This is a genomic window from Stenotrophomonas sp. 22692 (assembly GCF_052045015.1).
Taxonomy (GTDB): domain Bacteria; phylum Pseudomonadota; class Gammaproteobacteria; order Xanthomonadales; family Xanthomonadaceae; genus Stenotrophomonas; species Stenotrophomonas geniculata.
On sequence record NZ_JBQEMR010000023.1, the window covers coordinates 1 to 52,464 of the forward strand.

A 52,464-nucleotide genomic window follows, 5' to 3' on the forward strand; every position below is an offset into this window, starting at 1 on the left:
GGCGCCATGGATGGCGCCATCGAGCCCCCATGGACGGGTTTACGGCGTGTCCTGCAAGCCCACACCGCCCCGCCATCCCAAGGAATGCCTGCTTTTGCTGTTGCTGTTGCCTTGGCTTGAAGCCTCTGCAGGTGCAGGGCCGCAGGCCCTGCCGAACCACCCTCACTCCGCGACGTGCTCGACCTGCCGTGGCTCCGGCTTGGTATCGGGCAGCTGCCAGAAGATCATCGTCGAAGTCAGCGTGATCGCGCCCACGCACAGGAACGTCGCATGCAGCGCCGCGGTCGCGCTGTTGCTGTCCAGGTGGTTGCCGAACGCGGCCAGCAGGCTGCCCGCAGCGGCGGCACCGAAACCAGCGGCGAGCATCATCACCATCGACAGCAGGCTGTTGCCGGAACTGGCGAATTCGCGGTCCAGGTCGCGAAGGGTCACGGTGTTCATCACGGTGAACTGCAGCGAATTGACCGCACCGAAGAACGCCAGCTGCAGCAGGCGCCACGCCAGGTGTTGGCCCGGTGTCATCAGGATGAAGCTGGCCATCGCCAGGCCGACCAGCACGGTGTTGACCATCAGCACGCGGCGGTAGCCGTAGCGCTCGACCAGCTTTACCGCCAGCTTCTTCGACACCATGCCGGCCGCTGCCACCGGCACCATCATCAGGCCGGCGTTCATCGGGCCCAGGCCCAGGCCGACCTGTAGCAGCAGCGGGATCAGCATCGGCATGGCGCTGCTGCCGATGCGCGAGAACAGGTTACCGAGGATACCGATGCGATAGCTGGGCACGCGGAACAGGGCCAGCGAGAACAAGGGAGCGGTGGAGTTGGCGGCGTGCAGCCAGTAGCCCACCAGCGCAGCCAGGCCGGCCACGGTCATCAGCATCACCAGCGCATGTGGCGTGCCGAGTCCAGAGATGCCGTCCAGCGCCAGTGACAGCACCACCATCGCGAAGGCCAGCATGATGTAGCCACGCAGGTCGAAGCGGGTGCGATGGCTGGCGTAGTGGTCGGGCATGATCTTCATCGCGGCGATGAAACCGATCACGCCGATCGGCAGGTTGATCAGGAACACCCAGTGCCACGAGGCGATCTCGACCAGCCAGCCACCCAGCGTGGGACCGATCAACGGGCCGACCAGCGCGGGGATGGCGATGAAGCTCATCGCACGCAGGAAATCCTCGCGCGGCACCGAACGCATCACCGCCAGGCGACCGACCGGCAGCAGCATCGCACCGCCGATGCCCTGCAGCACGCGCGCACCGACCAGCTGGTGCAGGTGCTGGGCCAGCGCGCAGGCCAGCGAGCCGAGGGTGAACAGGATGATCGCCACCAGGAAGGTGCGGCGGGTGCCGTAGCGGTCAGCGATCCAGCCGGAGGCGGGAATGAAGGTAGCCACCGCCAGCGCATAGCTGAACACCACCGACTGCATCTGCAGCGGGCTTTCGCCCAGGCTGGCGGCCATCGCCGGCAACGCCGTGTTGACGATGGTCGAGTCCAGCATCTGCATGAAGATCGCCAACGAAACCAACCACAGCAGGGGGCGCTGGCGGTTGTAGGTCGATGGCGATGTGGACATGGGGCGCGGCCGGTGCAGCGTGGGGGAGACCATGATCGCGCACTGCGGGTCACGGCGCGATCAACATCGCGCCGCAACCGCATGCGCAAGGTTCAGCGCTGGCTGTGCGCGTGCACCGCGTCGACCAGCACCTGCACGTGCGCCGGGTCCATGTCCGGCGACATGCCGTGGCCAAGATTGAACACATGGCCCTCGCGCGAACCACCGTTGCCCGCGGCATAGGTGTCGAGCACGCGTGCGGCAGCGGCGGCGATCGCATCCGGCGAGGCGTACAGCGTGGTCGGGTCGAGGTTGCCCTGCAGGGCAACGCGGCCACCGGTGCGGCGCATGGCCTCGTCCAGGTCCAGCGTCCAGTCCAGGCCCAGCGCATCGGCGCCGGTCTGCGACAGCGCTTCCAGATGCAGGCCGGTGCCCTTGCCGAACAGGATCAGCGGCGTGCGCTCGCTGCCTTCGCCACGCTCCAGGCCCTCGGCAATGCGCTGCAGGTAACGCAGCGAGAACTCGCGGTACATCGACGGCGACAGCACGCCACCCCAGGTGTCGAACACCTGCAGCGCCTGCGCACCAGCCGCACGCTGCGCGCCGAGGTAGGCGATCACCGCTTCAGTGGTGACCTCCAGCAGGCGGTGCAGGGCCTGGGGGTGGTTCAGCGCCATCGCCTTGATGCGCGCAAAGTCCTTGCTGCCGCCGCCTTCCACCATGTAGCAGGCCAGCGTCCACGGGCTGCCGGAGAAGCCGATCAACGGCACCTGGCCATCCAGTTCGCGGCGGATCAGGCGCACCGCGTCCATCACATAGCCCAGGTCCTGTTCCATGTCCGGCACGGCCAGCCTGGCGATGGCCGCTTCATCACGCACCGGGTGGCGGAACTTCGGGCCTTCGCCTTCGACGAAGTACAGCTCCAGGCCCATCGCGTCGGGAATGGTGAGGATGTCCGAGAACAGGATGGCCGCGTCCAAGGGGAAGCGGCGCAGCGGCTGCAGGGTGACCTCGCAGGCGATCTCCGGATTCTTGGCCATGGCCAGGAAGCTGCCGGCCTTGGCCCGGGTCGCGCGGTACTCCGGCAGGTAGCGGCCGGCCTGGCGCATCAGCCAGACGGGGGTGCAGTCCACCGGTTCGCGGCGCAGGGCGCGCAGCAGGCGATCATTGCGGAGAGGGCTGGTCACGATGGGCATTCCTTGGACGAAAGTTGGCAGCGGCGTCAGTCGCCGTGCGAAAGGATCTGGAAGCCGCGATGCAGTTCGGCATCGCGGGCCTTCTCGAAAGCATGGCGGGCTTCGTCGGCCTGCAGGAACAGCTCGCGCCGCAGCTGCGAGCGGGCACCGACGCGGCCGCTTTCGCGCAGCAGTTCCCAGCCGCCGAACAGATCCGGCTGCAGGCTCAGGCGCAGGAAGCGCGGTGCCTGCGCACCGGCGTCGGGATGTTGCAGGTAGACGTGCATGGCGCCGATTGTATCGCCCCGGGGCGGCACGGACCTGTAGAGCCGAGCCCACGCTCGGCTGCGCTTCATGCCGCAGCACAATCCGTCAGCGCCGGGCCATGCCCGGCGAACGCGGAAAGGTCAGCCCGCGCCCAGCACCTTCAGCACCGCCGCCTCATCCACGTCCGGCACCACCTCGGCACGGCCCATGCCGCGCCACAGCACCAGGCGCAGGCGGCCGGCCACGTTCTTCTTGTCCAGCCGCATGCGGCCCAGCAGGGCCTGCGGGTCGAGCCCGGCAGGGATCGCCACCGGCAGCTGCAGCTTTTCCAGCAGCGCCTGCAGGCGCACGCGGTCGGCATCCTCGGCCAGGCACAGGTCGGTGGACAGCTTCGCCGCCAGCACCATGCCCACGGCCACGGCCTCGCCATGGTTCAGTGCATCGCGGCCCGGGGCCGAATAGCCCTGTTCGGTCTCGATGGCATGGCCGAAGGTATGGCCGAGGTTGAGCAGGGCGCGCTCGCCCTTCTCGAACGGATCGCGCTCGACGATGGCGGCCTTGTGCCGGCAGCTGCGCGCGATGGCTTCGGAAAGCACGTTGTCTTCACCGGCGATCAGCGCATCGGCATGCTGCTGCAGCCATTCGAAGAACATGGCATCGCCCAGCGCGCCGTACTTCACCACTTCGGCCAGGCCGGCACGCAGTTCGCGCGGCGGCAGCGTAGCCAGCACGCGGGTATCGGCAATGACCGCGCGCGGCGGATGGAAGGCGCCGACCAGGTTCTTGCCGGCCGGAATGTCGACCGCGGTCTTGCCGCCCACCGACGAATCGACCATCGCCAACAGGGTGGTCGGCAGCTGCACGCAGTCCACGCCGCGCATCCAGCAGGCGGCTGCAAAACCGGCGAGATCACCGACCACGCCGCCGCCGAGGGCGAACACGCAGGCGTCGCGGGTGGCGCCAAGCGCGGCCAGTGCTTCGATCGCACGGCCGAACTCGGCCAGGGTCTTGGAGGCTTCGCCTGCGGCCAGCACGTGCTCGCCGACGATCAGGTCGGGGCGTGCGGCCAACAGCGTCTGCTTCACGGCGTCCAGATAGCGTGGGGCCACTTCGCTGTCACTGAGCAGCAGCACGTGGCGGCCGCGAACATGCGAGGCCAGCGCAGCGCCGTCGGCCTGGGCACCGGGGCCGATGGTGATGGTGTAAGGGCGGTCGCCGCCAACGGCGACCTGCAGCAGGGCGGGGGAAGTCATGCGGTCAGGTCCTGGCGCTGCCATTGCGTGGCCAGCTTGACCACCAGGTGGGCGGTCGCGTCGGCAGCGGTATACGGGTCGGTATCGAGGGTGAGGTCGGCCAGTTCGCGGTACAGCGGGTCGCGGTGTGCGGCCAGATCGTGCAGCACCTGCTCGCGGTCCGGGCGCTGCAGCAGCGGCCGGCCCTTGTCGCGGGCCAGGCGTTCCAGCTGCGCGGCCACGCTGACCCTCAGGTAGACCACGAAGCCGCGCTGGGCGATCAGTGCACGATTGCCAGGATCCAGCACCGCGCCGCCACCGGTGGAGACCAGCTGGCCGCGGCCTTCCAGCACGCGCGCAAGCGCCTCGCGTTCATGGCTGCGGAAGCCGGCTTCGCCGGAGTGCTCGAAGATGGTCGGGATGCTGGCGCCGGCGGCATCGACGATGGCCTGGTCGACGTCGACGAAGTCCAGCGTGAAGCGCTCGGCCAGGCGGCGGCCGATGCAGGTTTTGCCGGCGCCCATCGGGCCGATCAGGATCAGGTTCGGAGCAGGATTCATGCTCTCTGATGCTAACACCTCCGTGCCCTGGCCTTTACGTTCTTCACGTCAGGGTAGGCGTTCCTGCGGGATCTCCCGCGCCAGTCGGAGTACAGGCCATGACGGTCGCCAAGGTCATCGAAATCACCGCCTCCTCGCCGAAAAGCGTGGAGGACGCCGTGCGCAGCGGGCTGAATAAGGTCTCCGAGACGGTCAAGGGCATCCAGGGCGCCTGGGTGAACGAGACCAAGGTGGTCACCAATGGCAGTGGCGAGATCACCGAATGGCGGGTCAACCTGCGGGTGACCTTCCTGGTGGAATAGGCGCGCTCAGCGCACGTCCTGCACCTGTCGCTGGCCGTCCAGCACCACCACGTGGTCGGCCAGGGCGGGCAGGGCACGCAGCGCCTGGCGGCTGACCCGCTCGTAATACTGCACGAAGCGCTCCAGCTGTGGCCGGCTCATGCCGTGCCGGCCCGGCTGCGCGGCCTGCAGGTTCTGCTCCTGCTGCCAGCGCCAGCGTGGTACCACCGAGAAATCCGGTGGCTGCAGGAACCACAGGCGGTCGCAGCGCTGCCACAGCGCAGGATAGTCGCGGGCCAGCGCCTGGTTGCACCAGCGCCGCCAGCGGCCATCGGCGTCGGCCTCCCGTTCCAGCGCGTTCAACGGGCTGTCCAGCGCGTCGTCATCCTGCGCAGGCGTGCCCAGGAACCAGCCTTCGAACACCAGCAGGTCCAGCGGTTGTTGCAGCTGCGGCCATTGCGCTTCGGGCAGGCGTTCATCGGCCAGCTTGTCGAAGCGCGGCATCGCGAAGGGCTGGCGTGCGGCCACTGCATCCAGTACCGCGTGGGCCAGCGGCAGGTCATGGGTGCCAGGCGGGCCGCGGGTGATCAGCAGTGGGTGCACCTGGCGGGCCAGCCGTTGGCGCTGTGCGCGGGTCAGGTAGACATCATCGATCGACAGCGTGGCTGCGTTCAGGCCGCGTGCCTGGGCGCGGGCCACCACCTGCGCGGCCAGCGTCGATTTGCCGCTCCCCTGCAGGCCGCTGATCGCCAATACTGGAACTGCTGCGCCGCTGCCCAGCGCATCGTCCAGCACCTGTTCGGCCAATGTTTCGGGGAATCCTTTCACCTGGGGCATATACGCAGCAGCGGCCATGCAGCCACAATAGCCCAATCCGTGTGAGAAGAACGCAATCATGAGCGACCTGTACGCCGAAGCCCTGTCCACGTTTGCCGGCCTGTTTGAAGAGGCCAAACAGAGCCGCGAGGTCGAGCCGAACGCGATGACCGTGGCCACTGCCGATACGCACGGCCGTCCCTCGGCACGTACCGTGCTGCTGAAGGCGTTCGATGAGCGTGGCTTTGTCTTCTACACCCATCTGGACAGCCACAAGGGCCAGGAACTCCATGCCAACCCGCAGGCGGCGCTGTTGTTCCTGTGGCGTAGCCTGCGCGAGGCCGGCATCCAGGTGCGCATCGAGGGGCGCGTGGAGCAGGTGGCCGACGCCGAAGCCGATGCCTATTTCGCCAGCCGTCCGCGGATGAGCCAGATCGGCGCCTGGGCCTCGCAGCAGTCGAAGACGCTGGCAACGCGTGAGGAATTCGATGCGCGCGTGGCCGAGGTCGAGGCCCGCTTCGAGGGCAAGGACGTGCCGCGCCCGGAGGGCTGGAGCGGCCTGCGCGTGGTGCCCGACCGCATCGAGTTCTGGTACGGCGCGCAGTTCCGCCTGCACGAACGCTGGTGCTATGAAGCCGGTGCCGAAGGGCGCTGGAGCAAGCGCCTGCTGTATCCGTAAGTCGGGGCGGTGCCGGCTCTACAGGCCCTCCGCGCGCAGCCACCGCCACAGCGTGGTGCGTGATACGCCCAGCGCCTGCGCCATGCCCTCGCGGTCATTGCGGTGTTCCTGCAGCATTGCTTCCAGCTGCGCACGCGGCGGGCGCTTGCCGTTGCTTTCCAGTGGCAGTTCCGTCGCGCCTTCGCTTGTCAGCTCGGGTGCAAGCTGCAGCAGTCGCGCGGCATCAATAGACCCTTCAGCCGGCTGCCAGTGGATGCGCAGGCGATCCACCAGATTGCGTAGTTCGCGCACGTTGCCGGGCCACTCGGCCGTGGTCAGCACCGCCAGTGCATCCTCATCCAGTGGCGCGTCGATGCCGCGCAGCTGGCGGAAGAAGTGCTGTGCCAGCAGCGGAATGTCCCCGCGCCGGGCACGCAGCGAGGGCAGGGCAATGCGCAGCGCTGCCAGGCGGTAATACAGGTCGCGGCGGAAGCTGCCGGTCGCCGCGCGCTGCTCCAGCGATTGCAGGGTGGCGGCCACCACGCGCAGGTCGACCGGCGTCGGTTCGGTGGCGCCCACGCGCAGCACTTCACGTTCTTCCAACACCCGCAGCAGGCGGGTCTGCAACGGCAGCGGCAGCTCGCCGATCTCATCCAGGAACAAGGTGCCCCCGTCTGCGGCTTCAACCAGGCCGACGCGTCCGCCGCGACGTGCGCCGGTGAAGGCACCATCGCTGTAGCCGAACAGTTCTGCCTCCAGCAGCGATTCGCTGATCGCACCGCAGTTCAGCGCGACGAAACGCCCACGACGACCACTTACGGCGTGCAGCTGGCGCGCGACCAGTTCCTTGCCGGTGCCGGTTTCGCCACTGACCAGCACGGTGCTGTCGTGCGGTGCATAGAGCGCAATCTGTGCGCGTACCTGTGCCATCGCATCGCTGTCGCCGAGCAGTTCATGCGCGTCGCCACGTACTGCCGGGCGCCGGCGTGGGGTGGATCGGTTGCCACTGGAGCGGGCCAGCGTCTGGGTCAGTTCCAGCGCATGCTCGAACGCCTGCCGCACCGAGTCGGCCGAGTACAGCAGCACGCCAGGCAGGCCGGCCTGTTCGGCGTGGTCGATGGCCATGCCGGTGCCGACGATCACTTCGATGCCATTGGCGCGCAGGTCGGCAATGCAGTCGCGCGCATCCTCGCGGGTGACGAAACGGCGATGCTCGATATCCAGGCCGAAACTCTGCTGGAAGTTGCTGAACACCGGTACGTCGCTGGCGTGGGTGACCAGGCCGATGCGGCTGGCGATCCGTCGTGCCCGGGCCAGCGCCTCCATCAGATCGAAGCCGTTGGCCTGGATCGGCACCAGCGGCAGCTCCAGCCGGCTGCGCAGCCAGGCGGCATTGGAGCCACCGGCGATCACCACGTCGCAATGCTCACGGCGCAGGCGCTGCCCGATCACATCCACCGCTTCCTCGAAGCCGAGGTTGATCTGTTCGATACGCGCGCGGCGGTCGAACTCCGGAATGACGTCGCCGAGCAGGCCGGTCAGCCGCGAGACGCTGACGGTCCAGATCACCGGACGGCCGGGATCGGCATCGGTGTGGCGCAGGGGCGAGCGGGGCAGGTACATGGTGGCTCGGACCGGGAAGGGTGTTTCATGATACATCTGTTTCAGTGTTTCATATGTTTCACTGATGCGGGGCAGTCATCCCCGTGAAATCAAGCGCTTGCAGGTTGGCATGGTGTTTGCGCCTACACACACGATCTCCAACCTGGATTGCCGCATGACCGCTTCCACTCCTTTCTCCGCCGGTGCCCGCTTCCGTGAGGCGCTGGCTGCCGAATCGCCGTTGCAGGTGATCGGCGCGATCAACGCCAACCACGCCCTGCTGGCCAAGCGCGCCGGCTTCCGCGCCATCTATCTGTCCGGTGGCGGTGTGGCCGCCGGCTCGCTGGGCCTGCCGGATCTGGGCATCAACACCCTGGAAGACGTGCTGGTGGACGTGCGCCGCATCACCGATGTCTGCGACCTGCCGCTGATGGTCGACATCGACACCGGCTTCGGCCCGAGTGCGTTCAACATCGCACGCACCGTGAAGTCGCTGATCAAGGCCGGCGCGGCCGCCTGCCACATCGAGGACCAGGTCGGCGCCAAGCGCTGCGGTCACCGTCCGGGCAAGGAGATCGTGTCGCAGGGTGAAATGGTCGACCGCGTGAAGGCGGCCGCCGATGCCAAGACCGATCCGGACTTCTTCCTGATCGCGCGCACCGACGCCATCCAGGTGGACGGCGTGGACAAGGCCATCGAACGTGCCATCGCCTGTGTCGAGGCCGGTGCCGACGGCATCTTCGCCGAGGCCGCCTACGATCTGGATACCTACCGCCGCTTCGTCGATGCGGTGAAGGTGCCGGTGCTGGCCAACATCACCGAGTTCGGCGCTACCCCGCTGTTCAGCCGCGACGAACTGGCTTCGGCCGGTGTTGCCATCCAGCTGTTCCCGCTGTCTGCCTTCCGCGCCGCCAACAAGGCCGCCGAGAACGTCTACCAGGCGGTGCGCCGCGATGGCCACCAGCGCAACGTGGTGGAGACCATGCAGACCCGCGAAGAACTCTACGACCGCATCGGCTACCACGCGTTCGAGCAGCAGCTCGATGCACTGTTCGCCGCCAAGAAATAAGCAGTACCCTGCACCATCAAGTTTTCGGAGGGAAACATGAACGATACGACCGCAACCCCGACCTTCAAGCCGAAGAAGTCCGTCGCCCTGTCCGGCACCGCTGCCGGCAACACCGCGCTGTGCAGCGTGGGCCGCAGTGGCAACGACCTGCACTACCGTGGCTACGACATCCTGGACCTGGCCAACACCAGCGAGTTCGAGGAAATCGCCTACCTGCTGGTGCACGGCAAGCTGCCGACCCGCGCCGAGCTGGTTTCCTACAAGGCCAAGCTGAAGTCGCTGCGTGGCATTCCGGCCGCGGTGAAGGCCGCGCTGGAAGAGCTGCCGCCGTCGGCGCACCCGATGGACGTGATGCGCACCGGCGTGTCCGTGCTTGGCTGCGTGGCACCGGAGAAGGACGATCACAACCACCCCGGCGCGCGCGACATCGCCGACAAGCTGATGGCCTGCCTCGGTTCGATGCTGCTGTACTGGTACCACTGGAGCCATAACGGCCGCGCCATCGATGTGGAAACCGATGACGACTCGATCGGTGGCCACTTCCTGCACCTGCTGCACGGCGAGAAGCCGCAGGAGTCGTGGGTGAAGGCGATGCATACCTCGCTGATCCTGTATGCGGAACACGAGTTCAACGCCTCGACCTTCACCTGCCGTGTCATCGCCGGTACCGGCAGTGACATGTACAGCGCGATCTGTGGTGGCATTGGTGCCCTGCGCGGTCCGAAGCACGGTGGCGCCAACGAAGTGGCGTTCGAAGTGCAGAAGCGCTACGACACCCCCGATGAGGCCGAGGAAGACATCAAGGCCCGCGTCGAGCGCAAGGAAGTGGTGATCGGTTTCGGCCACCCGGTCTACACCGTCTCCGATCCGCGCAACAAGGTGATCAAGGACGTGGCCCGCGAGCTGTCCGAAGAACAGTCCAGCATGAAGATGTACGACATCGCCGAGCGCCTGGAATCGGTGATGTGGGACATCAAGAAGATGTTCCCGAACCTGGACTGGTTCAGCGCCGTCAGCTACCACATGATGGGCGTGCCGACTGCGATGTTCACCCCGCTGTTCGTGATCGCCCGCACCGCCGGCTGGAGCGCGCACATCGTCGAGCAGCGCATCGACGGCAAGATCATCCGCCCGAGCGCCAACTACATCGGTCCGGAAGACCGCGACTTCGTCGCCATCGACAAGCGCGTCTGATCCACCTGCTGTACCCATCCGGCCGGCCGCGTGCCGGCCGGATGCTTTCGCCGCCGCACCGCCGGCACCCGGCCCGCCTCAAGCACTCCGCCAGCCCATGAATACCGATTACCGCAAGAACCTCCCCGGCAGCGCGCTGGACTATTTCGACGCGCGTGCCGCTGTCGATGCGATCCAGCCCGGCGCCTACGCCACCCTGCCGTACACCTCGCGCGTGCTGGCCGAGAACCTGGTGCGCCGCTGCGATCCGGCCACGCTCAGCGATTCGCTGAAGCAGCTGATCGAGCGCCGTCGCGACCTCGATTTCCCGTGGTTCCCGGCGCGCGTGGTGTGCCACGACATCCTCGGCCAGACCGCACTGGTCGATCTGGCCGGGTTGCGCGATGCGATCGCCGACAAGGGCGGCGACCCGGCCAAGGTCAATCCGGTGGTGCCGGTGCAGCTGATCGTCGATCACTCGCTGGCGGTGGAGTGTGGCGGTTTCGATCCGCAGGCGTTCGAGAAGAACCGCGCGATCGAAGATCGTCGCAATGAAGACCGTTTCCACTTCATCGACTGGACCAAACTGGCCTTCGAGAACGTGGACGTGATTCCGCCGGGCAACGGCATCATGCACCAGATCAACCTGGAGAAGATGTCGCCGGTGGTCTACGTGCAGGACGGCGTGGCCTTCCCGGATACCTGCGTGGGCACCGACAGCCACACCCCGCACGTGGATGCACTGGGCGTGATCGCAATTGGTGTTGGCGGCCTGGAAGCAGAGAACGTGATGCTGGGCCGCGCGTCGTGGATGCGCCTGCCCGACACCGTCGGTGTCGAACTGAGTGGCCGCCCGCAGCCGGGCATCACCGCCACCGACGTGGTGCTGGCCCTGACCGAGTTCCTGCGCAAGGAGCGCGTGGTCGGAGCCTGGCTTGAATTCTTCGGCGAGGGTGCTGCGGCACTGACCATCGGTGACCGCGCCACCATCTCCAACATGTGCCCCGAATACGGTGCCACCGCCGCGATGTTCTACATCGACGCACAGACCACCGATTACCTGCGCCTGACCGGTCGCGAGGAATCGCAGGTGGCGCTGGTGGAAAACTATGCACGCACCACAGGCCTGTGGGCCGACGACCTGGCCACCGCGCAGTACGAGCGCGTGCTGCGCTTCGACCTGTCCAGCGTGGTGCGCAACATGGCGGGCCCGTCCAACCCGCACAAGCGCGTCGCCACTTCAGAGCTGGCCGAGCGCGGCATCGCCGACGAGGCCAAGCTGGCAGCGGGCAAGGCCGAGCAGGCGCAGGGCCTGATGCCGGATGGCGCGGTGATCATCGCCGCCATCACCAGCTGCACCAACACCTCCAACCCGCGCAACGTGATCGCCGCCGCACTGCTGGCGCGCAAGGCCAATGAACGTGGCCTGCTCCGCAAGCCGTGGGTGAAGTCCTCGTTGGCGCCCGGCTCGAAGGCGGTGCAGCTGTACCTGGAAGAGGCCGGCCTGCTGCCGGACCTGGAAAAGCTGGGCTTCGGCATCGTCGCCTTCGCCTGCACCACCTGCAACGGCATGAGCGGCGCGCTCGATCCGGCCATCCAGCAGGAGATCATCGACCGGGACCTGTACGCCACGGCCGTGCTGTCGGGCAACCGCAACTTCGATGGCCGCATCCACCCGTATGCGAAGCAGGCTTTCCTGGCGTCGCCGCCGCTGGTGATCGCCTATGCCATCGCCGGCACCGTCCGCTTTGATATCGAGAAGGGCGTGCTGGGCGTGGACGCCGATGGCAACGAGGTGCGCCTGAAGGACATCTGGCCGAGCGATGCCGAGATCGACGCGGTGGTGAAGGCCTCGGTGAAGCCCGAGCAGTTCCGCAAGGTCTACAACCCGATGTTCAACGTGCGCGTGGAGAACGGTGCCGCGGTCAGCCCGCTGTACGACTGGCGCCCGCAGAGCACCTACATCCGCCGTCCGCCGTACTGGGAGGGCGCACTGGCCGGTGAGCGCACGCTGGCCGGCATGCGCGCGCTGGCGGTGCTGCCGGACAACATCACCACTGACCACCTGTCGCCGTCCAACGCGATCCTGGCCTCCAGCGCCGCCGGCGAGTACCTGGCGAAGATGGGCCTGCCGGAAGAGGACTTCAATTCCTATGCCACGCATCGCGGTGATCACCTGACTGCGCAGCGCGCCACCTTCGCCAATCCGAAGCTGTTCAACGAGATGGTGCGCAACGACGATGGCAGCGTGAAGCAGGGTTCGCTGGCGCGCGTGGAGCCGGAGGGTAAGGTGATGCGTATGTGGGAAGCGATCGAGACCTACATGGAGCGCAAGCAGCCGCTCATCATCATTGCCGGTGCCGACTACGGCCAGGGCAGCTCGCGCGACTGGGCCGCCAAGGGCGTTCGCCTGGCCGGCGTGGAAGCGATCGTGGCCGAGGGCTTCGAACGCATCCACCGTACCAACCTGATCGGCATGGGCGTGCTGCCGCTGGAGTTCAAGCCGGGGACCACCCGCCTGACCCTGGGCATCGATGGCACCGAGACCTTCGACGTGGTGGGCGAGCGCACCCCGCGCGCCGACCTGACCCTGGTCATCCACCGCCGCGACGGCCAGGACCTGATCGTGCCGGTCACCTGCCGCCTGGACAGCGACGAGGAAGTGGCGATCTACGAGGCGGGTGGCGTGCTGCAGCGCTTTGCCCAGGATTTCCTGGAAGGCGCCAAGGTGGCGTGATACCGGCCTGAATGCCTGCCCCCGGAGTCCGGGGGCGGGCTTGTCCGACACCTGGGCAGGGCGCACACTGACTTGGCAAAAACTGCCAATGGAGAGTCTCATGGCCACCATGAACATTTCGCTGACCGACCCGCTCAAGCAGTTCGTGGACGAGGAAGTGCGTGAAGGCGGCTATTCCAGTACGTCGGACTACGTGCGTGACCTGATCCGCCAGCGCCAGCGCAGCAAGGCCGAAGAACTGCTCAAGCAGCTGATTGCCGAGGGGCTGGCTTCTGGGCCTGGCGTCCCGGTGACGGCCGACACATTCGAGCGCATGCGTCGTGAACTGACCGAAAGGATGGAGCGTGAAGGCGATTGAATGGCGACCCAGGGCCGAAGCCGACGCAGCCGATGCCGCGCTGTGGTTCGCACGGCAGGGTGGGCTGATACTGGGTCGGCGCTTTCTCGCCGAGTTGGAGGCCACGCTTCAACGCATCGCGGTATTTCCAGGCTCGGGTTCCACCCGGCACGCCGACCTCGCAGCACAGCTGCCGGTGCCGTTGCGGTTCATGCTGGTTCCGAGCTTCGAACGGTACCTCGTCTATTACCTCGATCTACCGGACCGCGTGGACATCATGCGTGTGTGGTGCGTTGATCGTGGTCTTGACGCACTGATGCAAGACATTTCCTGAAATTCAAACGCGTGGATTCGACGATGACCTTCCTCCCGCAACTCCGTATTCCCGCCACCTACATGCGTGGCGGCACCAGCAAGGGGGTGTTCTTCCGCCTGCAGGACCTGCCCGACGCCGCGCAGGTGCCGGGCGCCGCACGCGATGCGCTGCTGATGCGCGTGATCGGCTCGCCCGATCCGTATGGCAAGCAGACCGATGGCATGGGCGGCGCCACCTCCAGCACCAGCAAGTGCGTGATCATCTCCACCGCCTCGGTGCCGGACCACGACGTGGACTATCTGTACGGCCAGGTCTCGATCGACACCGCCTTCGTCGACTGGAGCGGCAATTGCGGCAACCTCAGCACTGCGGTCGGCCCGTTCGCGATCGCCAACGGGCTGATCGATCCCGCCCGCGTGCCGCGCGATGGCCTGTGCACCGTGCGCATCTGGCAGGCCAACATCGGCAAGACCATCATCGCCCACGTGCCGATGCGCGATGGCGAAGTGCAGGAAATCGGCGATTTCGAACTGGATGGCGTGACCTTCCCGGCCGCCGAGATCCAGCTCGAATTCATCGATCCGTCCGATGACGGCGATGCGGGCGCGATGTTCCCGACCGGCAATCTCGTCGATACCCTGGAGGTGCCCGGCGTGGGCAGCTTTGAGGTGACCATGATCACTGCCGGCATCCCGACCATCTTCCTCAACGCCGCCGACCTGGGCTACACCGGCGCCGAGCTGCAGCCGGCGATCAACGAAGACAAGGGAGCACTGGAGCGCTTCGAGAAGATCCGCGCCTACGGCGCCTTGCGCATGGGTCTGATCAAGAACCTGGAAGACGCGGCGACCCGCCAGCACACGCCGAAGGTAGCCTTCGTGGCACCGGCGCAGGACTACGTGTCGTCCAGCGGCAAGGCCATCCCGGCCTCGGCCATCGACCTGCACGCGCGTGCGTTGTCGATGGGCAAGCTGCACCACGCGATGATGGGCACTGCCGCCGTGGCGATCGGTACCGCGGCGGCGATTCCGGGCACCCTGGTCAATCGCGCCGCCGGTGGCGGCGAACGTGAGGCGGTGACCTTCGGCCATCCCTCGGGCACGTTGCGCGTGGGTGCGCAGGCTGGTCTCGTTGACGGCCAGTGGACAGTGACCAAGGCCATCATGAGCCGCAGCGCCCGTGTGCTGATGGACGGCAAGGTGCGGGTGCCGGCCGAATAGTGCTCTGGTAGATGCCAGCCTTGGTTGGCATGGTGCACGGGCAACCGTGCACCGCAACGAGGAGATCGACGATGTCCGACAACCACACCCCATCCAACGAGCGTGCAGCGTGGGATGCACTGCTGGTGGATATCGTCGATTATGTGCGCGATGCCCGCATCGACTCACCGCTGGCGTTCCAGACCGCGCATCACTGCCTGCTTGATACGCTGGGCTGCGGCCTGGAAGCGCTGTCCTTCCCGGCCTGCAGCAAACTGCTCGGTCCACTGGTGCCGGGCATCAGCGTGGTCGACGGCGCGCGCGTACCGGGCACGCACTACGTGCTGGACCCGGTGCAGGCCGCCTTCAACATCGGCGCAATGGTGCGCTGGCTCGATTTCAACGACACTTGGCTGGCCGCCGAATGGGGCCATCCATCGGACAACCTGGGCGGCATCCTTGCCGTCCTTGACTGGCTGGGGCGCAACGCGCAGGCCCTGCGTCGTCCGCCGCCGACCGTGCACGACGTGCTGCTTGCGATGATCAAGGCGCACGAGATCCAGGGCGTGCTGGCGCTGCAGAATTCCTTCAACCGCGTCGGGCTGGACCATGTGGTGCTGGTCAAGGTGGCCACCACCGCGGTGGTCTCGCAGCTGCTCGGGCTGGATCGCGAACGCATGCTCAATGCAGTGTCGCTGGCCTGGATAGATGGCCAGGCGCTGCGAACCTACCGTCACGCGCCCAATACCGGCTCGCGCAAGAGCTGGGCCGCTGGCGATGCGACCAGTCGTGGCGTGCGTCTGGCGCTGATGGCAGCCAGCGGCGAGATGGGCTATCCCAGCGTATTGAGTGCACCGACATGGGGTTTCGAGGCCGTATCCATGCACGGTCAGGCACTGACACTGGGGCGACCGCTGGGCAGCTATGTGATGGAGAACGTGCTGTTCAAGATCAGCTACCCGGCCGAGTTCCACGGCCAGACTGCAGTGGAGGCGGCGGTCACGCTGCACCAGCAGCTGCGCGCGATGGAACGGCGGGTCGAGGACATCGCGCACATCGCCATCCGCACCCAGGAAGCCTGCATCCGTATCATCGACAAGCAGGGGCCGTTGCATAACCCGGCCGACCGCGATCACTGCGTGCAGTACATGGTCGCCATCGCGTTGCTGCACGGGCGGTTGGTGGCCGAGGATTACGAGGACGACGTTGCCGCCGATCCGCGCATTGATGCGCTGCGCGCGAAGATGGCCTGCCATGAAGACCCGCAGTTGAGCGCGGATTATCTGGATCCGGACAAGCGCAGCATCGCCAACGGCCTGAGCGTGCGCTTTACCGACGGCAGCGAGCTGCCCGAGGTACTGGTGGAATACCCGCTCGGCCACGCCCGGCGCCGCGAGGAAGGCATTCCGCTGCTGATGGACAAGTTCCGCCGGCACCTGGCCCATCGCTTCCCGACCGCCCAGCAGCAGCGCATCTGGGCCGCTTCACTGGACCCGGTGACGCTGGCGGCGATGCCGGTGACCGACTACGTGGACCTGTACCTGCCGGGGTGAGGCCGCTCTGGTAGATGCCAACCTTGGTTGGCATGGGGGGCGCCAACCAAGGTTGACGGCTACCGGGTCCCGGGCGGGACCGGGTTTCCGACCGCCGGGGCGTCAACACCTTGACGCGGCCTGCCTATAATGGCCACCTCGATCAAGGAGTGACGACATGAGCGGTCCGGCACGGCGGAAGCGGTGGGGATGGGCGGCGGCGGTACTGGCAGGAGGCCTGTTGCTGGGTCTGGCCGGCTGCCGCAACGACAGCGGGCAGCTGCCCAAGGCCAGCGGTGAAGCCATCACCACCAAGGCCGAGCAGGTGAAGGAGTTCACCCTGCTGCGTGCCTACCCGGACCAGAAGAATGACGGCTTGTCGCTGGCGCTGGAGTTCTCGCGCCCGCTCGTCGGCACCCAGGATTTCGACAAACTGGTGCGCTTCGAGGAAAAGGTCGGCACCGACGACAGCAGCTGGACGCTGTCCGATGACGGCCTGACCCTGCGTTACCCGTTCGTCGAGGCCGGCAAGGAGTTCAGCCTGGTGGTCTCGCCGGACCTGCTGGCCGCCGATGGCAGCCGCCTGGGCAAGGAACTGAAGCAGAAGGTGTTCAGCGGCGAGCTGAAGCCGGTGGTCGGCTTCGCTTCGCAGGGCAGCGTGCTGCCGGCCAAGGACAGCCGTGGCCTGCCGGTGGTGTCGGTGAACGTGCCGGAGGTCGACGTCGAGTTCCTGCGCGTGCGCGAGAAGGACCTGCCGACCTTCTTCAGCCAGTACCAGCGCGGAGGCCGCCGTGGCAGCTGGGAGCTGAGCAGCGACTACGAGCGCAGCCCGATCAACAAGCTGGCCGAGCCGGTCTACGTCAACCGCTTCATCCTGGGTGGCAAGCAGAACGAGCGGGTGCTGACCTACCTGCCGACCCAGGACATCAAGGAACTGCAGGAGCCGGGCCTGTACTTCGCCCTGCTCAAGCGCACCGGTGACTACGAGGGCGAGTTCGATACCGCGTTCTTCTCGGTCAGCGACATCGGCCTGCATACCCGCGCCTACAAGGACAAGCTGTTCGTGCACACCGCCGGCCTCAAGGACGGCGCACCGCTGAAGGGCATCGACCTGCGGGTTCTCGATGCCAAGGGCGAGGTGGTGCTGAAGGGCAGCACCGACGGCAACGGCAATGCGCTGCTGAACTACACGCTGGATGCCACCCACGTGCTGGTCGCCAGCACTGGCAAGGACACCAGCTTCCTGCCGTTCAACCAGCCGGCGCTGGACCTGAGCGAATTCGCCGTGGCCGGCCGTGACAATGCCTGGTTCGACGTCTACGCCTGGTCCGGCCGCGACCTGTACCGCCCGGGCGAGACCGTGCGCCTGTCCGCGCTGCTGCGTGACAACGATGGCAAGCCGGTCAAGGCGCAACCGGTGTTCCTGCGACTGAAGCAGCCCGACGGCAAGACGTTCCGCGAGACCCGCCTGCAGCCGGGTGACCAGGGCTACATCAATTTCGAGCAGGTGATCCCCGCCGAGGCGCCGACCGGGCGCTGGCAGGTCGAGTTCCGCACCGACCCGGCCAGCAAGGAGGCGATCCAGGGCATGACCCTGCGCATCGAGGAGTTCCTGCCCGAGCGCATGAAGCTGGACCTGGACAGCGCGCAGAAGACGCTGAAGCCGGGTGAGGACCTGCGCCTGCAGGCCAATGGTGCCTACCTGTATGGTGCGCCGGCCGATGGCAACCGCTTCACCGCGCGCATGGCAGTGGCGGCCGAGCAGCAGCCGGTGGAGGGCCTGCCGGGCTACTTCTTCGGTGACCCGACCCTGCAGCTGCCGCGCGAAGCCAAGGACGTGATCGACACCACGCTGCCGGCCAACGGCCAGCTGCGCGAGGATGTGGCATTGCCGGAGGAGGCGACCAAGGCCAAGGCACCGATTGCAGTGGTGCTGTCCGGCAGCCTGTACGAGACCGGCGGCCGTACCGTCACCCGCACCTTGAAGCGGGTGATGTGGCCGGCCAATGCGCTGGTGGGCGTGCGCCCGCTGTTCAATCCCGAAGACGGTGCCGATGCCAACGGCAATGCGCGCTTCGAGCTGATGCGCGTGGATGCAGCGGGCAAGCCGCAGCCGGCCAAGGGCCTGAAGATCACCCTGGTGCGCGAACTGCGCGACTACCACTGGACCTTCAACGACAACCGCTGGGACTACGACTTCACCCGCCGTTTCGAGAACAAGGAAACGCGCACCGTCGATGCCGGCGGCAGCGCGGTGGCCTTTGATTTCCCGGTGGAGTGGGGCGAGTACCGGGTGGACGTGTTCGATCCGTCCACCGGCCTGACCAGCCGCTATCCGTTCCGTGCGGGCTGGAGCTGGGGTGATGACAACCGCGGCCTGGACGCGCGCCCTGACAAGATCAAGCTGGGCCTGGACAAGACCGGCTACAAGGCAGGCGACACGCTCGAGGTGACGGTGACCCCGCCGCACGCCGGCAAGGGCATCCTGATGGTCGAGACCGACCGCATGCTGTACGTGCAGGGCATCGACGCCAAGCCGGGGTCGACCTTCAAGATTCCGGTTACCGCCGACTGGGAACGCCACGACGTGTACATCACCGCGCTGGTGTTCCGTGGCGGCAGTGCGCCGAGCAAGATCACCCCGGCCCGTGCTGTGGGGGTGGTGCACGTTCCGATGGACCGCAAGGGCCGCACCGTGGCGGTTGGCCTGGCTGCGCCCAAGCAGATGCGGCCGGAGCAGGACCTGCCGGTGACGGTCAGTGCACCGCAGCTGGCGGGCAAGATGGCGCACGTCACCGTCTCGGCGGTGGATGTAGGCATCCTCAACATCACCCGCTTCCCGGTGCCCGACGCCGGCGCGCACTTCTTCGCCCAGCGTCGCCTCGGCATCGATGCCTACGACATCTACAGCCGGGTGATCGAGAGCTTCGATGGCGGCAGCGGCAAGCTGAAGTTTGGTGGCGACATGGCGCTGCAGGCGCTGCCGCAGGCCAAGCGCCCGACCGCACGCGTGCAGACCGTGGACCTGTTCTCCGGCCCGGTGCAGCTGGATGCCAAGGGCATCGCCCGCATCCGCCTGAAGGTGCCGGACTTCAACGGCACCCTGCGCGTATCGGCGCTGGTCTACAGCGATGACCAGTACGGCAAGCGCGATGTGGAGACCGTGGTGCGCGCGCCGATCCTGGCCGAAGCCAGCATGCCGCGCGTCCTGGCCCCGGGCGACCGCAGCACCGTGACCCTGGACGTGCAGAACTTCACCGGCAAGCCGGGGCAGTTCAACGTGAAGGTGGAAAGCGAGGGCCCGTTGAACCTGGGTGAGGGCAGCCGCAGCGTGCAGTTGAATGCCGATGCCAAGACCACGCTGAGTTTCCCGCTGTCCGCGCGTGAGGGCCACAGCGTAGCCAAGGTGCGGGTGCGGGTGGACGGCAACGGATTCAAGGCCGACCGCCGCTACGAGCTGCCGGTGCGTGCGGCGTGGCCGCAGGTGCTGCGCTCGCAGGTACGCACGCTGGATCCACTGGCCGCGGTCAGCCTCGACAACAGCCTGACCGACGGCCTGATGGCCGAGTCGGTGAACGCGCGCCTGCTGGTCAGCCCGCTGCCGCCAATCCCGTTCGCCAGTGCCCTGCAGGGCGCGTTGAACTACCCGTACGGCTGCGCCGAGCAGACCACCAGCAAGGGCTACGCCGCACTGATCCTGGACCAGGCGACGTCGTCGATGCTCGGGGCTGACGGGTTGGATGCCAAGACCCGCCGCGAGCGCATGGAAGGCGCGTTCGGTCGCCTGGCGTCGATGCAGGTGGCCAACGGCAACTTCTCGATGTGGGGTGACGACGGCTACGTGAACCCGTGGCTGACCCCGTACATCACCGAGTTCCTGCTCGATGCCAAGGACGCCGGCTTCGCGGTGCCCGACAACGTACTGCAGAAGGCACTCAACCGCCTCAGTGAGGACCTGCTGTCCGGTGGCAATCAGTTCTACGGCCAGGATGACCGCGAGAAGCTGAAGTTCGCCAACCAGGCGTATTCGGGCTATGTGCTGGCCCGGGTCAACCGGGCGCCGCTGGGTACCCTGCGCACGCTGTACGACAACGAGCGCAGCAAGGCGGTCGGTGGCCTGTCGCTGGTCCACCTGGGCGTGGCGCTGTCACTGCAGGGTGATGCCAAGCGTGGCCAGGCGGCACTGGCGGCGGCGTTCGCCAAGTCCAGCAGCGAGCGCCCGTCGTACTTCGGCGACTACGGCAGCGCGATCCGCGATGACGCACTGATGATCGCGCTGACGCACGAGAACAAGCTGGCCAAGCCCGCCTGGGACGCACGTGCGGTCGATCTCGGCCGTGGCCTGGATGCCCGCCGCAATGCCGGCTGGATGTGGCTGAGCACCCAGGAGCAGGTGGCGATCGCCCGCCTCGGCAAGGCCCTGGCCGCCAACCAGAAGGCGCTGGTGGCCGGTGAGTTGGTGATCGGTGGCAGCACCGAGGCGATCAGTGAGCGCAAGCTGTTCGGCCGCAACTTCACCGGCAGCGAACTGGCCAGCGGCGTGCGCTTCACCCCGCAGGGCCAGCCGCCGATGTTCGCCAGCATCGACGTGGCCGGCATCCCGCGCAGCGCGCCGGCACCGGACAACAGCGTGCTGGGTGTTGAACGCAGCTACTTCGGCACCGATGGCAAGCCGTGGACGCCGCGCCCGCTGAAGGAAGGTGAAGCGCTGATCGTGCGCGTCACCGTCACTGCCGACACCACGATGCCCGATGCACTGCTGACCGACCTGCTGCCGGCCGGCCTGGAGATCGAGAACTTCAACCTCGGTGATGCCAAGCAGTGGGCCGACGTGGTGGTCGATGGCATCACCATCAGCGACCGCAGTGAAGCGGCCGATACCAAGCACGAAGAGTTCCGCGACGACCGGTACGTGGCCGCGCTGAAGCTGTCGCGTGGCAGCAAGGCCAACGTGTTCTACCTGGTACGCGCGGTGACCCCGGGAACCTACTCGGTGCCGCCGCCGCTGGTGGAGGACATGTACCGGCCGCAGCTGCGCGGCGTCGGCCGCAGCAACCCGACCACGATCACGGTGGTACAGCCGTGACCGCGCGGACGGGCCGCGACGGCGCGGCCCGTCCTGATGGCAATTCGCAATGAATGACGCAATGAAGACCCGGCTGGCGGCCCTGCGCCGCCGGCTGCGGCCGCTGTGGCCGTGGTTGCGCTGGGGCACGGCCGCCTCGCTGGCGCTGCTGCTGGTGCTGGACTTCGCTTTCCCGCCGCCGCTGCCGAAGCAGCGTGATACCAGCACCCTGGTGGTGGCCGCCGACGGCACGCCGCTGCGTGCCTTTGCCGATGCCGAGGGCGTGTGGCGCTATCCGGCTTCGATCGACAGCGTCTCGCCGCTGTACCTGCAGGCGTTGCTGACCTACGAAGACCGCTGGTTCTGGCGCCATCCGGGCATCAACCCGCTGGCGATCCTGCGTGCCAGCGGCCAGTTGCTGCGCGGCGGCCGCATCGTGTCCGGTGGCTCGACCCTGACCATGCAGGTTGCCCGCATCCTCGACCCGCATACGCGCACGCCCTGGGGAAAGCTCAAGCAGATGCTGCGCGCGGTGCAGCTGGAAGTGCACCTGAGCAAGCGGCAGATCCTGGCCCTGTACCTGGAGCGCGCGCCGTACGGCGGCACCATCGAGGGCGTGGAAGCGGCCAGCTGGGCCTACCTGGGCAAGCCGGCGGCGCAGCTGTCGCATGCCGAGGCCGCGTTGCTGGCGGTGCTGCCGCAGGCGCCAAGCCGGCTGCGCCCGGACCGCCATCCGGAAGCGGCGCAGAAGGCGCGCGACAAGGTGCTGTCACGCATGGCCGAACTGGGTGCGTGGACGCCGGAGGAAGTGGAGGACGCGCGCATCGAGAACGTGGTGGCGCGCTCGCTGCGGCCGCCGCTGCATGCGGCACTGCTGGCGCAGCGGCTGCATTCAGCGCAGCCGGGCAAAGCGCGCATCCAGAGCAGCATTGATATCGGCCTGCAGCGCACGCTGGAAGAGCGCGTGGCCAGCTACTTCTCGACGCTGCCCGAACGCACCTCGGCCGCCCTGCTGGTGGTCGACAACCAGACCCTGCAGGCACGTGCCTATGTGGGCACGCTGGCGTTCGGTGACCGCCAGCGGCTGGGGCACGTGGACATGGTGCAGGCCTGGCGCTCGCCGGGGTCCACGCTCAAGCCGTTCCTGTATGCGATGGCACTGGATGACGGCCTGATCCATTCGGAAAGCCTGCTGGTGGATGCGCCGCAGAGTTTCGGCAGTTACCGCCCCGGCAACTTCGACATGGCCTTCAACGGACCGATCGGCGCTTCCAGTGCATTGCGCCTGTCGCTCAACGTACCCTCGGTAGATCTGCTGCAACGGGTCGGTGCTGCGCGTTTCGCCGCTCGCCTGTCGCACTCCGGCATCCAGCTGCGTTTCCCGCCGGGCAGCACGCCTAATCTGTCGCTGATCCTGGGCGGCACCGGCGCGCGGTTGGAAGACCTGGTCGGCGCGTTCGCCGCGCTCAACCGCAATGGCATCGCCGGGCGCGTGCGTTACACCGACGATGAGCCAATGATCGAGCGGCGCCTCGCTTCGCCCGGCGCAAGCTGGATCGTCCGCGAGATGCTGGAATCGAATCCGCGGCCGGGCTATGGCGTCGGGACGTTCGATGTCGGTGGCCGCCCGCGTGTGGCGTGGAAGACCGGCACCAGTTACGGGTACCGCGATGCGTGGGCCATCGGCAGTACCCGTCACTACACAGTGGGCGTGTGGGTGGGGCGACCAGACGGCACGCCGTTGCCGGGCCAGTATGGTGCGGTTACCGCACTGCCGCTGATGTTCGAAGTGGTGGACAGCCTGCCGCGCCAGCGTGGCGATTCCGCTGCTGCGCCAATGCCGGCCAGTGTCAGCCAGGAAGACATCTGCTGGCCGACCGGCGAACGTGCCGAGGGACTGCCAGCTGCGCTCTGCCAGCGCAGGATGCAGGCCTACCTGCTGGACGGTGCAGCACCACCGACCTTCCCCGAGCGCGAGGCGCGGCGCTGGCAGCCGGGGCGGCAGCGCTACCTGGCCGATGCGCGGACCGGTCTGCGTGTCTCCGCTGATTGCCGTTTGCCGCATGAGGAAGTCGCGCGTGAGATCGCTCGCTGGCCGGCGCTGTTGTCGCCGTGGTTGTCCAAGGCCACGCGCGAGGCCTCGCAATTGCCAGCGCTATCGCCTGACTGCCGCGACGATGGGCGTGAGGCCAGTGTCGCGTTGCACATCGATGGCCTCAATGATGGCGCAGCACTGGCGCGTGCACCCAACGCCGAACATGGCGTACGCCTGCAGCTGCGCGCGCTGGGCAGCGAGCAGGCGGTGGACTGGTTGCTGGATGGACGCTGGATTGCGCAGACCCACGGCGCGCAGTTGATGCAGCGCGAGTTCGCCGATCCGGGAGCACACACCCTGACCGCGCTGGCGGCAGATGGCGCGTGGACCCAGGTACGGTTCAACGTCCTCCGGTAGGTGCCAACCTTGGTTGGCACTTCCCGTATGACTGCCACGCTGTTGTAGAGCCGAGCCCATGCTCGGCTGCTCCTTCGACGTGCATGCAGCGGTAAGCCGAGCATGGGCTCGGCTCTACAACACCGTAGATGGCCGCGAGCCCGTGGCGTAACCGCTATTCTCCGATCCACCCGTCCAGCAGGTCGGCAAACTCGTCGGCGTGTTCCTCTTCCTGCGCCAGGATCTCTTCGAGGATGCGCTTGGTGGTGGTGTCGCGGTCGCCGATGAAGTTGATCATTTCGCGGTAGCTGTCGATGGCAATGCGTTCGGCCACCAGGTTCTCGCGCACCATGTCGCGCAGGTCGCTGCCTTCCTTGTACTCGGCGTGCGAGCGTGCGGTCAGCGTATCGGGGTTGAGGTCGGGCTCGCCGCCAAGCTGGACGATGCGCTCAGCCAGCTTGCCGGCGTGCGCCTGTTCCTGCTGCGCATGCTCGAGGAACTCGGCCTTGACCGCGTCGGCCAGCATGCCCTTGGCCATGAAAAAGTGCCGGTAGTAGCGCAGCACGCACACGTACTCGGTGGCCAACGCGTCGTTGAGCAGCTTGATCACTGCCTCGCGGTCGGCATTGTAGCTGTCGGTGATCGCACCATCTTCGATGTTGCGCCGGGCGCGTTCGCGCAGGGTCTTGCGGTCGCTGATGCCGGGAACCTTTGCGGCAGGCTTTGTGGCTTTGGCTGGCTTGCTGGACATGGCTGGCCGTTTCCTCTTGCGGTGGAAGATCAGGTGGGCAGGTGCTCCAGCACGTACTCGGCTGAAGAGACTTCGAACTGGCCCGGCTGTTCGACCCAGACCGCACGCACCACGCCATCGACCACGTACAGGGCGAAACGGCGCGAGCGGATGCCCATGCCCGAGGCGCTGGCATCGAGCTCCAGGCCGAGCGCGCGAGTCAGTTCGGCGTTGCCGTCGGACAGCATCAGCAGGCCGTCGGGCACGCTCTGGTCGGCGGCCCAGGCCTTCATCACGAACGGGTCGTTGACGGCCATGCAGTAGACGTCGATGCCGCGCTGGCGGAAGTCCTGGAATTTCTCGACGTAGCCGGGCAGGTGGCGCGCCGAGCAGGTCGGGGTGAACGCGCCGGGCACGGCGAACAGCACCACCTTGCGCGCATCGAACAGCGAATGCGTATCGAGTGTTTCGATGCCCTCGCGGATGCGCTTGAGGGTCACTTCCGGAATGCGGTCGCCGACATGGATGGTCATGGGGAACTCCTTGCTGGGGCAGGCTAGTGGGCCGGATGGGACAGGGGCGTCAAGACATTGGAAAACCTGCGTGCAGGCCCCATCTTCGGGCTTTGCGGCAGGGGCTTCCAGCCACAGCGTGGGGCATGGGGATGGCAGCCGCATTGCGCAGGATCAGTCGGCCTCACCGGCGCCGCACGAGGCCCGGCGTAGCATCGCCGACGCGTAGAATGAACCCGGGGCGGCGCCACCGGCGCGGCCGAAGCGAATCGAGGTAGCTGGATGGAATTCAAGGATTACTACGCCACCCTGGGGGTGGAACCGAGCGCGGGCGAGGCGGAGATCAAGACCGCCTACCGCCGGCTGGCACGCAAGTACCACCCGGACGTCAGCAAGGAGGCCGGGGCCGAAGACAAGTTCAAGGCGGTCAACGAGGCCTATGAGGCGCTGCGCGACCCGGAGAAGCGCGCGGCCTACGACCAGCTGCGCGCGCAGGGCTATCGCCCGGGCGAGGAGTTCAACGTGCCGCCGAACTACGGCGGCGCCGGGGGGTTCAATTTCGAGGAAGTGTTCGGCGGCGGCGGCCCCAACGGCGGCTTCAGCGACTTCTTCGAAAGCCTGTTCGCGCGCCAGCGTGGCGGTGGCGGCGCTGGTCCGGGGCCGGGCTTCAGCAGCCAGGGCCATGCGCCCAATCGCGATACCCGCGCCAAGCTGTCGGTACCGCTGGAGGCGGCCTACAACGGTGACAGCCTGCGCATCACCGTCAACGGCAAGCAGCTGGACGTGCGCGTGCCCAAGGGCATCCGCCCGGGCCAGGTGATCCGCCTGGCAGGGCAGGGCAACCATGGCGGCAACCTGCTGCTGGAAGTGGAATACGCCGCGCACCCGCAGTTCGAGGTCGATGGCCGCAACATCCTCTATACGCTGCCGGTCACACCGTGGCAGGCCGCGTTGGGGACCAGCATCAGCGTGCCGACCCTGGGCGGTGCGGTGGAGCTGAAGATTCCGGCCGATTCCGATGCCGGGCGCAAGCTGCGCCTGCGTGGCCGTGGCCTTCCTGGCAGCCCGGACGGCGACCAGATCGTCGAAATCGAGATCGTGGCCCCGGCTGCGACCGACGAGGCGCAGAAGAAGGCCTATCGGAACCTGGCCAAGGCGTTTGGCGAAACGATCTGAGATCGATTCTGGTGGGTGTGGACCTCGGTCCACACGCCTTTCGGCCGTTCAAGGCGTGCCAACCAAGGTTGGCACCCACCGGAATGTTTCAGCCCTGCCCGGCGAACACCCGTTCCAGCACCTCGGACAGTTCATCTTCCGAGAACGGCTTGGTGATGTAGGCCTTGGCGCCCTGGCGCATGCCCCACATGCGGTCGGTGTCCTGGTCCTTGGTGGTCACCAGGATCACCGGAATGTGCCGGGTCGCCTCGTCGCGGGCGAGGGTACGGGTGGCCTGGAAGCCATTGAGGTTGGGCATCACCACGTCCATCAGGACCAGGTCGGGCAGCTCGGCCTTGGCGGTTTCGACCCCGGCGGCGCCATCGGTGGCGGTCAGGATCTGGTGCCCGAGCTTCTCGACGATGCGCTGTATCCCCAACAGCTGCGACGGTGAGTCGTCGACGATCAGAATGCGTGCCATGTTGTTCCCCATGTAATGCCCGCAGTGTAGTGCGGGCACATTACCGGCGGGAGGGGCGCGTCTGCCGTCCGTCGCCTGCCTGCGACGTTCAGTCGATCCGCACCACCGTGCGCCCCAGCGAGCCGCCGGCCAGCATCCGCTGGAACACGGCGGGCAGGCCATCCAGGCCGACTTCGGCAGTGCAGATGCGGTCCAGGTGCTGCGGCTTCCAGTCACTGCCCAGTCGCGACCACACCTCTTCGCGCAGCCCGCGCGGCGCATTGGCCGAGGACACCCCCAGCAGCGAGACACCGCGCAGGATGAACGGCATCACGGTCATGTTCAGCGTCGGGCTGGCGGCCAGACCGGCGCTGACCACGCTGCCGTAGGGCACGGTCTGCGCCAGCAGGCTGGCCAGCATGTCGCCTCCGGCATTGTCGAGGCCACCGCCGAAGCGCGCCGACTGCAGCGGGCCGGTATCGGCCAGCGCGTCGCGTGGCAGTACCTCGGTGGCGCCGATGCTGCGCAGGAATTCGGCCTGGTCCTGCTTGCCGCTGACCGCGTGCACGCTGTAGCCGGCACGGCTGAAGATCGACAGCGCCAGCGCACCGACGCCGCCGCTGGCACCGGTGACTGCCAGCGGGCCGAGTTCCGGGGTCTGCCGGTTGTCCTGCATGCGCAGCAGGGCCAGCGCCGCAGTGAAGCCGGCGGTGCCCACCACCATCGCCTCGCGCGGGGTCAGCCCGGCCGGCTGGGCGATCACCGCGCGCGATTCCAGCCGCACGTACTGGCTGTAGCCGCCATCACGGGTCTCGCTGAGGCCGCAGCCGGTGGCCAGCACCGCATCGCCTTCACGCCAGTCCGGGTCGGAGCTGGCGACCACGGTACCGGCCACGTCGATGCCGCCCACGAGCGGGAAGCGGCGCAGGATTTTCCCCTTGCCGGTACCGGCAAGGGCATCCTTGTAGTTGACCGAGGACCAGTGGGCGCGGATCAGCACCTGTCCGGGGTTGAGGTCGTCGATCCGGAGCTGGGCAAGGCCGCTGCGGTAGCCGGCGTCGTCGTTTTCGATGCGGAAGGCGGTGAACGGGGTGGTGGGGGCCATCGGCGTTGCCTGACTTCGAGGAAAACGCCACCTTACCCCGTTGCCCCCCTTTCGATCCTGCCGATCCGCCCCATCTTGTATGATCGGTGATGGTTTCACGGCTGGCGGTGCGGGAAGGGCCCGCGCCGCAGCCCAAATCTTGATGGAGCGTGCATGGCCTGGAATACACCCGGCGGCAACAAGGGCGGACAAGGCCCCGAGGACAATCGACGCGGGCCCTTCGGGTCGCGCGGCGGTGGCAATGGTGGTGGCTGGGGCGGACTGCCCGGGCCGCTGAAGGACCTGTTCGACGGTGGCATCGTGCGTTGGGTGGTGGCAGCCGTGGTGTTGCTGGTGCTGTTCTCCAGCTTCCAGCTGATCGGCGAACAGCAGCGTGGCGTGGTGCTGCGCTTCGGCCAGTTCTCGCGCATCCTGCAGCCCGGCCCGAACTTCAAGCTGCCGTGGCCGATCGAATCGGTCACCAAGGTCAATGCCACCGAGATCAAGACCTTCTCGATCCAGGTGCCGGTGCTGACCCGCGACGAGAACATCGTCAACGTCTCGCTGAATGTCCAGTACCGCATCGACGACCCGCAGCAGTACCTGTTCGGCACGGTCGATGCCAACCAGGTGCTGGAGCAGTCGGCGCAGAGCGCGGTGCGCGAAGAAGTGGGCCGCGCTGATCTCAACGCCGTGCTGAACAACCGTGGCCCGCTGGCCGTGGCTGCCGAAGAGCGCCTGCAGGCGCTGCTGAAGGCGTTCAAGACCGGCCTGACCGTGACCGGCCTGACCCTGCAGGACGCCCGTCCGCCAGAAGAGGTCAAGCCGGCCTTCGACGAGGTCAATGGCGCCCAGCAGGTCAAGGAACGCCTGATCAACGAAGCCCAGGCCTACGCCGCCAAGGTCGTGCCGGAAGCCCGAGGCCAGGCCTCGCGTGCCCGTACCACTGCCGAAGGCTACAAGCAGGCCGTGGTGTCCAAGGCCGAGGGTGACGCGCAGCGCTTCAGCCTGTTGCAGGCCCAGTACAAGGACGCCCCGGAAGTGACCCGCAAGCGCCTGTGGCTGGAGACCGTGCAGCAGGTGCTGAGCGAGAACCGCAAGGTGATCGGTGGTGATGGCCGCCAGCTGATCTACGTGCCGATGACCGGCGATACCCGTCCCACCACCCCGGCTCCGCCGGGAGTGACGAACCCGGAGGTGGTGATGCCGTCGCTGTCGGGTGCAGCGGCGGAAGCTTCCCGTGATCCGGGCCGGCCGGTGGGCCGCCCGACCGGGCGACCGAGCGGCCGTGAGGAGGGCAGCCGATGAAGAGTCCTATCTGGATCGCCGTGATCGTGGCGGTGGTGCTGGGCCTGCTCGGCTCGGTGTACGTGGTCCGTGAGGACCAGACCGCCATGGTCCTGAACCTGGGCAAGGTGGTGCGTTCGGACATCAAGCCGGGCCTGCACTTCAAGGTGCCGGTGGTGGAAACGGTGAAGGTCTTCGACCGCCGCTTCCAGGTGCTCGACACTGCGCCGGCGCGTTACTTCACCGCCGAGCAGAAGGACGTCAGCGTCGACTTCTTCGCCATCGGCTACATCTCCAACGTGGGTGACTACTTCCGTGCCACCGGCGGCGATCCGCGGATCGCCAATGCCCGCCTGGCACCGATCATCACCGACTCGCTGCGCAACCAGATCAACTCGCGCACCCTGCAGCAGCTGGTCTCCGGCGACCGCAGCGAGCTGATCGCCGAGCAGCTGAAGGGAATCAACGAAGCCGTGGCCGGCCTCGGCATGCAGATGATCGACCTGCGCATCAAGCAGGTGGACCTGCCCACCGACAGCCAGGTGATCAATGACGTGTACGAGCGCATGCGCGCCCAGCGCAAGCAGGAAGCCGCCAAGCTGCGCGCCGAGGGCGAGGAGCAGTCGCTGACCATCCGTGCCCAGGCCGACCGTGACAGCACCGTGCTGATCGCCGAGGCCGAGCGTGATGCCCAGCGCCTGCGTGGTGAAGGCGATGCCGATGCCGCCCGTATCTACGGCAAGGCCGGCTCGGCCGATCCCTCGTTCTACGCGTTCTACCGCAGCCTGGAGGCCTACCGTGGCTCCATGACCGACGGCAACGGCGTGATCGTGCTGGACAAGAACGACCCGTTCCTGCAGTACCTGAAGAACGACCGCTGAGGTCGCAGGGCACTACCCCACGGGGCCCGGCCAGACGCCGGGCCCCGTGCTTTTTCCGGAGTCCCCCCATGAAAGATCTGTTCGCCGCCGTCTGCCTGGTCGCGGTGCTGGAAGGCCTGTTCCTGTTCGTCGCCCCGTTCGCCTGGAAGCGCATGGCCGAGCGCCTGCTGGACCTGCCCAGCCCGGCCCTGCGCAGCTTCGGCGGGCTGGTGCTGCTGGCCGGGCTGAGCCTGCTGTGGTGGGTGCGGCACTGAACCCCGCCCTGTAGCGTCCGAGCCCATGCTCGGGCGGCGCCGCGCAGCGGCGGGAAGGCAGCCGAGCATGGGCTCGGCTCTACATGAGACGCCGGCCTGACCGGCCGGTGAAGCCGTCCGTCGGAAAGGTGGCGCCTGACCCCGGAAACCCGGATAATGCACAAAAGCCGGACGGGCCTCCCCGCTCGGCTTTTTCCGTGTCTGGGCCTTCCATCGCCGGCTGCTCCCCGTTTGGAGCCGCCCTCCAGGTGCTGGCCAGCCCCGCCACGGTTTACCCGTCCGCGGCCCCGATGGCCGCAACATATGAGGAGCCCGTCATGGGTCAGTCTGTCGTAGTGCTTGGTGCCCAGTGGGGCGATGAAGGCAAGGGCAAGATCGTCGATCTGCTCACTGAGGAAATCGGCGCCGTCGTGCGCTTCCAGGGCGGCCACAATGCCGGCCACACCCTGGTCATCAACGGCAAGAAGACCGTCCTGCACCTGATCCCGTCGGGCATCCTGCGTGACGATGCGCTGTGCCTGATCGGCAACGGCGTGGTGATCTCGCCGGCCGCGCTGCAGAAGGAAATCGCCGAGCTGGAATCCTCCGGCGTGGAAGTGCGTTCGCGCCTGAAGATCTCCCCGGCCGCGCCACTGATCATGCCGTACCACATCGCCCTGGACCAGGCGCGCGAGCGCGCTGCCGGTGGCAAGGCGATCGGCACCACCGGCCGTGGCATCGGCCCGGCCTACGAAGACAAGGTGGCGCGTCGCGGCATCCGCATCGCCGACCTGCATTACCCGAAGCAGCTCGAAGAACTGCTGCGCACCGCGCTGGACTACCACAACTTCGTGCTGACCAAGTATCTGAACACCGATGCGGTCGACTTCCAGAAGACCTTCGACGAAGCGCTGGCCTTCGGCGAGTACGTGCAGCCGATGAAGTCCGACGTGGCCGGGATCCTGCACGACCTGCGCAAGCAGGGTAAGCGCGTGCTGTTCGAAGGCGCGCAGGGTGCGCTGCTGGACATCGACCACGGCACCTACCCGTACGTCACCAGCTCCAACACCACCGTCGGTGGTGCGCTGGCCGGTTCTGGCGTCGGCGCCGATTCGATCGACTACGTGCTGGGTATCGCCAAGGCCTATGCCACCCGCGTCGGCGGCGGCCCGTTCCCGACCGAACTGGACGACGAAGTCGGCCAGGGCATCCGTGACCGCGGTGCCGAGTACGGTGCCTCGACCGGTCGCCCGCGTCGCTGCGGCTGGATGGACATCGTCGCGCTGAAGCGCGCCGTGGCCATCAACGGCATCAGCGGCCTGTGCATCACCAAGCTGGACGTGCTCGATGGCATGGAAAAGCTGAAGGTCTGCATCGCCTACGAATACAACGGCAAGCGCACCGAGTACGCCCCGCTGGACGCACAGGGCTGGGAAGACTGCACCCCGGTGTACCTGGAGTTCCCGGGCTGGAGCGAGAACACCCACGGCATCACCCACTGGGACGACCTGCCGCCGGCCGCACGTGCCTACCTGCGTTCGCTGGAAGAGCTGGCGGGTTGCCCGATCAGCATCGTCTCCACCGGCCCGGACCGCGACCACACCATGGTCCTGCAGGATCCGTTCGCCTGAGTGCGTGACCGGTAGCGCTGGGCCATGCCTGGCGTCGCAGAAGGAAGAAGCCCCGCGAACGCGGGGCTTTTTCGTTACTGTGTTGCCAGTGCCGGCGAGGAAGCGAAGCGATGACCAGGATGTCAGCGTGAAAGGCGAGACCGTGGTGCGGGTCACCCTGTGGGTGTTGTGGAGCCTGTGGGTCATCGCCTGCGCGGTTCTGGCGCTCGGCGCCATCGCCAACCATCTGGCCTCGCGTACCCAGACCCTGCCGCTGCTGCTCAGCCCCGGCGCGACGGCCGAGGTGACGGTCTACCGCTTCATTGATGACCAACTGCGGCTGCGACTGCGGTATGCCGCAGACGGTACTGAGGCTGACCCTGAAGTGCTGCTGCGCATCGACACTCCCACCGATCATGGGGACTTCCGCGCAGGAGAGCGTTCGGGAGTGGCCGGGCAGGGTATCAACCGCAGGCTGGCATCGGTTGAGTCCAGCGGGCTCATGGCGTCCTACTTTGGATATGGCCGCGGTGATGCATTGCCACGCGGACGCTCATGGCTGCGGGTAACCGTACTGGAGGTGGACCCGGCGCTGGCGGGCAGGGCGGCCGTGATCGAACTGCAGCCCCCGCTGGACCTGCTGAAGCTGACCGACCTGGATTACGTCTGGCTGTGGCCGTTCTTTTTCTGGAAGGTGGCGGCACTGTTCCTGCTGATTCCCGGGGGTGCGTTGGCGGTGTTCACGTTCAACTTGCGGCGCTGGCAGCGCCGGGCGTCGAAGCAGCCGATTTCAGCAGCGGATACGGATTGATCGATTCCCCCTTCCACCACTGCTTCTCCGGCCCCAGTACGTGTACTTCGAAATGCAGGTGCGGGGCCTCCGCGCTGGCATTACCAGTGCTGCCCACATAACCAATCACATCCCCGCGTTTGATCACCTGCTTTTCGCTCAGGCCATCGGCATAGCGCTGCAGGTGCGCGTAGTAGTAGCACCAGCGTCCGCTGGGCTCGAACTGGTAGATGGTCAGCCCACCGCGCTTGCTGTCGAACAGCTTCTCCACCGTGCCGTCGGCCACCGCCAGCACCGGCGTACCGGCATCGGCCATGATGTCGATCGCATCGTGCACGCGGCCCTCGCTGCGTGCATCAGTGAAGGTGTCGCGCAGTTGAGAGGGCAGTACCCCCTGCACCGGCAGCAGCAGGGTGCCCGAGGCTGCGTCGATGCCAGTCGGTGCCGTCGCGCGCGGCGCGGCAGCTTGCATCGACGGCGTTGTGGCCACGCTGGGCTGCGCTGCAGGAGTGGACGCGGCCACGAATTCGCCAGCATCGCGGCGCAGCCACCAGCCCAGTCCCACACCCAGCAGCACGCCCAGCACGATCAGCTGCGAAAAACGCATCGGCTCACTCCTGCATCACCACGGGGACGGAGGTATCCACCGCATCGGCCACGCGCAGCGCATCCCAGTTGGTCATGCGTACGCAGCCATGCGATTCGGTCTTGCCGACATGGCCTGGTACCGGCGTTCCGTGGAGGCCATAGTGGGGCTTGGACAGGTCGATCCAGACCCGGCCGACCGGATTGTTCGGGCCTGGCGGCAGCGTGGCTTTCTTCTCGCCTTTGCGCGCATCCCAGAACAGCTTGGGGTTGTAGTGGAACGGCGGGTCGCGATAGACGCCGAGAATCTTCCATTCACCGATCGGCAGCGGATCATGCTGGCTGCCGGAAGAGACCGGCACCTGCGCGATCACCTTGCCCTGCGTATCCAGCAGCTGCAGGGTGGAATCGGACTTGTCGACCACGATCTTCGCCGCCTTCGGCAATGCAGCCGGTGCGATGTTGGGCACCTGGATGCGGCTGCCGGCCTTGGCCAGATCGACGCCGGGGTTGAGCGCCTTCAGCAATGCCGGCGACGCATGGAAACGCTCTCCCAGTGATTCCTCGACGCTGCTGTAGCCCAGTGCCTTCAGCTTTGCCTGCGCGGCGGGCGTCTTCGGAACGGCGATGAACGGCCCGGCCACGTCCTCGGCGGTCAACGTGTAACTGGCAAGCGGCGTGGTCGCATCGGCCTGCAGTGCTTTCCAGGTGGCATCGTCCAGCTCTCCGCTCACTGTCAGGCCGTGGGCCGCCTGGAAGCCTGCCACGGCCCGGCGCTGATTGCTGCCGACCTCACCGTCGATCTCGCCCGGGGAGAAATTGGCGCGATCCAGAAGCACCTGGGCGTGCAGTGGCGATCGCGCCGCGGTATCGGGTCCGGTCTTCTCGGCAATGGGCTCCGGCAGCTGGACCGGCGGCGGCACCTGCGCGAAGGCGGGGGACATCAGCAAGGACAGGGCGAGCAGGGCGGGGCGACATACGGGCATGGAGATCTCCGGCAGATGGCAGCTCCACCCTGCCCGGAGAGGCTGCGCAGCCCCCGTGAAAGCAACCTGATGCTGGCATGAGCAGTGCGGTCCCGGCCGGCGGTTGGACCTTGCCGCAGAAGCGCGGCGCGTGGCCTCACCAAGGTGAACGGCTGCCGACGCGCGTGCGTGTTGCCGATCAAGATTGCCGGTGGCACGGCCGATAGGGGCGCATCCCCCCGTTTTGGATGTACCGATGAACTACTTGAGGAATGTCAGGGTTGCCTGGCGTCTTGGGCTGGGCTTTGGCCTGTTGCTGCTGCTGGTCGCCGCCGTGGTGGCCACCGGCGCCACCGCCAGTGTCGTGCAGAAGCGCGCGATGCAGCAGGTGGTCGACGTCAGCGTGGCCAAGGTGCGCCTGCTGTCGCAGATGCTCGATGCCAACAACCAGATGATGGTGGTGCGCCGCGAAATGCTGATCCGCCAGGGCGAAGCGCGCGACAGCGACGAGCAGCGCATCGCCGATCTGGTCAAGCGCTATGAGGCCAGCTGGACCAGCTACCAGGCACTGCCCAGCGACGCCGACGGCAAGGCCATCGCTGAAACCATCGCGGCCAAGCGTGCCATTGCGCGCCCTCTCAACAAGCAGACCAGCGAACTGATGGAGCAGGGCGACTACCCGGGCGCCGTGGCGCTGACCCTGGGCCCGGTGCAGGAAGCGGCCAATGGCTGGAACAAGGCGCTGTCCGACGGCGTGGACTTCGAAGAGAAGGAAAGCCGCGATGCGGCCGCCGAGGCGATCCGCCTCGGCGAGCGCAGCCTGTTGCAGTTGCTGGTGCTGGGCGGCGTCGCACTGCTGGTCGGCATCGGTGCCTCGGTGATGATCGGCCGCAGCCTGACCGGCCCACTGGCCCGCGCGGTGAACCTGGCCGAACGCCTGTCCAAGGGCCAGCTGGAACAGGAATTCCGTCTTGGCGGCCGTGACGAACTGACCCAGCTGGGTGAGGCGATGGCCAGCGTGCGGCAGAGCGTGCAGGCGGCGATCGGCGCGCAGCTGCAGATGGCCGAACAGCATGAGGCGGGCGCGATCCGCTATCGCATGGACGCCAGTGCGTTCCCTGGCGATTTCGGCCGCATGGTGCAGGCGACCAACAGCCTGGTCGAATCGCACGTGCAGGTGGAACTGCTGATGGCTGAAGTGATGCAGCGATACGCCATCGGTGACCTCAGCCGCGACCTGCCGGACTACCCGGGCGAGAAGGGCACGCTGACCCGCACCCTGGCCGCGGTGAAGCAGAGCCTGATGGCGATCAACGCGCAGATCGATGAACTGGCCCGCGCCGCGCGTGCCGGTGATTTCAGCATGCGTGGCGATGCCACTGCGTTCCAGTTCCAGTTCAAGGCGATGGTCGAGCACCTCAACGGCATGATGGCCAGTTCGCAGTCCAGCATTGCCGATGTCTCCGACGTGCTGCGCGCGATCTCGCACGGCGACCTGACCGCACGCATGGATGGCGAGTACGACGGTGTGTTCGCCCGCATGCGCGACGACGCCAACACCACCACTGCGCAGCTGACTGGCATCGTGCGGGGCATCCAGGTGGCTGCCGACAGCATCAACAACGCGGCGCAGGAACTGGCCGCCGGCAACAACGACCTGTCGCGCCGCACCGAGCAGCAGGCCGCCAATCTGGAAGAAGCGGCCGCATCGATGGAGGAACTGACTTCCACCGTACGCCAGAACGCTGAGCTGGCACGTCAGGCCGACAGCGAAGCGCATGCCGCCGGTGCCGCGGTGCGCGAGACCGAGCAGGCGATGGCACAGATGGCATCGGTCATGGGCGAGATCGATCAGTCGTCGGCTCGCATCTCGGAGATCTCCACGGTGATCGACGGCATCGCGTTCCAGACCAACATCCTGGCGTTGAATGCTGCAGTGGAAGCTGCGCGCGCAGGCGAGCAGGGCCGTGGTTTTGCCGTGGTCGCCAGCGAAGTGCGCACGCTCGCGCAGCGTGCCGGTGTCGCCGCCAAGGAGATCAAGGAGCTGATCGAAGACGCCGCTGCCAAGGTGAAGAGTGGCCTGGCGGTGACCGTTGAATCGGAAGCCGCGATCGCGCGCGTGGCCCAGGCCAGCTCGCGCACCACCCAGCTGATGAGCGACATCGCAGCGGCCAGCAAGGAACAGGCCGCCGGCATCGAGCAGGTCAACCAGGTGGTGGTGCAGATGGACCAGGTGACCCAGCAGAACGCCGCGCTGGTGGAAGAAGCCACTGCCGCGAGCCGCGCGCTGGAAGAACAGGCGCATGCACTGACCACGTCAGTGGCGGTATTCCAGCTGGAGCAGGGGCCGCGCATGCCGGTCATGCCGGCGCGGGCGGCGTAAGCGACCTGTAACTGGATACTGGATGGCGCCCTGCCTGCGATGTCCCGCATGCAGGGCGTCGATGCACCCACCGGAACGATGCCGCGGGCTAGCGCCCGCGGGCTGAGCGTTCGATCAGCCAGCCGGCTGCGTACAGCAACAGCAGTGTTGGCGGAACCAGCACTGCATATGCGGTCGACCAGGGTTTGCCACGCAGCAGGCCGCCTGCGCCGATGGCATCGAGTGCGGCAGACTGCAGGGTGATGGGGAGCGCCATCAGGATATAGGTACCCTTCGGGTCCCCCTCCGACTGCGCGCCGTGAACCAGCCATGCGGTCAACAGCAGGTAGACCACGCAAAGCGCAAGTCCGGTCCAGCTCAGGAGTCGCCGCATCTTCATCCGCATGCCCCGGTTCAACGGACGTCGAAGCGGGCCTGCAGCGGCAGGCTCACCTTCCGCAGCAGATCCCGGACCATCACCTGCGCAGTCCACGTGCCTTTGGGATCACCGGCCTCGGCGACGAACTTCAGGTGCAGGTTGGTCATGTACAGCAGGTTTGGTGGGCCAGTCAGGGCGGCGGTGAAACAGGGAACATCGCGTTCGTCGATACTGGTACTGCCGTCCGGGCGCAGCATGCGCAGATCGCAGTGCACCTTGGGTACGCGGTTCTCGTCCAGTTGCGGGTTGGAGAGGAATGTCAGCAGGAACAACTCACCGCCCAGGTGGACTTCGTTGGCCTCGTTGAAGCCGGGAGTGGTCTCCGGCGGGGTCTCCCACTTGGTCCGCCAGTCGGCATCGGAAGTGACCAGCAGCGATGCCGCGAAGCCGCCGCTGGATTTCATGGCATCGGTCTCCGTCAACGCCTTGCCATCCCCATTTATCCAACCATCACTGGCGGAGCTGTTCAGTGACAGCATCATGGCCATCATGGTCAGCGCGCAGGTCCATCGCATCAACGGCTCTCCCGGGTAGCCGCGTCCCGCGGCAGAGCGGGTAGTATTGCCCAACATTGGCCTGCAAAGCAGCAGGACAGCCGGAGCAGGGGTTCCGTTGCCTGCCGATGTGGGTCATGCTTGCCAGCAAAGGAGGTGGCATGGGAATCGGGAGCGAGGAAACGCCGATCTGTTTCCCTGCATCGGCCGTGCCGCAGCACGTGCTGATGCTGCCCGGTCTGGATGGCTCCAGCAGGCTGTCGCCCCCGTTCCTGTCGGCACTCCAGGCTTACGGTCTGACAACGCAGGCGATCACGCTGCCCGCGCAGGGACCGCAGGATCACGCCACGCTTGCCCAACGGCTGTGGTCGCAGCTGCCCAGTCGTCCCTTCATCCTGCTCGCCGAGTCTTTCTCGGGCCCGTTGGCTGTTGAACTGGCCACGCGCCATCCCACCGGGCTGCGCGGACTGGTGCTTGCAGCGACGTTTGCGCGTCGGCCGGTGCCACTGCCGGCAGCCAGCGCAGCCCTGCTGTCGCCGGCCTGGCCGCTGCCTCCCGTGGCATTGCTGGCGCGCCTGTTGCTGGGGCCGTGGTACACCCGCGGGCACACATCGATGCTGCGCGATGCGTTGGCCAGGACTCCGACGAGCACGTTGCGGCAACGCGCCGCAGCGACCCTGCGGGTCGACGTGCGTGCATTGCTGCCAGCAATCCAAGTGCCGACGCTGTGCCTGCACGCGTGCCACGACCGCCTGCTGTGGCCGCCCAGCGTGGCCGAGCTGCAGGCCCTGTTGCCCGATGCCCGCCATGTGTCGTTGGAGGGGCCACATCTGCTGCTGCAGGCGCGTGCCGACGCAGCTGCAGCCGAAGTGGCCGCGTGGATGAGGACGTTGCCGCGTTGAACGATGCGCTCAGCTGCGGGCGCGGGTACGTGCCGCTTTCCTGGCCGCCACCTTGCGCACGGTCTTCTTCGCCGCACGGGTCTTGGCCGCCTTCTTCGCTGCAGCACTGCGCGAGGCGGCTGTACCGGCCTTCTTGACCGCTGTCTTCTTTGCGGCCTTCTTGGTGGCGGTCTTACGAGCCGGTGCCTTCTTTGCCACCGCTTTCTTCGCAGGTGCCTTCTTCGCTGCCGTCGCCTTGGTCGTGGCCTTCTTTGTGGCCGACTTCCTGGCAGGCGCCTTCTTGGCAGCCTTCTTGCTGGTCGCCTTCTTCGCGCCCTTGCGGGCACTGCCGCTACGCTTGCCGCCGCCGTCCTGCTTGTTCACGGTGGCCCAGGCAATGCGCTCGGCGGTGCCTTCACTCGCGCCGCGATCACGTTCGCTTTCCTCGATGTGCTCGGCCTGGCGCTTCTGTTTTTCGGTATATGCGGATTTGTCACCACGGGGCATGACAGTTCTCCTGTTGTCGTAGTCAGGCCAGCAGGCGCAGCTTGGGCTCGCGAGCCCACTGACGGGTGGCGGCCGCCGCCAGGAAGGCCTTGGCGTCTTCCGCTTCGACGATGCCGGCATCGTTGCCGACCCGCGCCGCCTTCAGCAGCGTCTGGCCGCCTGCGTCGCTGGCGATGGCCTTCAGGTGCGTCCACGCCTGGCTGACGAATTCGACGGCTGCACTCTCTTTCGACAAGGCCTTCGCGGCTTCCGGGCTGAGCACCACGGCCACCGCATCGAACACAGCCGATGGCGTGCCCGCCAGTTGCCCATCCGCCGCCTGCATCGCCCCATCGCTCAGCGTGGCGCCGCCTACTTTGGGCGCGACCAGCTTCACGTCTGCACCCGCCTTCCGGGCCGCTTTGCTCAGGCTGGCCATCACGCGCGCGTCGGAGCCCTCATCAAACAGGATGCCGATGCTGCGCCCTTGCAGGGTGGGCTTGTTGCGCCCGATCACGCGCACCTCGGGAGCGGCAGGCATGTCCTGCACCGGCGTGGCGGTCGGCGCGGGGTCGGGCAGTGCAGGCAACGCGAGCCCATCAGCTACGCGCTGCGCCAGTGATTCGTCGATGTTGCGCAGGTGGCTGACGGTACGCACCCGCACCTTCAGCGTTTCCACCTTGGACAATTCGAACACGAGTGCCGATGCCAGATGCGCCTGTTCCGGCTTCTCAAGGCTACGGAAGAACATGCGTGCCTGGCTGTAGTGGTCGGCGAAACTCTCCGCGCGGGTGCGACCCTTGCGACCATCGTCGGCGCTGGCATGGCTGCGGAATCCGGCAGGCGTCTCGCGCGGGGTGTCCTCCTGCAGCGAACTGGGATCGTAGGCCACCCGGCCCTTGGGCACCTGCATCTGCATGTGGCCGTCGCGCTGATGATTGGCAAACGGGCACTTGGGCGCATTCACCGGGATCTGGTGGAAGTTCGGGCCGCCCAGGCGCAGCAGCTGGGTGTCCAGATAGGAGAACAGGCGCCCCTGCAGCAGCGGGTCGTTGCTGAAGTCGATGCCCGGTGGCACGTTGGCCGGGCAGAAAGCCACCTGCTCGGTCTCGGCGAAGAAGTTGTCCGGCCAGCGGTCCAGCACCATGCGCCCGATGACCTGCAACGGCACCAGCGATTCGGGAATGATCTTGGTCGGGTCCAGATGATCGAACGGGAATGCGTCGGCCTCTTCTTCCGTAAACAGCTGCACTCCCAGTTCCCATTCGGGAAAGTCGCCGCGCTGGATGGCCTCGAACAGGTCGCGGCGATGGAAGTCGTTGTCGGCCGACTGCAGCTTCAGTGCTTCGTCCCAGACCGTTGACTGGATGCCAAGCTTCGGCCGCCAGTGGAACTTGACGAAGGTCGACTCTCCCGCCTCGTTCAGCAGGCGGAAGCTGTGCACACCGAAGCCTTCGATCATCCGCAGCGAACGCGGTATGGCGCGGTCGCTCATCGCCCACATGATCATGTGCATCGACTCGGGCATGAGCGAGATGAAATCCCAGAAGGTGTCGTGGGCCGTGGCGGCCTGCGGAAACGCACGGTCCGGTTCCATCTTCACTGCGTGCACCAGGTCCGGGAATTTCATGGCGTCCTGGATGAAGAACACCGGAATGTTGTTGCCAACCAGATCCCAGTTGCCCTCCTTGGTATAGAACTTGACCGCGAAGCCGCGCACGTCGCGGGGGGTATCCACCGAGCCCGCGCCGCCGGCTACCGTCGAGAAACGGGTGAACACGGGCGTCTTGACGCCTACCTCGGTCAGGATGCGCGCGCGGGTATGGGCGGCCAGTGACCGGGTCAGCTCGAAGTAGCCGTGTGCTGCGCTGCCACGTGCGTGCACGATGCGCTCGGGAATGCGTTCGTGATCGAAGTGGGTGATCTTCTCGCGCAGGATGAAGTCCTCCAGCAGCGTGGGCCCTCGGGGCCCCTGCCGCAGGGAGTTCTGGTTGTCCGCCACCGGGATGCCCTGATCGGTGGTCATCACCGGATGGGTGCCCCCGGCCTGCTGGTGCAGTTCATCGCCATCGCCCCGGCGGTGGTTTCCGGCAGGGGCGGTTGCGCGCTTGCCGGTCGGCTTGCTGGCGGCCATTGACGTTGGCTCCGGATCATCAGAAGGAACCACGACACTGGAACCAGCCGCGTTAAACCGAGGTCCGGCAGAGGTGAACGTACAGGCAAAAGCAGGCTCGGGTATGCTTGCTCCATGCGAGTCGAGCCCGCCGACATCGAAGCCCTGTTCGACGCCATCCCGGATGTGCTGTTTTTCATCAAGGACCTTCAGGGGCGTTACACCCACGTCAACCAGACCATGCTGCGGCGGCTGGGCCTGCGCGCGCGCAAGGACGTGATCGGGCGTACCGCGGCCGAGATCTACCCGACCGGGCTCAGTGCGGACTACGTCGATCAGGATGCCCGCGTGCTGTCCGGCGAGGTGATCGAGAACCTGATGGAGCTGCACCTGTTCGCCAACCGCGAACCGGGCTGGTGCCTGACCTGCAAGCGCCCGCTGGTGGTCGATGGGGCCATCGAGGGCCTGATCGGCATTTCCCGCGACCTCGGCCAGAAGGACAGCCTCGGTACCCAGTACGAGCAGCTACGGCTGGCCCTGGCCCACCTCAATGCGCACTACGCCGAGAACGTGCGCATGCAGACCCTGCTGGACATCACCGGCTTTTCGCTGTCCAAGCTGGAGCGCAGTTTCCGCAAGGTGTTCCAGATGACCCCGCAGCAGGTGCTGACCCGGCTGCGCATCCAGATGGCCATGCACCTGCTGCACGGCGACGACAGCATTGCCTGCATCGGCCAGGCCTGCGGTTTCAGCGACCAGAGCGCCTTTACCCGCAAGTTCAAGGCTGAAACCGGTTTCTCGCCGCGTGCCTACCGCGCCCGTATTGGTGGCAGTGTCGGAGAGCCGGCACTGGCCTGAGGCGCCTGCTGCGCTGTGCCTATCCCCGCAGGCATGGGACAGGGTAAGGTGTCGCCCCTGTAGCCCGCCGCCAGCCCTGCCGATGCCCAACTCGATTCCGACCGCTTCGCCGTCCCGCCTCGGACATTCGCTCAAGCCCCGCCAGCTGATCATGATGGGCCTGGGCAGCGCCATCGGCGCCGGCCTGTTCCTCGGCTCGGGCGTAGGTGTGCAGGCGGCCGGTCCGGCGGTCCTGGTGTCGTATCTGGTCGCCGGCGCGCTGGTGATCATCGTGATGAACGCTCTGGGCGAAATGGCGGCGGCCAAACCGACCAGCGGCGCGTTCTCGGTCTATGCCGCCGATGCCATGGGCGCCACCGCCGGTGCCACCGTCGGCTGGTTGTGGTGGGTGCAGCTGGTGATCGTGATCGCCGCCGAAGCGGTAGGCGCGGCCGGTCTGCTGGCCACGGTCTGGCCAGCAGTACCTGTACCGATGGCGGCGCTGGCCTTCATGCTGTTCTTCACCGCCATCAACCTGCTCGGGGTGAAGAACTTCGGCGAGTTCGAATTCTGGTTCGCCATCCTGAAAGTGGCGGCGATCCTGGCGTTCATTGCCATCGGTGTGGCGCTGCTGATGGGTTGGCTCCCGCAGGTGACCTCGCCTGGGCTGAGCAACTTCACCGAGCATGGTGGTTTTGCGCCGAAGGGCCTGGCCGGGATCGGCGCGGCGTTGCTGGTGGTGGTGTTTGCCTTCGGCGGCACCGAGATCGTGGCCGTTGCGGCGGCGGAGACCGAAGATCCGGAGCGCAGCATCGCCCGTGCCATCCGCACCGTGGCGTGGCGCATCCTGGTGTTCTACATCGGCTCGCTGAGCGTGATCATCGCCGTGGTGCCGTGGACCAGCGAGGCGCTGAAGTCGCCCTTCGCCGCGGTGCTGGACATTGCCCGTATTCCGGGTGCCGGCACCGCCATCACCCTGATCGCTGTGATCGCGCTGCTGTCGGCGCTCAATGCCAACCTCTACGGCGCCTCGCGCATGATGTATTCGCTGGCGCAGCGACGTGAAGCCCCGGCCGTGCTGGGCTGGACCGATCCGCGCCAGGTGCCGGTCATCGCCGTGCTGGCCAGCGTCCTGTTCGGTTTCGCCGCCACGGTGATGGAACTGCTGTTTCCGGACCGGGTGCTGCCGGTACTGCTGAACATCGTCGGTTCGACCTGCCTGCTGGTGTGGACGCTGTCGCTGGTCTCACAACTGGTGTTGCGCCGCCGCGCGGATCGCCTGGGTACCCGGCTGCCGTTCCGCATGGCGGGCTTCCCGTGGCTGACCGTGTGCGCGCTGGGCATCCTGGCGCTGATCTTCGGCCTGCTGCTGAGCGAGGCGCACACCCGTCTGCAGTTCCTGTCGATGGTTGCGCTGACCGCCACGATCGCCGCCGGCAGCGCCATCGCGCGGCGCATGCGCGAGGCGTGATTCTGTAGAGCCGACCCTACGGTCGAGGCTGCTGTTTGCGCGATCGCCAGCCGAGCATGGGCTCGGCTCTACAACAGGCACACACTCCGCGTGGCACTGTGCGCAGGTGGGCCGCCAGCGGCCCGTCGACCGGGAGTACCGCATGCTGCGCAGTCGCCCCTTCCTGATGTTCACCGGCCAGGCCGAGGCCGCCCTGGCCCTGTACGCCGAGGCCTTCGCCGATTTCCGCCTGCTGGCAATGCAGCGCCATCCGGACGGCGCCGGTGCCGGCGTGCCCGGGCAGGTCCGACAGGCCATCTTCCTGCTCGGTGGCACCCACTACCTGTGCTTTGACAGCCTGGACGTGCACGATTTCACCTTCAGCCCGTCGATCTCGCTGTTCGTCGAGTGCTCCGGCGCCGAGCAGTTCGAGCGCGCCGCGCGCGTGCTGGGCGAGGGCGGCCACTGGCTGATGCCGGTGGGCGAGTACGATTTCAGCAACCGCTACGGCTGGGTGCAGGACCGCTTCGGGGTGTCGTGGCAGTTGAGCCTGGGGCAGATGCCGGATCCGTGATCGGTTCAGCCGCTGCGCTCGCCGGGCATGGCCCGGCGCTACCGTAAACGAAAACGGCCCGCTTGCGCGGGCCGTTCCGTCAATCACGCTTCGACTTCATCATCCTTGTAGGCGTCGACCGGGATGCAGGCGCACATCACGTTCTTGTCGCCGTACACGTTGTCGACGCGTGCCACCGGCGGCCAGTACTTGCTCTGCTTCAGGCTGGCCAGCGGGAAGGCAGCCAGTTCGCGCGGGTAGGCGTGGGTCCACTCGCTGGCGGTCACTGCGGTGGCAGTGTGCGGCGCGTTCTTCAGCGGGTTGTCCTCGCGGTCCAGGCGGCCGTCTTCGATCGCGCTGATTTCCTCTCGGATCTGGATCATGGCGTTGATGAAGCGGTCCAGCTCGTGCAGCGACTCACTCTCGGTCGGCTCGACCATCAGCGTGCCGGCCACCGGGAAGCTCAGGGTCGGGGCGTGGAAGCCGAAGTCGATCAGGCGTTTGGCGACGTCCTCGGCACCGATGCCGCTGGTCTTCTCCAGCGGGCGCACGTCGAGGATGCACTCGTGCGCCACCAGGCCGTTGCGGCCGGTGTACAGCGTCTTGAAGTGCGGCGCCAGGCGCTTGGCGATGTAGTTGGCGTTGAGCTGCGCGACCTGGGTGGCCTTGCGCAGGCCTTCGCGGCCCATCATCGCGATGTACATCCAGCTGATCGGCAGGATCGAGGCGCTGCCGAAGCTGGCGGCGCTGACCATGCCGACCGGGCCGTTGTCACCCAGCTTGCCCGGCAGGAACGGCGCCAGGTGCTCCTTGACCGCGCACGGGCCGACGCCCGGGCCGCCGCCGCCGTGCGGGATGCAGAAGGTCTTGTGCAGGTTCAGGTGCGAAACGTCCGAACCCCACTTGCCCGGCTTGGCCACGCCGACCAGGGCGTTCATGTTGGCGCCGTCGGTGTACACCTGGCCGCCGTGCTTGTGGATGATCTCGCAGATCTCGACCACCTCTTCCTCGAACACGCCGTGCGTGGACGGGTAGGTCATCATGATCGCGGCCAGGCGGTCGCTGTACTTTTCGGCGTTGAGGCGGATGTCTTCCACATCGACATTGCCGTTGGCATCGGTCTTGGTGACCACCACCTTCATGCCGCACATCTGCGCCGAGGCCGGGTTGGTGCCGTGCGCCGAATCCGGGATCAGGCAGATGTCGCGGTGGCCTTCGCCGCGCGAGCGGTGGTAGGCGCGGATCGCCAGCAGGCCGGCGTACTCACCCTGCGCGCCGGAGTTCGGCTGCAGGCTGACCGCGTCGTAGCCGGTGCATTCGACCAGCATCGCTTCCAGCGAATCAATCAGTTCCTTGTAGCCCAGCGCCTGGTCGGCCGGCACCAGCGGGTGGATCTGCGAGAACTCCGGCCAGGTCACCGGGATCATCTCGGCGGTGGCGTTGAGCTTCATGGTGCACGAACCCAGCGGGATCATCGTGCGGTCCATCGCCAGGTCCTTGTCGGCCAGCGAACGCAGGTAGCGCAGCAGTTCGTGCTCGCTGTGGTGGGTGTTGAACACCGGATGGGTCAGGAACGCAGACTGGCGCAGCAGGCCGGCCGGCAGCGCGTCGGCGGTGCTTGCGTCCAGCGTATCGATGTCGGCCTGCGCGCCGAACACGGCGGCCAGCGCGACCACGTCGGCGCGGGTGGCGGTCTCGTCCAGGCTGATGCCGACCGAGTCGCTGTCGATCGCGCGCAGGTTGTAACCGGCGGCGCGTGCCTTGGCATGGATCTCATCGGCGTGCACGCCGGTGACGTGCAGGGTGTCGAAGAAGTCGCCACCGACCTGTACGCCGGCGTTGCGCAGTGCCGCAGCCAGGATGGCGGCCAGGCGGTGGGTGCGGCGGGCGATGCGGGTCAGGCCTTCCGGGCCATGGTAGACCGCATACATCGAGGCCATCACTGCCAGCAGCACCTGTGCGGTACAGATGTTGGAGGTGGCCTTCTCGCGGCGGATGTGCTGCTCGCGGGTCTGCAGGGTCAGTCGGTATGCCGGGTTGCCCTGGGCATCGACCGAAACGCCGATCAGGCGGCCCGGCATCGAGCGCTTGTAGGCGTCACGGCAGGCCATGAAGGCGGCGTGCGGGCCACCGAAGCCGAACGGCACGCCGAAACGCTGGCTGTTGCCGACCACGATGTCCGCGCCCCATTCGCCCGGGGCAGCCAGCAGGGTCAGGGCCAGCAGGTCGGTGGCCACGGCCACCAGGCCGCCGCGTGCGTGCACGGCATCGACCAGCGCCTTGTAGTCACCGACCTGGCCGAAGGTGTCCGGGTACTGCAGCAGCAGGCCGAAGGCTTCTGCTTCCAGTGCCTCGGCCGGGGTGCCGACGCGCAGCACGATGCCCATGGGCTCGGCGCGGGTGCGCAGCAGTTCCAGGGTCTGCGGGTGCACGGCATCGTGCACGAAGAAGGTGTCCGACTTCGACTTGGCCGAACGCTTGGCCAGGGTCATCGCTTCGGCGGCGGCAGTGGCTTCGTCCAGCAGCGAGGCGTTGGCGATCTCCATACCGGTCAGGTCGGCGCACAGGGTCTGGAAGTTGATCAGCGCTTCCATGCGGCCCTGCGAGATTTCCGCCTGGTACGGGGTGTAGGCGGTGTACCAGGCCGGGTTTTCCAGGATGTTGCGCAGGATCACGTTCGGCGTGTGGGTACCGTAGTAGCCCTGGCCGATGAAGCTGCGCAGCACGGTGTTCTTGTCGGCGATCGCACGGATCTTCGCCAGTGCCTGCACTTCGGTCATCGACTCCGGCAGCGCCAGCGGCGCCGGCGACTTGATCTTGGCCGGCACGATGGCATCGGTCATCGCATCCAGCGACGCGTGGCCGACGACGTCGAGCATCTGCGCGATCTCGGCATCGTTGGGGCCGATGTGGCGCTCGACGAACGCATTGTGGTGCTCGAGCTCACGCAGGGAAGGGGTGTTCTGGGACATGGCGAAGGATCCGTCAGGAAAGGGCACGCACGGGCACAAGCCGCCGGTCGGCGGTCTGCGGGGCGCCCCTCTGTCCTTTTGCCTGAGAGTTTGGAAGCGCGGAAAACCGCGGCTTCGTGCCCCTTCGGCGCCGGATCGAACCGGTCTCTCCAGAGTTCTGTTACGGGTGGTATCGGGCCTGAGCGATTACGGGCGTTGCGCCTTCGGCAGCGGTGTTCAGCTTCTCCCACCGTGTTGCCCGCCGATTATAGCCCGTTGCGGGCCCGCTGGCCGCGCCCCGGCGCGGGCCCGCGGCTGAATGGCCGATGGCCCGGCCGTGCGTTTTGTGCACCGCTGCATGGCATCGGGCGCAATCCCCACCTATGATGGGCGGATACCCGAATTCATCTGGCGCCGTCCCCGTTGCAGCGGGACCGGCGCCCGCCGTGCGTGCCGCGCATGGCCCTGCCGGACGCTTCCTTCATGACCGCCGCCGTTGCTCCCTCCACCCGCCGCATGGCCCTGCTGCTTGCCGGCCTGGCCATGTTCGGCCCGTTCTCGATCGATACCATCTTCCCCGCGTTCCCGCAGCTGGCGCAGCGCCTGTCGGTGGACGAGGTGGCGGTGCAGCAGACCATCAGCGTGTACCTGCTGTTCTATGGCCTGATGAGCCTGGCGCATGGCCCGCTGTCCGATGCGTGGGGGCGCAAGCGGGTGATCCTCGGTGGCCTGGTGGTGTTCGTCGGCGCCTCGGTCGGCTGTGCGCTGTCCACCGATCTGGCCACGCTGCTGGCGTTCCGCGCGCTGCAGGGCCTGTCGGCGGGTGTCGGCATGATCGTCGGCCGCGCGGTGATCCGCGATCTCTACCATGGCCACGACGCGCAGCGCCTGATGAGCCAGGTGTCGATGCTGTTCGGCATCGCCCCGGCCATCGCGCCGATCATCGGTGGCTGGATCCTGCTCAGTGGCGCCGGCTGGCCGCTGATTTTCTGGTTCCTGGTGGTGTTCGCGCTGGTCCTGCTGGCAGCCACTGCACGCTACCTGCCGGAGACCCATCCGGTCGAAGCGCGCGTGCCGTTGTCGCCGCACGCGTTGATGCGCGATTACGTGCGCATCGGTTTCAACCCGCGCTTCCTGCGCCTGGCGCTGGCCGGCAGCATCGGCTTCGGTGGCATCTTCCTGTACATCTCGTCGGCGCCGGTGTTCGTGATGCAGCACCTGCACCTGGGCGAGGGCGGTTTCGCCTGGTTGTTCATCCCCACCATCGGCGGCATGACCACCGGCTCGTTCCTGTCCGGGCGCATGGCCGGGCACACCACGCCCACCCGCCAGGTCGCCATCGGTTTCAGCCTGTGCGCGCTGTCGGCGCTGCTGAATGTCGGCTACGTGGCGCTGTCGCCGCAGTTCGTGTTGCCGTGGGCAGTGCTGCCGATCTTCCTGGGCGGCATGGGCATGGCGCTGATCTTCCCCATCCTGGCGCTGGCGGTGCTGGACATGTATCCGCACCAGCGCGGCCTGGCCTCGTCGCTGCAGGCCTTCGTGCAGCTGATGATCAGCACCGTGGTGGCCGGCGTGGTGTCGCCGTTGCTCAGTGCCAGCCCGCTGCACCTGGCGCTGGGCCAGGCCGCGTTCTTTGGCGCCGGCTTCGTGTTCTGGTACTGGGAGCACCGGCTTGAGCGCGCGGCGCAGGCAGCCTGCACGGGCGATTGAGCAGCGCGCAGGGGTAGGGCACGCCGCGATGCCCGTAACGCTTGCGGCGAGGAACGACCGGACTAGGCTGGGGACTCCAGCCAGCCGGTGCGTGGATGCACGACAGCCAGCCGATCCGATGTCGTTGCATGAGGTTCCCCCATGGCTGCGCAGCAGACCTACCGCCTGTTCGAGGTGGCGCTGAAGGAGCGCCGCGTTCTTTCTCCTTCCCTGGACCGCATGGTATTCACCGGTGCCGACGTGGCGCGGATGAAGACCGAAGGCCCGGACCAGCGCATCAAGGTGTTCTTCCCCTTGCCCGGCCAGGACGTGCCGCCGGTGCCCAGCGGCGAGGACTGGTATCCGCGCTACCGGGCACTTCCGGACGACCAGCGCCCGCCCATGCGCACCTACACGATCCGGCAGTTGCGTGCCGAGCAGGGCGAGGTCGATGTTGATTTCGTGCTGCATGGCGAGACCGGGCCGGCCTCACGCTGGGCCATCCATGCACGCCCCGGCGACCGTGTGGTGTTGCTGGCTCCCGATGCCGACTGCGCCGACAGCAGCGAAGGTTGGGAATGGAAGCCGCCGGCCGGCGTCGGCCAGGTGCTGCTGGTGGCCGATGAAACCGCGTTACCGGCGGTGGCTGGCATTCTTGAGGAACTGGCGGCCATGGTGGATCCGCCGCGTACGCTGGCGCTGCTGGAAGTGGCGCAGGCCGGCGACGCGGTGCCGCTGAAGGCACCGGCTTCCGCCGAGCTGGTCTGGCTGCCGCGCGGGCGCGCGGCGTACGGGGCGCCTCTGTTGCAGGCGGTGCAGGCGCGGCTGGCAGCGGCCTCGGGCGTGGCTGCCGGCGATGCGCCGGAGGAGATCGACGTCGATACGCAGATCCTCTGGGAACAGGCCGATACCCGCGTGGTCGGGCCGCTGTATGCCTGGGTGGCAGGCGAGGCGGCGGCGGTGATGGCGATCCGTCGTCATCTGGTCCGCGACTGCGGGCTGGATCGCCGCGCGATCAGCTTCATGGGCTACTGGCGGCATGGCAAGGTGCTGGACTGACCGGACTGGATCGAGCACGCGTGAAGCAGCGCTGCGGGCGGGGTGCGCTATCCTTGCGCCCCCCTTCGCAGCGGTACCGCACCATGTCCACCAGTTCCAAGACCCGCCGCGACCAGCGCCGTCGCCAGGAAAAGCAGGCCGTCAACAAGGCCGCCGCGCAGGCGTCGCCGGTGGAACCGCATGCCGAACTGCGCGATGCTCAGCGCACCCTGCTGGCCGGTGTCGTGCGCCGCGACGGCGAATGGGTGCTGGGCATGGACGGCCGCATCGCGGGCCACAGCGAGAGCGCTGCGCAGGTGCTGGCGCTGATCATGCAGGCCGGTGAGCTGCACGAGCGCAATGGCACGCCGGTGCGCCTGATGTACTCCGATGCACTGCGCGATGCCGCACAGGCCGAAGCGCAGGAGAAAGGCCAGACCTTCGAGGAATTCAAGGCCGAGCTGGCCGCGGCGATGGCGGCGAAGAAGAACAGCTGATCGCGCCCAATCTGTAGAGCCGAGCCGTGCTCGGCTTGCCGTGCGCAGCACGGTGGAAACGCAGCCGAGCATGGCTCGGCTCTACAACACGGAGAAGGGGCGGATCCTCGCGGACCCGCCCCTTTTCTCATTTTGCTGCCGGGGCCGCGTTGGCCTGCCAGCCGCACATCTGGCCTTCGTTCTGCTGCTTCAGCCACTCGTTGACCGGGGTGAAGTACTCGATCATCGGGCCGGCATCGAGCTTGTCGGTACCGGTCAGTTCCTTCAGCGTGGCCTGCCACGGCTGGCTGGCACCCTTGCTCAGCATCGCCCAGTACTTCTGGCCGGCTTCCTTGTTGCCGTAGAAGGTGCACTCATGCAGCGGGCCCTTGTAGCCGGACGCGTCGCACAGGCCCTTGTAGAACTGGAACTGCAGGATGCGCGCCAGGAAGTAGCGGGTGTACGGGGTGTTGCCCGGCACGTGGTACTTCGCGCCCGGATCGAAGAACTCTTCGCCACGGGTGGCGGCCGGCGCCACGCCCTGGTACTTGGCTTTCAGGTCCCACCACGCCTTGTTGTAGTTGTCGGCGGTGATCGAGCCATCGAACACGCCCCAGCGCCAACGGTCGATCATCAGCCCGAACGGCAGGAACGACACGCCCGACAGCGCCATGCGCATCTGGTTGTTGATGACCGCCTCGCGGCTTTCGGTCGGCGCATCGACCAAGCCGATCGAGCTGAGGTACTTGGGCGTCATCGCCAGCACGATGGTGTCGCCGATTGCTTCATGGAAGCCATCGTTGGCACCGCCCTGGAACAGCGGCGGCAGCGGGTTGTAGGCCAGGTCGTAATAGATGTGGCCCAGCTCGTGGTAGATGGTGGTGAAGTTCTCTTCGTTCGGCTTGATGCACATCTTGGTGCGCACGTCGCCTTCCATGTTCATGTCCCAGGCGCTGGCGTGGCAGACCACGTCGCGGTCGTCAGGCTTGATGAACTGGGTCTTTTCCCAATAGGACTGCGGCAGCGACGGCATGCCAAGCGACACGTAGAAGTCCTGCGCGCGCTCGGTCATCTGCTTGGCGGTACGCAGTTCGGCCTCACGCTGCGCCTTGTACTGGGCGGCCACGTTGGCGTCCTTGCCGGCCTTGGCCAGCGCCGCGCTCAGGTTGGTCTGGTACTGCTTTTCCAGCGCTGCGGTGATGTCCAGGCTGCCAGCGCCCGGATACGGTTCCAGCTGGTCCCACAGGTTCGACCAGTCCTGCTGCCACATGTTGCCCAGCAGGTGCGCGGCGATCAGGCCGTTGCCCACTTCGGCCTTGTCCTTGCCGTAGGTCTTGTCCAGCTTGCCGCGTGCGTAGCAGTGCAGCTGCTCGTACATCGGCTTGACCTGTTCCCACAGGCGATCGGTTTCCGGGCCGATCTGCTCCGGCGGCATGTCGTAGCCGCTGCGCCACATCTGGCCGGCATCGGTGAAGCCCATGCCCTTGGCACCTTCGTTCACCAGGCCGACGAACTTCTGGTAGTCGCCGCGCATGCTCTTGGTGGTGCTGTGCCACCCCTGCCAGGCGTCGAGCTGCTTGTCGTAATCGCGGCTGCGTGCCAGCACCTGTTCCAGCTCGCCCAGCTGGCGGCAGGAGTTGGGATCGTTGGCGTCGGTGCAGTACTTGCCGGCACCGTAGCTGCCTTCCATGCGGGTGGCGATCTGGGTCAGCTCGGCCAGCTTGGCCGGATCGCGTGGCGCCGGCATCGAGGACATCAGTTTCAGCAGGTGGATCGCGCGCTTGCTGTCCTCGCTCATCGGCTTGCCATCGAACTTGGCGGCCTGCTCGATCCAGCTGTTGAGCTGGGTCAGCGAGCGCTCGTTGGCCTTGGCCGCGATGCGTTCGGAGTCACTGTTGATGTAGGTGGAGGACAGCCACTGCGCCGAGGTCATCTCCGGGTAGGCGGCCTTGAATTCGGCATTGATGCGGGCCACGAACTGGTCGGCGGTTTCGCCGGCCGGGGCGCTGCTGCTGGCGGTATCGGTGCCTGGGGTGGGTTCCTTCTTGCAGGCGGCCAGGGCCAGCGTGGCGGCGGCGACAGCCGAGGCCAGCAGGAGATGACGGTGTTTCACGGGCGGTCCTTGGGTGGTGAACGACGGCCGAAGGCTAGTGGGCCGTCGCTGCCACCGCAAGTGGCGGAAGTCGGCCGGGCGGCGCCCGGCACCCGCAGAGGCTTTCAAGCAACGGCAAAAGGCCGAAGCAACAGCAACAGCGGACTGTCCGTGGTTTGGCGGGGTGGTGTCGGAGTGCGGGGACGCCGCAAGTACGTCCGTGTAGGCTTGGCAGCCGCTTGCTCGTGTGCGCTTTCCTGCGCACACGGCAAGACCGGGGTTGGGCGTCCTGCCCAACCCGCCCGAGGCA

The 52,464-nt window shown here is 67.0% G+C and carries 44 protein-coding genes and 1 riboswitch; of the genes, 25 read left to right on the plus strand and 19 right to left on the minus strand.

The features are described from left to right. Nucleotides 1-162 precede the first annotated feature (162 nt). The 5 genes from mdtD to ACTJJM_RS14920 form a co-directional block, all read right to left on the minus strand. Complete coding sequence (gene mdtD / locus ACTJJM_RS14900) at nucleotides 163-1,572, minus strand: multidrug transporter subunit MdtD (RefSeq protein ID WP_010482759.1); 1,410 nt, start codon at nucleotides 1,570-1,572, stop codon at nucleotides 163-165. A gap of 92 nt (nucleotides 1,573-1,664) precedes the next feature. Then, nucleotides 1,665-2,747, minus strand: a complete 1,083-nt coding sequence (gene hemE, locus ACTJJM_RS14905) for a uroporphyrinogen decarboxylase (protein WP_019336385.1) — start codon at nucleotides 2,745-2,747, stop codon at nucleotides 1,665-1,667. A 26-nt stretch (nucleotides 2,748-2,773) separates the two neighbouring features. Next, nucleotides 2,774-3,013 (minus strand): WGR domain-containing protein, encoded by a 240-nt coding sequence (locus tag ACTJJM_RS14910; protein WP_019336384.1) that lies wholly within the window; start codon nucleotides 3,011-3,013, stop codon nucleotides 2,774-2,776. A gap of 120 nt (nucleotides 3,014-3,133) precedes the next feature. Then, the gene (gene aroB / locus ACTJJM_RS14915) at nucleotides 3,134-4,246 is read right to left on the minus strand and encodes a 3-dehydroquinate synthase (protein ID WP_440865787.1); all 1,113 of its coding nucleotides are present in this window, start codon (nucleotides 4,244-4,246) and stop codon (nucleotides 3,134-3,136) included. After that, nucleotides 4,243-4,785 (minus strand): shikimate kinase, encoded by a 543-nt coding sequence (locus tag ACTJJM_RS14920; RefSeq protein ID WP_010482764.1) that lies wholly within the window; start codon nucleotides 4,783-4,785, stop codon nucleotides 4,243-4,245. Before ACTJJM_RS14920 ends, aroB begins: the two co-directional genes overlap by 4 nt. Before the next feature lie 98 nt (nucleotides 4,786-4,883). Between ACTJJM_RS14920 and ACTJJM_RS14925 the strand changes: the two genes are divergently transcribed. Beyond that, on the plus strand, nucleotides 4,884-5,087 hold the full coding sequence (locus tag ACTJJM_RS14925) for a dodecin family protein (protein ID WP_440865788.1): 204 nt from the start codon (nucleotides 4,884-4,886) through the stop codon (nucleotides 5,085-5,087). Between the two features lie 6 nt (nucleotides 5,088-5,093). On the opposite strand, the gene ACTJJM_RS14930 is transcribed toward ACTJJM_RS14925, so the two are convergent. Further along, on the minus strand, nucleotides 5,094-5,921 hold the full coding sequence (locus ACTJJM_RS14930) for a kinase (RefSeq protein ID WP_043399110.1): 828 nt from the start codon (nucleotides 5,919-5,921) through the stop codon (nucleotides 5,094-5,096). Nucleotides 5,922-5,961: 40 nt separating this feature from the next. On the opposite strand from ACTJJM_RS14930, the gene pdxH reads away from it, so the two are divergent. Continuing rightward, nucleotides 5,962-6,561 (plus strand): pyridoxamine 5'-phosphate oxidase, encoded by a 600-nt coding sequence (gene pdxH / locus ACTJJM_RS14935; protein WP_057502748.1) that lies wholly within the window; start codon nucleotides 5,962-5,964, stop codon nucleotides 6,559-6,561. Nucleotides 6,562-6,579: 18 nt separating this feature from the next. On the opposite strand, the gene prpR is transcribed toward pdxH, so the two are convergent. After that, entirely contained in the window at nucleotides 6,580-8,163 is a 1,584-nt protein-coding gene (gene prpR, locus ACTJJM_RS14940) for a propionate catabolism operon regulatory protein PrpR (protein ID WP_317216441.1), read from the minus strand. Between the two features lie 154 nt (nucleotides 8,164-8,317). On the opposite strand from prpR, the gene prpB reads away from it, so the two are divergent. The 9 genes from prpB to pbpC all read left to right on the plus strand — a co-directional run bounded on the left by prpB (nucleotide 8,318) and on the right by pbpC (nucleotide 24,022). Then, entirely contained in the window at nucleotides 8,318-9,211 is an 894-nt protein-coding gene (gene prpB, locus ACTJJM_RS14945) for a methylisocitrate lyase (protein WP_010482769.1), read from the plus strand. Between the two features lie 36 nt (nucleotides 9,212-9,247). Then, complete coding sequence (gene prpC / locus ACTJJM_RS14950; protein ID WP_010482770.1) at nucleotides 9,248-10,405, plus strand: bifunctional 2-methylcitrate synthase/citrate synthase; 1,158 nt, start codon at nucleotides 9,248-9,250, stop codon at nucleotides 10,403-10,405. A gap of 97 nt (nucleotides 10,406-10,502) precedes the next feature. After that, complete coding sequence (gene acnD / locus ACTJJM_RS14955) at nucleotides 10,503-13,121, plus strand: Fe/S-dependent 2-methylisocitrate dehydratase AcnD (protein ID WP_440865789.1); 2,619 nt, start codon at nucleotides 10,503-10,505, stop codon at nucleotides 13,119-13,121. Between the two features lie 100 nt (nucleotides 13,122-13,221). Then, on the plus strand, nucleotides 13,222-13,479 hold the full coding sequence (locus ACTJJM_RS14960; protein WP_019338677.1) for a type II toxin-antitoxin system ParD family antitoxin: 258 nt from the start codon (nucleotides 13,222-13,224) through the stop codon (nucleotides 13,477-13,479). After that, nucleotides 13,466-13,792, plus strand: coding sequence for a type II toxin-antitoxin system RelE/ParE family toxin (locus ACTJJM_RS14965; RefSeq protein WP_126560726.1), 327 nt, complete (start codon nucleotides 13,466-13,468; stop codon nucleotides 13,790-13,792). Before ACTJJM_RS14960 ends, ACTJJM_RS14965 begins: the two co-directional genes overlap by 14 nt. Before the next feature lie 23 nt (nucleotides 13,793-13,815). Next, on the plus strand, nucleotides 13,816-14,994 hold the full coding sequence (gene prpF, locus ACTJJM_RS14970; RefSeq protein ID WP_440865790.1) for a 2-methylaconitate cis-trans isomerase PrpF: 1,179 nt from the start codon (nucleotides 13,816-13,818) through the stop codon (nucleotides 14,992-14,994). A gap of 71 nt (nucleotides 14,995-15,065) precedes the next feature. Then, complete coding sequence (locus tag ACTJJM_RS14975) at nucleotides 15,066-16,526, plus strand: bifunctional 2-methylcitrate dehydratase/aconitate hydratase (RefSeq protein ID WP_019338674.1); 1,461 nt, start codon at nucleotides 15,066-15,068, stop codon at nucleotides 16,524-16,526. 157 nt (nucleotides 16,527-16,683) lie between these two features. Further along, a complete protein-coding gene (locus ACTJJM_RS14980; RefSeq protein ID WP_440865791.1) occupies nucleotides 16,684-21,591 on the plus strand; it encodes an alpha-2-macroglobulin family protein in 4,908 nt (1,635 codons plus the stop codon). Nucleotides 21,592-21,640: 49 nt separating this feature from the next. After that, on the plus strand, nucleotides 21,641-24,022 hold the full coding sequence (gene pbpC / locus ACTJJM_RS14985) for a penicillin-binding protein 1C (RefSeq protein WP_227199746.1): 2,382 nt from the start codon (nucleotides 21,641-21,643) through the stop codon (nucleotides 24,020-24,022). A gap of 154 nt (nucleotides 24,023-24,176) precedes the next feature. Here pbpC and ACTJJM_RS14990 read toward each other — a convergent pair whose 3' ends face one another. Both ACTJJM_RS14990 and ACTJJM_RS14995 read right to left on the minus strand, forming a co-directional pair. Further along, nucleotides 24,177-24,752 carry a ferritin-like domain-containing protein gene (locus ACTJJM_RS14990; protein WP_043399090.1) on the minus strand — a complete coding sequence of 192 codons (576 nt, stop codon included), beginning with the start codon at nucleotides 24,750-24,752 and terminating at the stop codon, nucleotides 24,177-24,179. A gap of 29 nt (nucleotides 24,753-24,781) precedes the next feature. Beyond that, nucleotides 24,782-25,264, minus strand: a complete 483-nt coding sequence (locus tag ACTJJM_RS14995) for a peroxiredoxin (RefSeq protein WP_049410392.1) — start codon at nucleotides 25,262-25,264, stop codon at nucleotides 24,782-24,784. A 261-nt stretch (nucleotides 25,265-25,525) separates the two neighbouring features. Here ACTJJM_RS14995 and ACTJJM_RS15000 point away from each other — a divergent pair, with 261 nt between their 5' ends. After that, nucleotides 25,526-26,419, plus strand: coding sequence for a DnaJ C-terminal domain-containing protein (locus ACTJJM_RS15000; protein WP_010482782.1), 894 nt, complete (start codon nucleotides 25,526-25,528; stop codon nucleotides 26,417-26,419). A gap of 88 nt (nucleotides 26,420-26,507) precedes the next feature. On the opposite strand, the gene pilH is transcribed toward ACTJJM_RS15000, so the two are convergent. Then, nucleotides 26,508-26,879: a twitching motility response regulator PilH gene (gene pilH / locus ACTJJM_RS15005; RefSeq protein WP_005410644.1), complete on the minus strand. Its 372-nt coding sequence runs from the start codon at nucleotides 26,877-26,879 to the stop codon at nucleotides 26,508-26,510. Nucleotides 26,880-26,967: 88 nt separating this feature from the next. Continuing rightward, the gene (locus ACTJJM_RS15010; RefSeq protein WP_440865792.1) at nucleotides 26,968-27,963 is read right to left on the minus strand and encodes a YhdH/YhfP family quinone oxidoreductase; all 996 of its coding nucleotides are present in this window, start codon (nucleotides 27,961-27,963) and stop codon (nucleotides 26,968-26,970) included. 153 nt (nucleotides 27,964-28,116) lie between these two features. Here ACTJJM_RS15010 and hflK point away from each other — a divergent pair, with 153 nt between their 5' ends. The 5 genes from hflK (at nucleotide 28,117) to ACTJJM_RS15035 (ending at nucleotide 32,764) form a co-directional block, all read left to right on the plus strand. Then, nucleotides 28,117-29,250 carry an FtsH protease activity modulator HflK gene (hflK, locus tag ACTJJM_RS15015; RefSeq protein ID WP_049481886.1) on the plus strand — a complete coding sequence of 378 codons (1,134 nt, stop codon included), beginning with the start codon at nucleotides 28,117-28,119 and terminating at the stop codon, nucleotides 29,248-29,250. Next, nucleotides 29,247-30,110, plus strand: coding sequence for a protease modulator HflC (gene hflC / locus ACTJJM_RS15020; RefSeq protein WP_010482785.1), 864 nt, complete (start codon nucleotides 29,247-29,249; stop codon nucleotides 30,108-30,110). The genes hflK and hflC overlap by 4 nt, the downstream gene beginning before the upstream one ends. 68 nt (nucleotides 30,111-30,178) lie before the next feature. Beyond that, entirely contained in the window at nucleotides 30,179-30,364 is a 186-nt protein-coding gene (locus ACTJJM_RS15025; protein ID WP_005414170.1) for a DUF2065 domain-containing protein, read from the plus strand. Between the two features lie 317 nt (nucleotides 30,365-30,681). Next, nucleotides 30,682-31,974, plus strand: coding sequence for an adenylosuccinate synthase (locus ACTJJM_RS15030; protein WP_010482787.1), 1,293 nt, complete (start codon nucleotides 30,682-30,684; stop codon nucleotides 31,972-31,974). 127 nt (nucleotides 31,975-32,101) lie between these two features. Beyond that, on the plus strand, nucleotides 32,102-32,764 hold the full coding sequence (locus ACTJJM_RS15035) for a hypothetical protein (RefSeq protein ID WP_235650840.1): 663 nt from the start codon (nucleotides 32,102-32,104) through the stop codon (nucleotides 32,762-32,764). Here the strand turns inward: ACTJJM_RS15035 and ACTJJM_RS15040 are convergent. Both ACTJJM_RS15040 and ACTJJM_RS15045 read right to left on the minus strand, forming a co-directional pair. Further along, nucleotides 32,700-33,350: a M23 family metallopeptidase gene (locus ACTJJM_RS15040; RefSeq protein WP_235650841.1), complete on the minus strand. Its 651-nt coding sequence runs from the start codon at nucleotides 33,348-33,350 to the stop codon at nucleotides 32,700-32,702. The two genes, ACTJJM_RS15035 and ACTJJM_RS15040, sit on opposite strands and share 65 nt — an antisense overlap. A 4-nt stretch (nucleotides 33,351-33,354) precedes the next feature. Continuing rightward, nucleotides 33,355-34,314, minus strand: a complete 960-nt coding sequence (locus ACTJJM_RS15045) for a L,D-transpeptidase family protein (protein ID WP_440865793.1) — start codon at nucleotides 34,312-34,314, stop codon at nucleotides 33,355-33,357. A 235-nt stretch (nucleotides 34,315-34,549) separates the two neighbouring features. On the opposite strand from ACTJJM_RS15045, the gene ACTJJM_RS15050 reads away from it, so the two are divergent. Next, nucleotides 34,550-36,676, plus strand: a complete 2,127-nt coding sequence (locus tag ACTJJM_RS15050; protein ID WP_071306235.1) for a methyl-accepting chemotaxis protein — start codon at nucleotides 34,550-34,552, stop codon at nucleotides 36,674-36,676. An 88-nt stretch (nucleotides 36,677-36,764) separates the two neighbouring features. Here the strand turns inward: ACTJJM_RS15050 and ACTJJM_RS15055 are convergent, their stop codons facing one another. Both ACTJJM_RS15055 and ACTJJM_RS15060 read right to left on the minus strand, forming a co-directional pair. Beyond that, nucleotides 36,765-37,055 (minus strand): hypothetical protein, encoded by a 291-nt coding sequence (locus ACTJJM_RS15055; protein ID WP_032954416.1) that lies wholly within the window; start codon nucleotides 37,053-37,055, stop codon nucleotides 36,765-36,767. A 14-nt stretch (nucleotides 37,056-37,069) separates the two neighbouring features. Further along, nucleotides 37,070-37,582, minus strand: a complete 513-nt coding sequence (locus tag ACTJJM_RS15060) for a hypothetical protein (RefSeq protein ID WP_235650843.1) — start codon at nucleotides 37,580-37,582, stop codon at nucleotides 37,070-37,072. Between the two features lie 167 nt (nucleotides 37,583-37,749). On the opposite strand from ACTJJM_RS15060, the gene ACTJJM_RS15065 reads away from it, so the two are divergent. Next, nucleotides 37,750-38,490, plus strand: a complete 741-nt coding sequence (locus tag ACTJJM_RS15065; protein ID WP_049410380.1) for a serine aminopeptidase domain-containing protein — start codon at nucleotides 37,750-37,752, stop codon at nucleotides 38,488-38,490. 9 nt (nucleotides 38,491-38,499) lie between these two features. On the opposite strand, the gene ACTJJM_RS15070 is transcribed toward ACTJJM_RS15065, so the two are convergent. Beyond that, entirely contained in the window at nucleotides 38,500-38,976 is a 477-nt protein-coding gene (locus tag ACTJJM_RS15070) for a hypothetical protein (RefSeq protein ID WP_049410378.1), read from the minus strand. Between the two features lie 22 nt (nucleotides 38,977-38,998). After that, entirely contained in the window at nucleotides 38,999-41,089 is a 2,091-nt protein-coding gene (locus ACTJJM_RS15075) for a catalase (RefSeq protein WP_235650844.1), read from the minus strand. Between the two features lie 114 nt (nucleotides 41,090-41,203). On the opposite strand from ACTJJM_RS15075, the gene ACTJJM_RS15080 reads away from it, so the two are divergent. From ACTJJM_RS15080 to ACTJJM_RS15090, 3 genes are all read left to right on the plus strand, one after another. Further along, the gene (locus ACTJJM_RS15080; protein WP_043399063.1) at nucleotides 41,204-41,926 is read left to right on the plus strand and encodes an AraC family transcriptional regulator; all 723 of its coding nucleotides are present in this window, start codon (nucleotides 41,204-41,206) and stop codon (nucleotides 41,924-41,926) included. 82 nt (nucleotides 41,927-42,008) lie between these two features. After that, nucleotides 42,009-43,376 carry an amino acid permease gene (locus ACTJJM_RS15085; RefSeq protein ID WP_134734760.1) on the plus strand — a complete coding sequence of 456 codons (1,368 nt, stop codon included), beginning with the start codon at nucleotides 42,009-42,011 and terminating at the stop codon, nucleotides 43,374-43,376. 142 nt (nucleotides 43,377-43,518) lie between these two features. Beyond that, the gene (locus ACTJJM_RS15090) at nucleotides 43,519-43,929 is read left to right on the plus strand and encodes a VOC family protein (protein ID WP_058980986.1); all 411 of its coding nucleotides are present in this window, start codon (nucleotides 43,519-43,521) and stop codon (nucleotides 43,927-43,929) included. 83 nt (nucleotides 43,930-44,012) lie between these two features. Here the strand turns inward: ACTJJM_RS15090 and gcvP are convergent, their stop codons facing one another. Further along, nucleotides 44,013-46,880, minus strand: a complete 2,868-nt coding sequence (gcvP, locus tag ACTJJM_RS15095) for an aminomethyl-transferring glycine dehydrogenase (RefSeq protein WP_440865794.1) — start codon at nucleotides 46,878-46,880, stop codon at nucleotides 44,013-44,015. A gap of 60 nt (nucleotides 46,881-46,940) precedes the next feature. After that, a riboswitch (glycine riboswitch) is annotated at nucleotides 46,941-47,043 on the minus strand. 299 nt (nucleotides 47,044-47,342) lie between these two features. Here gcvP and ACTJJM_RS15100 point away from each other — a divergent pair. The 3 genes from ACTJJM_RS15100 to ACTJJM_RS15110 all read left to right on the plus strand — a co-directional run bounded on the left by ACTJJM_RS15100 (nucleotide 47,343) and on the right by ACTJJM_RS15110 (nucleotide 50,083). Further along, on the plus strand, nucleotides 47,343-48,569 hold the full coding sequence (locus ACTJJM_RS15100) for a multidrug effflux MFS transporter (RefSeq protein WP_134732050.1): 1,227 nt from the start codon (nucleotides 47,343-47,345) through the stop codon (nucleotides 48,567-48,569). A gap of 141 nt (nucleotides 48,570-48,710) precedes the next feature. Then, the gene (locus ACTJJM_RS15105) at nucleotides 48,711-49,607 is read left to right on the plus strand and encodes a siderophore-interacting protein (protein WP_440865795.1); all 897 of its coding nucleotides are present in this window, start codon (nucleotides 48,711-48,713) and stop codon (nucleotides 49,605-49,607) included. 83 nt (nucleotides 49,608-49,690) lie between these two features. Then, entirely contained in the window at nucleotides 49,691-50,083 is a 393-nt protein-coding gene (locus tag ACTJJM_RS15110; protein ID WP_010482800.1) for a hypothetical protein, read from the plus strand. A 127-nt stretch (nucleotides 50,084-50,210) separates the two neighbouring features. On the opposite strand, the gene ACTJJM_RS15115 is transcribed toward ACTJJM_RS15110, so the two are convergent. Beyond that, a complete protein-coding gene (locus ACTJJM_RS15115; protein WP_049454910.1) occupies nucleotides 50,211-52,175 on the minus strand; it encodes a M2 family metallopeptidase in 1,965 nt (654 codons plus the stop codon). Nucleotides 52,176-52,464: the final 289 nt, after the last annotated feature.

What these genes read in the sequence shown, in the direction of transcription:
- ACTJJM_RS15110 (WP_010482800.1), top strand. Translation starts at nt 49,691, where the DNA reads ATGTCCACCAGTTCCAAGACCCGCCGCGACCAGCGCCGTCGCCAGGAA.
- hflK (WP_049481886.1), top strand. Translation starts at nt 28,117, where the DNA reads ATGGCCTGGAATACACCCGGCGGCAACAAGGGCGGACAAGGCCCCGAG.
- ACTJJM_RS15105 (WP_440865795.1), top strand. Translation starts at nt 48,711, where the DNA reads ATGGCTGCGCAGCAGACCTACCGCCTGTTCGAGGTGGCGCTGAAGGAG.
- ACTJJM_RS14980 (WP_440865791.1), top strand. Translation starts at nt 16,684, where the DNA reads ATGAGCGGTCCGGCACGGCGGAAGCGGTGGGGATGGGCGGCGGCGGTA.
- acnD (WP_440865789.1), top strand. Translation starts at nt 10,503, where the DNA reads ATGAATACCGATTACCGCAAGAACCTCCCCGGCAGCGCGCTGGACTAT.
- ACTJJM_RS14925 (WP_440865788.1), top strand. Translation starts at nt 4,884, where the DNA reads ATGACGGTCGCCAAGGTCATCGAAATCACCGCCTCCTCGCCGAAAAGC.
- ACTJJM_RS15050 (WP_071306235.1), top strand. Translation starts at nt 34,550, where the DNA reads ATGAACTACTTGAGGAATGTCAGGGTTGCCTGGCGTCTTGGGCTGGGC.
- ACTJJM_RS15085 (WP_134734760.1), top strand. Translation starts at nt 42,009, where the DNA reads ATGCCCAACTCGATTCCGACCGCTTCGCCGTCCCGCCTCGGACATTCG.
- ACTJJM_RS14930 (WP_043399110.1), bottom strand. Translation starts at nt 5,921, where the DNA reads ATGGCCGCTGCTGCGTATATGCCCCAGGTGAAAGGATTCCCCGAAACA.
- ACTJJM_RS15080 (WP_043399063.1), top strand. Translation starts at nt 41,204, where the DNA reads ATGCGAGTCGAGCCCGCCGACATCGAAGCCCTGTTCGACGCCATCCCG.
- ACTJJM_RS15025 (WP_005414170.1), top strand. Translation starts at nt 30,179, where the DNA reads ATGAAAGATCTGTTCGCCGCCGTCTGCCTGGTCGCGGTGCTGGAAGGC.
- prpC (WP_010482770.1), top strand. Translation starts at nt 9,248, where the DNA reads ATGAACGATACGACCGCAACCCCGACCTTCAAGCCGAAGAAGTCCGTC.
- hemE (WP_019336385.1), bottom strand. Translation starts at nt 2,747, where the DNA reads ATGCCCATCGTGACCAGCCCTCTCCGCAATGATCGCCTGCTGCGCGCC.
- prpB (WP_010482769.1), top strand. Translation starts at nt 8,318, where the DNA reads ATGACCGCTTCCACTCCTTTCTCCGCCGGTGCCCGCTTCCGTGAGGCG.
- ACTJJM_RS14920 (WP_010482764.1), bottom strand. Translation starts at nt 4,785, where the DNA reads ATGAATCCTGCTCCGAACCTGATCCTGATCGGCCCGATGGGCGCCGGC.
- ACTJJM_RS15075 (WP_235650844.1), bottom strand. Translation starts at nt 41,089, where the DNA reads ATGGCCGCCAGCAAGCCGACCGGCAAGCGCGCAACCGCCCCTGCCGGA.
- ACTJJM_RS15040 (WP_235650841.1), bottom strand. Translation starts at nt 33,350, where the DNA reads ATGCGTTTTTCGCAGCTGATCGTGCTGGGCGTGCTGCTGGGTGTGGGA.
- prpF (WP_440865790.1), top strand. Translation starts at nt 13,816, where the DNA reads ATGACCTTCCTCCCGCAACTCCGTATTCCCGCCACCTACATGCGTGGC.
- ACTJJM_RS15060 (WP_235650843.1), bottom strand. Translation starts at nt 37,582, where the DNA reads ATGGCCATGATGCTGTCACTGAACAGCTCCGCCAGTGATGGTTGGATA.
- pdxH (WP_057502748.1), top strand. Translation starts at nt 5,962, where the DNA reads ATGAGCGACCTGTACGCCGAAGCCCTGTCCACGTTTGCCGGCCTGTTT.
- ACTJJM_RS15100 (WP_134732050.1), top strand. Translation starts at nt 47,343, where the DNA reads ATGACCGCCGCCGTTGCTCCCTCCACCCGCCGCATGGCCCTGCTGCTT.
- ACTJJM_RS14990 (WP_043399090.1), bottom strand. Translation starts at nt 24,752, where the DNA reads ATGTCCAGCAAGCCAGCCAAAGCCACAAAGCCTGCCGCAAAGGTTCCC.
- ACTJJM_RS15000 (WP_010482782.1), top strand. Translation starts at nt 25,526, where the DNA reads ATGGAATTCAAGGATTACTACGCCACCCTGGGGGTGGAACCGAGCGCG.
- hflC (WP_010482785.1), top strand. Translation starts at nt 29,247, where the DNA reads ATGAAGAGTCCTATCTGGATCGCCGTGATCGTGGCGGTGGTGCTGGGC.
- ACTJJM_RS15055 (WP_032954416.1), bottom strand. Translation starts at nt 37,055, where the DNA reads ATGAAGATGCGGCGACTCCTGAGCTGGACCGGACTTGCGCTTTGCGTG.
- gcvP (WP_440865794.1), bottom strand. Translation starts at nt 46,880, where the DNA reads ATGTCCCAGAACACCCCTTCCCTGCGTGAGCTCGAGCACCACAATGCG.
- mdtD (WP_010482759.1), bottom strand. Translation starts at nt 1,572, where the DNA reads ATGTCCACATCGCCATCGACCTACAACCGCCAGCGCCCCCTGCTGTGG.
- ACTJJM_RS15010 (WP_440865792.1), bottom strand. Translation starts at nt 27,963, where the DNA reads ATGGCCCCCACCACCCCGTTCACCGCCTTCCGCATCGAAAACGACGAC.
- pilH (WP_005410644.1), bottom strand. Translation starts at nt 26,879, where the DNA reads ATGGCACGCATTCTGATCGTCGACGACTCACCGTCGCAGCTGTTGGGG.
- ACTJJM_RS15070 (WP_049410378.1), bottom strand. Translation starts at nt 38,976, where the DNA reads ATGCCCCGTGGTGACAAATCCGCATATACCGAAAAACAGAAGCGCCAG.
- ACTJJM_RS14975 (WP_019338674.1), top strand. Translation starts at nt 15,066, where the DNA reads ATGTCCGACAACCACACCCCATCCAACGAGCGTGCAGCGTGGGATGCA.
- ACTJJM_RS14960 (WP_019338677.1), top strand. Translation starts at nt 13,222, where the DNA reads ATGGCCACCATGAACATTTCGCTGACCGACCCGCTCAAGCAGTTCGTG.
- pbpC (WP_227199746.1), top strand. Translation starts at nt 21,641, where the DNA reads ATGAATGACGCAATGAAGACCCGGCTGGCGGCCCTGCGCCGCCGGCTG.
- ACTJJM_RS14910 (WP_019336384.1), bottom strand. Translation starts at nt 3,013, where the DNA reads ATGCACGTCTACCTGCAACATCCCGACGCCGGTGCGCAGGCACCGCGC.
- ACTJJM_RS15045 (WP_440865793.1), bottom strand. Translation starts at nt 34,314, where the DNA reads ATGCCCGTATGTCGCCCCGCCCTGCTCGCCCTGTCCTTGCTGATGTCC.
- ACTJJM_RS15065 (WP_049410380.1), top strand. Translation starts at nt 37,750, where the DNA reads ATGGGAATCGGGAGCGAGGAAACGCCGATCTGTTTCCCTGCATCGGCC.
- prpR (WP_317216441.1), bottom strand. Translation starts at nt 8,163, where the DNA reads ATGTACCTGCCCCGCTCGCCCCTGCGCCACACCGATGCCGATCCCGGC.
- ACTJJM_RS15030 (WP_010482787.1), top strand. Translation starts at nt 30,682, where the DNA reads ATGGGTCAGTCTGTCGTAGTGCTTGGTGCCCAGTGGGGCGATGAAGGC.
- aroB (WP_440865787.1), bottom strand. Translation starts at nt 4,246, where the DNA reads ATGACTTCCCCCGCCCTGCTGCAGGTCGCCGTTGGCGGCGACCGCCCT.
- ACTJJM_RS14995 (WP_049410392.1), bottom strand. Translation starts at nt 25,264, where the DNA reads ATGACCATCCATGTCGGCGACCGCATTCCGGAAGTGACCCTCAAGCGC.
- ACTJJM_RS15090 (WP_058980986.1), top strand. Translation starts at nt 43,519, where the DNA reads ATGCTGCGCAGTCGCCCCTTCCTGATGTTCACCGGCCAGGCCGAGGCC.